Here is a 55,804-nt window from a genome sequence, read left to right as displayed (position 1 = left end):
TGGGTCGGGGGCTGGGGCGTTGGGGAATCAAGCCGCTTAACGCCTACCGCTTCGCAGCTGGCGTTTGCCACGTTTATGGCCTGCGAGCTGCAAAAGGCGAAAATTCCGTATGCGCTTAACGCGGACTTCCAGTTTTACGACGGAGAAGAGGGCGCCTGGCGGCCCGCGCCAGAGCCGTTATTACAGGCGATGATTGCGCCCGTCTGTGAAAAGCCCGGCGAGAAGCCGGGCCATCATGCGGTTAAACCGGCTGCTCGTGATGCGGGACACGCGACGCCAGCGGCAGCCAGCACAGTAAAATCAGCAGCCCCATCAGCGTCATCAGCAACCCCAGACTAGCCTGCCCGGTCTGCGGCATCATCGCGGAGAGCCAGGCCAGCGCGCCGGAACCGATGTTCTGCAAACCGCCCACCAGCGCGCCCGCCGTGCCTGCAAGGAACGGGAACGGCTCCATCGCGCCGCTGGTGGCGAGCGGGAACAGCATGCCCGCGCCGAAGAAGAACAGCGCGGCCGGGATCAGCAGCGTCCAGACGGTCATCACGCCGAACAGCCCCGGGAGCCACATCATTACGCCAGCCAGCAGGCAGCTGATTACCGACTGCCACATCAGGGTTGAGAAACGCTTGTTCGGGCGTCCGGCAAACCACGCGCCGAAGAACGCCGCCGGGATCGGCAGAATAAACAGGATACTGACCACCATGCTGCTCAGGCCAAGACCCGCGCCCAGCAGCACGCCGGAGCAGGCTTCGAATACCGCAATGCCCGCCAGCCCGCCGATCAGCATCAGCAGATAACAGGTAAACGACCCGTTACCGAACAGCGTTTTGTAGCTGGCGATGAGCTTCGTGCGCGGCGCGTCCTGCGGACGGGTTTCCGGCATCCAGCGCGCCATGCTGAAGGTAACAATCACGCACAGCACCAGCAGGAAGGCGTAGCAGGCGCGCCAGGACCACATCGTGTCCAGCAGGCCGCCAATCAGCGGGGCCAGCAGCGGGCTCACCAGAATCCCCATATTCAACAGGCTGTTGGCATGGCGAAGCTGGGTGCCCTGATACATATCGCGCGGTAAGGTTCGTGCCATCACCCCGCCGACGCCGGTCCCGACGCCCTGCAGGGCGCTGGCGGCAATCAGCACGGTCAGGCTGTGCGTGGTAATGGCAATCACCGTCGCCACCATGAAAATGCTCATGCCCACCAGAATCACCGGGCGGCGCCCGACGCGGTCAGACAGCGGGCCATAGAACAGCTGCGAAACGCCATAGGTCAGCAGGTAGGCTGCCATCACGCTCTGCACTGCGCCCTCGCGGACGTTAAGTTCCTTTGCCATGTCGGCAATCGCCGGAATGTAGATGGTTTGCGCCATCTGACCGACGGCCACCAGTAACACCAGCATCAACAATAAGTTAACGTTCCTTTGTTTTTTCATGTCGCTGAATACTTTTGCCAAAAGAGAAAAATGAAGAATAAGTGACTACGCATTCCCATAAATGCGCGAGGAATCTACCACAGTGAGATGACAAATTAAGCATTGCTGTGATGAATGAAGAAACCGGACAAGGCAGGATTTATAAACAAGATCGGCAACTAATGTTGCCAGTGATTTACGCCAGGCGCAGCAGAATCGCGCCGCCTGCAATACCCAGCGCCGCAGCAATACGCAGGCCCGCAACCCGCTCTTTTAGAAGTAAAAATGCGATAAGCGCCCCAAAGAGAATGGAGGTTTCGCGCAGCGCCGCGACCACCGCCAGCGGTGCCTGGGTCATTGCCCATAGCGCCAGGCCATAAGAGCCCATGGTTCCCACGCCGCCGAGCAGCCCCTTTTTCCAGTGCAGACGGAGATAGCTGGACGCTTCGCGCCGACGCGCCACCATCGCCCAGCCCAGCAGGCAGAAGCCGTTCATAAAGAAGGTCCACAGCGTGTAGCCCAGCGCGGTGTCCGAGAGCCGTACGCCGGTGCCGTCCACCAGCGTATAGCCCGCGATGAAACAGGCATTCAGCAGCGCCAGCCGGATCCCTTTTCGCGACTGCATGCGTCCGTTCATCGCCATGGCCAGTATCGACAGGCAAATCACCCCGATGCCGGACCAGGCGAGCCACGAGAGGCTATCGCCGAGCGCCAGCACGCTTACCAGCGCCACCAGCAGCGGCGCGGTGCCGCGCATCAGCGGGTAGGTCTGGCTCATGTCAGAGACCTGATAGGTCTTCGCTACCAGCACGGTGTACACCACCTGTAAGGCACAGGAGACAATCAAAAACGGCCAGCTTGCAGCAGACGGCTGTGGGGAGAAAGGCAGTAAAACCAGGGCAATCAGCGTGGCGGAGCCGCTGACGCTGATTGCAGAATAGAGCTTATCCGTTCCGGCTTTGACGATGGCGTTCCAGCTGGCATGCAGCAGTGCGGCGAAGAGTAAAATGCAGAAAACGGTGATGGTCATGGCGCGTCGGGTGGTGAGTTGTCACTTAACTGTAACATTCACAACCCGATGCTGCCAGCCGCTCAGATTGCGCAAAACAGACGGTGCGTCACCCGCGGTTCGTCAGACACCAGCGTAAAACCCGCCTGGCGATAGAAGCCGTACGCGGCGTCCGGCGCATGGGTATTGAGAAAATCAAACCAGATGCTGGCATCGGCCATTACCACGGTCAAAAGCTGTTTGCCAATGCCCAACCCGCGGCACTTCTCGCTGACGTAGAGATGGCGAATGCGCCCGGCGCGCGGCTGCTGGCTGAACGGATCGCGGTTGAGGCCGCACACGCCCACCAGCCTGCCGTTGAGAAACGCACCCAGCAGCTTTTCGCCCGGCGCGTTAAAGCGGTTTTCGCCGCGCTGCCAGTTCTCTTCCAGCCTGCGCAGCATGTTGAAATTCGATGCGATACTTTCAGCCTTCAGGGCGATGTACCCCGGCTCTTCTGGGGTAACCGGCTCAATTAACAGACGCGACATAGCATTCCCTCGTTATTAAAGAGGGGCGGTTGCCCGCCCCTCTCAGGTGCGACTTGAACCTGAATCAGCGAATGAATTTCAGGACAGCATCAAGCAGTTGCAGTACAGCAACAATGAGTTTGAGGATAAGTATCACCATATCCACTACGCTCATACGCGTCTCCTTTTGGTTAAAAGGAGCACGATGCTGGCGTACCTTTCCGCCGCCTGTTGCCAGCACCTGGATTGACGTAACACAGTGTGCTCACTTCAGGGGTTAAGGCACTGACGGCACCACCCGTTTCAGCCAGGACTTCATTGCGCCGGTAAAACTGCGGCCCCCTCGCTCACTGCGAACACCCTCAGTATAGATAAATACTGTATGCATGAACAGTATTTTTTGGACAAAACCCGAAACCCCATCCATACTCAAAAACGTCAAAATCCGTGCCTGAATTGCGCGTTCGTCTTCGATCGCGTATACTTTTTTGCGTTGACGTAACACAGTGTGTTCTGCGGCGACCAACCGCAAAACCCTGATAAAAACCTCGCTCCGGCGGGGTTTTTTGTTTTTATCACTCAACAAACGAAACGTGATCCCTGACGCATTTTTGCGCAGATGAAAATATTTCCATTGTCACGCCGAAAAACCTGTGTTTGTATAAATTCAATCAATGATTCCAAACACAGGTCCCCAATGACTTCATCCATGAACACCGCGACCCTACTAAAAACTGCGCAACCAGCCGCAGTGGTCGTCGTGCGTGTGGTGGTGGTCGTCGGCAATGCGCCGTAGGGACTGGATCAACACACGAATCCAAAACCCCGCCGGCGCAAACCGGGCGGGGTTTTTCGTTTAGGACCCTCCCCGGAAAGTCGGCCCAGAAGAAAAGGACTGGAGCATGGCAATTTCGGGCACAACATCCACGAAGACGCGTTTCACCGGCGCGCAGCTGATCGTTCATTTACTGGAACGGCAGGGAATCACCACCGTTGCGGGCATCCCTGGCGGCACGGTGCTGCCGCTGTACGATGCATTAAGCCAAAGTACGCAGATCCGCCACGTGCTGGCGCGCCACGAGCAGGGGGCCGGTTTTATCGCTCAGGGCATGGCGCGTACCCAGGGCAAACCGGCGGTCTGCATGGCCTGCAGCGGCCCGGGCGCAACCAACCTGGTGACCGCCATCGCCGACGCGCGCCTCGACTCCATTCCGCTGATCTGCATTACCGGCCAGGTGCCGTCTTCGATGATCGGTACCGATGCGTTTCAGGAAGTGGATACCTACGGCATCTCTATCCCCATCACCAAGCATAACTATTTAGTTCGCGACATCGCCGAGCTGCCTCAGGTTATCAGCGATGCGTTCCGCATCGCGCAGTCCGGCCGCCCAGGCCCGGTGTGGATAGACATTCCTAAGGATGTCCAGACCGCAGAGATCGAGATTGACGTGCTGCCGGAGCCGGGCGAGCGTGCCCCCGCGCCGGAATTCAGCGCTGAGAGCGTGCGCGACGCCGCCGCCATGATTAACACTGCCAAACGCCCGGTGCTCTATCTGGGCGGCGGGGCAATCAACGCCGCGGATGAAATCCGTCAGTTTGCGGAAAAGGCCAACCTGCCGACCACCATGACCCTGATGGCGCTGGGTATGCTGCCAAAAGCACACCCGCTGTCATTAGGAATGCTGGGCATGCACGGCGCGCGCAGCACCAACTACATCCTGCAAGAGGCGGATTTGCTGATTGTTATGGGCGCACGTTTTGATGACCGGGCGATTGGCAAAACCGAGCAGTTCTGCCCGAACGCCAAAATCATTCACGTGGATATTGACCGCGCCGAATTGGGTAAAATCAAGCAGCCGCACGTGGCGATTCAGGGCGATGTGGCAGAGGTGCTGGCGCAGCTGATCCCGCAGACGGACGCAGCCGACCGCGCCGACTGGCGTCAGCTGGTGGCCGATCTGCAGCGCGAGTTCCCGGGCGCAATCCCAACCGAAGGCGACCCGCTGAGCCACTACGGGCTGATTAACGCCGTTGCCGCCTGCGTGGACGACAGCGCCATCATCACTACCGACGTTGGCCAGCACCAGATGTGGACCGCGCAGGCGTACCCGCTGAACCGTCCGCGCCAGTGGCTGACCTCCGGCGGCCTGGGAACCATGGGCTTTGGCCTGCCCGCCGCCGTGGGCGCGGCGCTGGCGAATCCCGACCGCAAGGTGATCTGCTTCTCCGGCGACGGTAGCCTGATGATGAACATTCAGGAGATGGCCACCGCGGCCGAAAACCAGCTGGACGTAAAAATCATCCTGATGAACAACGAGGCGCTGGGGCTGGTGCACCAGCAGCAGAGCCTGTTCTACAAGCAGGGCGTGTTTGCGGCGACCTATCCGGGGATGATTAACTTTATGCAGATTGCCGCCGGTTTTGGCCTGCATACCTGCGATCTGAACGCCGAAGAGGATGCCCACGCGGCGCTGCAGGCGGCGATTTCTCGCCCCGGCCCGGCGCTGATCCACGTGCGTATCGACCCTGAACAAAAAGTGTATCCGATGGTGCCGCCGGGAGCGGCAAATACTGAGATGGTGGGAGAATAAACCATGCAGAAACAACACGAAAACGTCATTCTGGAACTCACCGTCCGCAACCACCCTGGCGTCATGACTCACGTCTGCGGGCTGTTTGCCCGCCGCGCGTTTAACGTGGAAGGTATTCTCTGTCTGCCGATTCAGGGCAGCGAGCACAGCCGCATCTGGCTGCTGGTCAACGATGACCAGCGTCTGGAACAGATGATGGCGCAGATCGACAAGCTGGAAGATGTCACCAAAGTGGCGCGCAACCAGTCCGATCCCGCCATGTTTAACAAAATTGCGGTGTTTTTCGAATAAAGATCGCTTAAGGTAAGCGTCTTTCGCTCTTGTAGGCCGGATAAGCGCAGCGCCATCCGGCGTTTTCAGACCGCAGGAAGACACATGACCACCATCGCTCTCATCGACGACCACCTTATCGTCCGCTCCGGCTTTGCCCAGCTTCTGAACCTCGAACCGGATTTTCAGGTCGTGGCCGAGTTTGGCTCCGGTCGCGAGGCGCTGGCGGGTCTGCCGGGGCGCGGGGTGCAGGTCTGTATCTGCGACATCTCGATGCCGGATCTCTCCGGGCTGGAGCTGCTGAGCCAGCTGCCGAAAGGGATGGCGACCATCATGCTCTCGGTCCACGACAGCCCGGCGCTGGTGGAGCAGGCGCTCAACGCGGGCGCGCGCGGGTTCCTCTCCAAACGCTGCAGTCCAGACGAGCTAATTGCCGCCGTGCGCACCGTCTCCACCGGCGGCTGCTATCTGACGCCGGATATCGCCATCAAGCTGGCGGCCGGACGCCAGGATCCGCTTACCCGGCGCGAGCGTCAGGTGGCAGAGAAGCTTGCCCAGGGCATGTCGGTAAAAGAGATTGCCGCGGAGCTGGATCTGTCACCGAAAACCGTTCACGTTCATCGCGCCAACCTGATGGAAAAACTTAACGTCAGCAACGACGTTGAGCTGGCGCGCCGCATGTTTGACAGCTGGCAATGAGTCCCGTCTTTTCGCGGCTGATCGCCGTCGCCGCCAGCTTCTTTATCTTCTCCGCCGCCTGGTTCTGCCTGTGGAGCATCAGCCTGCACCTGGTGGAGCGCCCGGAGCTGGCGGTGCTGTTGTTCCCCTTCGGCCTGCGTCTGGGGCTGATGCTGCAATGCCCGCGCGGCTACTGGCCCGTTTTGCTGGGCGCAGAGTGGTTGATGCTGGTCTGGCTGGCGCAGGAAGTCGCCCTCGCGCACCTGCCCTTATTGATGACCGGAAGCGTGCTCACGCTCCTCCCGGTTGCGTTGATTTCCCGCTATCGTCACCAGCGCGACTGGCGCACCCTGCTGCGCCAGGGGGCGGCGCTGATTGCCGCTGCGCTGCTGCAGTCCCTGCCGTGGGCGGGTGATAAGGAGATGCTCAACGCCCTGCTGCTGGCCCTGACCGGCGGCCTGACGCTGGCGCCGACCTGCCTCGTTTTCTGGCACTACCTCACCAGCACCGTCTGGCAGCCGCTCGGCCCGGCGCTGGTTACTCAACCGGTGAACTGGCGCGCCCGGCACCTCATCTGGTATCTGCTGCTGTTTGTGGTGAGCCTGTGGCTGCAGCTTGGTCTGCCCGCCGAGCTTTCGCGCTTTACGCCGTTTTGCCTGGCGCTGCCGATCATCGCTCTGGCCTGGCACTACGGCTGGCAGGGGGCGCTGATCGCCACGCTGATGAACGCCATCGCGCTGATTGCCAGCCAGACCTGGCACGATCACCCGGTGGATTTACTGCTCTCCCTGCTGGCCCAAAGCCTGACCGGGCTGCTGCTCGGCGCGGGCATTCAGCGCCTGCGCGAGCTGAACCAGTCCCTGCAGACCGAGCTGGCGCGCAACCGTCGTCTGGCGGAGCGTCTGCTGGAAACTGAAGAGAGCGTGCGGCAGGAGGTTGCCCGCGAGCTGCACGACGATATCGGCCAGACCATCACCGCCATCCGCACGCAGGCGGGCATCGTCCAGCGTCTGGCGGCGGAAAACGCAGGCGTGAAGCAGGGCGGGGCGCATATCGAACAACTTTCGCTGGGGGTCTATGACTCCGTTCGCCGCCTGTTAGGACGGCTGCGCCCGCGCCAGCTTGATGACCTGTCGCTGGAGCAGGCGGTACGCTCCCTGATGCGCGAGATGGAGCTGGAAAGCCGCGGGATCGTCAGCCATCTCGACTGGCGCATCAACGAAGCCACCCTGAGCGAAGGCCAGCGCGTGACGCTGTTCCGCGTCTGTCAGGAAGGACTGAACAATATCGTCAAGCACGCCAGTGCCAGCGCGGTGACGCTGCAGGGCTGGCAGCAGGATGAAAGCCTCAAGCTGGTGATTGAAGATGACGGCTGCGGGCTGCCGCCGGGCTCCGGGCAGCAGGGCTTTGGCCTGGCGGGCATGCGCGAGCGCGTGAAGGCGCTGGGCGGCACGCTGAACATCTCCTGCACCCATGGGACGCGCGTTAGCGTCAGCCTGCCGCTAAGGAGCCACCATGTTTAAAACCCCCGCGAACGCCGCGCCGATAGGCAACAAAGCGGAAATCGACGCCCGCTACCGCTACTGGCGTCGCCATATCCTGATCACCATCTGGCTCGGCTACGCGCTGTTTTACTTTACCCGCAAAAGCTTCAACGCCGCCGCGCCGGAGATCCTCGCCAGCGGCGTGATGACCCGCACCGATATCGGCCTGCTGGCGACCCTGTTTTACATCACCTACGGCCTGTCGAAGTTCTTCTCCGGCATCGTCAGCGACCGCTCCAACGCCCGCTACTTCATGGGCGTTGGGCTGATTGCGACCGGGGTAGTGAATATCCTGTTTGGCTTCTCCACCTCGCTCTGGGCCTTTGCCCTGCTGTGGGCGCTGAACGCCTTTTTCCAGGGCTGGGGCGCGCCGGTCTGCGCGCGCCTGCTCACCGCGTGGTACTCGCGCAACGAGCGCGGCGGCTGGTGGGCCGTCTGGAACACCGCGCATAACGTCGGCGGGGCGCTGATCCCGATGGTGGTCGGCGCGGCGGCGCTGCACTACGGCTGGCGCGCGGGGATGATGATTGCCGGCGGGCTTGCTATTCTCGCCGGGCTGTTCCTCTGCTGGCGCCTGCGCGACAGGCCGCAAACCGTGGGCCTGCCCGCGGTGGGCGACTGGCGGCACGACGAGATGGAAATGGCGCAACAGCAGGAGGGGGCGGGGCTGACGCGCAAAGAGATCCTCACCAAATACGTGCTGTTAAACCCGTATATCTGGCTTCTCTCGCTCTGCTACGTGCTGGTTTACGTGGTGCGTGCGGCCATCAACGACTGGGGCAATCTGTACATGTCCGAGACGCTCGGCGTAGACCTGGTGACCGCCAACTCGGCGGTGACGATGTTCGAGCTGGGCGGGTTTATCGGCGCGCTGGTGGCGGGCTGGGGCTCGGACAAGCTGTTCAACGGCAACCGCGGCCCGATGAACCTGATTTTCGCCGCCGGGATTTTGCTCTCCGTCGGCTCGCTGTGGCTGATGCCGTTCGCCAGCTACGTGATGCAGGCGGCGTGCTTCTTCACCACCGGCTTCTTCGTGTTCGGCCCGCAGATGCTGATCGGCATGGCGGCGGCAGAGTGTTCGCACAAAGAGGCGGCCGGCGCGGCGACGGGCTTTGTCGGGCTGTTTGCGTACCTTGGCGCGTCGCTCTCCGGCTGGCCGCTGGCGCGGGTGATCGACATCTGGCACTGGAGCGGTTTCTTCGCGGTGATCGCCATCGCGGCGGGGATTTCCGCCCTGCTGCTGTTGCCGTTTTTGAACGCGCAGGCACCACGCGAGGTGAACGAAGCGTGATGCGTCTCACCTTTTCACCCCGAATAGCGCAAAACTAAGAAATTTTCCCGGTTTTACCTGGACGCTGTCTCAGGCATCTCTCCCGGCTGATTTTTACAATGCTGCAAAAATCAGCTCAGGAGTAACTCAGTCATGCTGGCCTTCTTAAATCAGGTGCGCAAGCCGACCCTGGATCTGCCGCTCGATGTGCGGCGCAAAATGTGGTTCAAACCGTTCATGCAGTCTTATCTGGTGGTCTTCATCGGCTACCTGACCATGTACCTGATCCGCAAAAACTTTAACATCGCGCAGAACGACATGATCTCCACCTACGGGCTGAGCATGACGCAGCTGGGGATGATTGGCCTGGGCTTCTCCATCACCTACGGCGTGGGGAAAACGGTTGTGTCTTACTACGCGGACGGCAAAAACACCAAGCAGTTTCTGCCGTTTATGCTGATCCTCTCCGCTATCTGTATGCTTGGCTTCAGCGCCAGCATGGGCACTGGCTCCGTTAGCCTGTTCCTGATGATCGCCTTTTACGCCCTGAGCGGTTTCTTCCAGAGCACCGGCGGGTCGTGCAGCTACTCCACCATCACCAAATGGACCCCGCGCCGCAAGCGTGGTTCCTACCTCGGCATGTGGAACATCTCCCACAACCTCGGCGGGGCGGGTGCGGCAGGCGTGGCGCTGTTCGGCGCGAACGTCCTGTTCGACGGCCACGTGATCGGCATGTTTATCTTCCCGTCGATTATCGCCCTGATTGTCGGCTTTATCGGCCTGCGCTTCGGCAGCGACTCCCCGGAATCCTACGGCCTCGGCAAAGCTGAAGAGCTGTTCGGCGAGGAGATCAGCGAAGAGGACAAAGAGACCGAAGAAAACGAGATGACCAAATGGCAGATCTTTGTTGAGTACGTGCTGAAAAACAAAGTGATCTGGCTGCTCTGCTTCTCGAATATTTTCCTGTACGTGGTGCGCATCGGTATCGACCAGTGGTCGACCGTGTATGCCTTCCAGGAGCTGAAGCTCTCTAAAGAAGTGGCGATTCAGGGCTTCACCCTGTTCGAAGTGGGCGCGTTGGTCGGCACGCTGCTGTGGGGCTGGCTCTCTGACCTCGCCAACGGTCGTCGCGCGCTGGTGGCCTGCGTCGCGCTGGCGCTGATTATCGCCACCCTCGGCGTGTACCAGCATGCCAGCAACCAGTACGTTTATCTGGCGTCCCTGTTTGCGCTCGGTTTCCTGGTGTTTGGTCCGCAATTACTGATCGGCGTGGCGGCAGTGGGCTTCGTCCCGAAAAAAGCGATCGGCGCCGCCGACGGGATTAAAGGCACCTTTGCTTACCTGATCGGCGACAGCTTCGCCAAGCTGGGTCTGGGGATGATCGCCGACGGCACGCCGATTTTCGGCCTCACCGGCTGGGCGGGCACCTTCGCCGCGCTGGATGCGGCAGCGATCGGCTGTATCGTCCTGATGGCGATGGTAGCGGTGCTGGAAGAACGTAAAATTCGCCGTGAGAATCGTGTGCAGAAATTAAAAACAGCCTGAGTGTGCAGGTAACTTCTTTGCCCGGTGTGTGATGCCGGGCTTTTTTTATTCAATGAGTTAAGACCTACCCCAGAACAAAAATATCCCCAGTTGACGGGGTGACTGCGTCCGGCAACCACAAATTGCCCCATTTACCCGTACAATGGCAGCCCATTATTTTGTCGGGCTGCAGGACGCGCAGAAACTGCCTGACTGCCCAGAGCTTACGCGGTGACGCACAGCGAAGATGGAAACCGCCGAAAATTGCATGGATGTGATTGATACCGGTTATTTTCTGGCAGTAACGCACAATATCAATCAGCCCTCGGTGCCCGCAGCCGATGAAAATGACCAGGCCACGGTCAGACTTATAAATCAGAACCCCTTCATCTTTTACATAATCCGCATTCGCATTTTTGCTGCCGATAACACCGTATGCGTGCGGTTTGGCGACAGGGATCTCCCCTGACCACATAAAGCGCTCCCCAAGCTGGAGCGGGGTACGGCTGTATTCCATGCGATAGCGTGAATAATCATTATTCAGCGACAGTTTTTTTAGTCTGGCGGTATACCCCGAAAACCGTATTGCCGAATAACGCTCGCGGGCCACGTGGGGATGGCATACGATCCGGCAATTATCCGGTAACCACGGAACGCCGCCGCAATGGTCATAGTGCCCGTGAGACAGTACCGCTGCGGTCAGGCAGGTTAAATCGACCCCCATCAGACCTGCGTTATGCAGGAAGCTATCATCAGGACCGGTATCAAAGAGAATGGAATCATTTTCATCCTGTATAAACAGGCTGAGCCCTGCTTTGGCCCGCAGTGAGCTTTTAGCGTTATGGTTAGGCCGATTCTCCAGCAGGACACTGATTGTTATGGACATGTTCGCTCTTTCCCTGAAGTCATGATTCGTTACCACCACCCGTTGACCATACACCGTGGAAATACAATCGTCCCTATAAAAACTAAAACGACTTTTCTGCCCTTTTCCAGCGCTTTTCCGTTCACTATTATGCTTCTGCCCGCTGTTGACGCCCTGCGTTTCCCGCTATGATGAGCGGCTAGTCTAAGGAGAACGCATGGTCTGGATAATGCTGGCAACGCTTGCCGTGGTGTTTGTGGTGGGATTTCGCGTCCTGACCTCAGACTCCCGCCGCGCAATCAAACGCCTGAGCGAACGTCTGGGGATGACCCCAATGCCGGTCGAGTCGATGATCGACCAGTTTGGTAAAACGCCCGGCAATGAGTTTATCCATTATCTTGAACGCCCCGACGAGGCGCATCTGCAAAACGCCGCGCAGGTGCTGCTGATCTGGCAGGTCTGCATTGTCGACGGCAGCGAGGAGAACCTCCACGCCTGGCACCGTATGCTGCGAAAAGCCCGCCTGGCGGCGCCCATCACCGATGCGCAAATTCGTCTGGCGCTTGGCTTTATGCGCGAGATGGAGCCCGATCCGCAGGAGCTGAATGCCTTCCAGCTACGCTATAACCAGCTCTTCCTGCCGGAAGAGGGGGTGTTTTACCTGCATTAAGCCGTTTTTCCGCACAGGATATTTTGAGCGTTAAGAATCTCTTCTCTGTTTTCATTGAGGCGGGTGGCGGCATAGATATCTATGTTTAACCTTTTTGCCTCCGCGTCCGTGAGTTCACGGTAGCAAAGCCCTTCCTGATTAAAGGTGCATTTCGACTGAGGCAGCAGCGCAAATCCTTTCCCTCTTGCGATACGGCTTAGCATCACGAGGGTATCATCCGGCTCTTTTATCCGCTTCAGCGGCGTTTTCAGCGTATCAAAGTAGCTTTCGCATTTGTCGTAAAATGACGGGTTGGCGCTTCTGGAAAACCAGAAAATGGGAAGATCGCTAATATCCTCCAGCGCGACTTTCTCTTTCAGGCTGGCAGGATGTAAAGAGGGCATTGCGATGAGCAACGGTTCCTGGCAGACCCAGCGGTATTGAACAATGTCTTCATGACCCGTTCCTTTTTCACCGGTCAGCACCAGATCCAGCATATTTTTAGACAAGCTTTGCAGCAGTTGGGCAGACGTCAGGTCCGGCGTTTCGACATCATCTCCTGCGTTCATTTTTTGAAGCTGGGTATTCACGGGTTCAATATATTCAAAATTAAGCGTCCGCGTGAGTCCGATTCGCAGGCTCGTTTCAGAAGAGAGAGGGTCTTCTTTTAGATTACTGATGTCTTTAAGTATTTTTTCAGCCTGAACAACCAGCGCACGACCTGCTTCAGTGAGGCTAACGTCATGCGTGCTGCGGCTGAACAACTGACGTTTCAGAACCGCTTCAAGGCACTTTATCTGACGCGTCAATGGCGGTTGAGTCATGCGTAGACGTTCGGCAGCCTTACGGAAATTCAGTTCATGTGCAACAGCGAGAAAGCATTGTAATTGTTTGATACTGGGCAGGTTATTGCTGATTAAATGTTCTGCTGTGGCCATACGTGAGTCCTGAATGCGAAAAGGTATTTAGTCTTTTTTCGATTTCGATATTACACGCTAAATGCAGGCAGCAAAACCCGTTTTAACAGTAATACAAAAAATATATTACAAATTTAACAATTCCAATTGTTTCCTGTATTGATAAATTTCTATCCGAATCCTCACTCAATCAATATTCGGAGTAATTATGTCGTCTAAATATGTACTGGTATCACGCTTCCCATTAAAAAATGCTTTTTCTGAAAAAGCATTCACTTCATTAAAAAGCAATGAAAACGTTCGCTACTATTCCTGCGAAGAAAACGGTGTTAATGAATTGCTGGAACTGCGCGCATTCAACGATATTAAAGAAATTGCGTGGGTTGAGAGTGAAATGGAATCCATGTTCCATCGTTTCTCTGATGTTCTTTCTGCCGATATTCGTCGCGAATTACTTAAGTTTGTTGAATCCCCGATCGATAATAAAAAGAACTTACCAGAATCAACTTATATCCAGCTTCGTCACGTTGAAGTGCCTGCGCATAACTATCAGCAGTACCGTCAGTGGCGCGATGAAACCATTTTTAATGTGGTAAGAGATAACAAAGACAAGATTGAAAGTTTCGAAGCGTTTCATTCTCTGATCAGTGGCGTTCCGGGCGTAATGTTTATCTCCTCATTCAACGGCGATAAAGCAGCATATAAAGAAGCATTTACCAATGCGCGTTACCAGGAAATCATTCAGCAGGCCGGCGACAACTTTATCACTGGCGGCAATGACGGCCTTTATACGCGCATCTACCGTGCTTGCTGTTGTTGAGGAACAATGAATGAACTGTAAAAAGTTGGTTGTTGTTGGCGATAAATTTAATGAATTTGCCAACGGTAAAGATGTACTGACTATATCTCAGCTTGAATTATTGACTCAGATCCCAGCGAATATCATTGATAAAGAACACGAAATTATTGTTGGGCAGGGCGTGCGCAAGGATTTTGCCGGGAAAGTAATTTCAAACCAGGCAAGAAATGCAATTCATGGCAATAAACTAAAAATGTGCTCTCTGGAAAAACTGGTTAGCGACAAAAAAAATGCACATTGCCATAAAAAACTGGAACAGAACGTACTTATAGGACCTGCGGAACAGGCTGAGCATAATCCTGACCTTTATGCGATGCCTCTGTTAATCGACGAGCGTTGCGAATTGATGGCGGATCACCAGACGGGCCAGCATATTCAGGGAATGCTGCTGGTTGAAGCCAGCCGACAGGCCTTTATCGGCGTCACCGAAGAGTTTATTTACCAGCAGGAAAGTGGGCGCTATTACGTCATTAATAGCATGGCGATCAATTTTGCCAGTTTCCTGTTCCCTTTACCGGCGCTGGTCCATTTTGAATTTCTGGAAAAAGATATTAACGACCGTCGGGGGCGTTTCAAGGCTCAGGTACGCGTCACGCAGCACCAAACGCTTTGCGCGACAATGGATGTATCGTTCACCGTCTATCCTTCCGCCCTGATTACAGAGAAAGAAAAATCTCTGGCTGAGGTTGCCATGCAGGCGGCCATCGTTCAGCAGCAAGGGGTGGCTCAGGGGGTAACGCATGCCTGAATTACGTAGCCAGAAATACCGTCTGGCTGCGACCACGCAGGGGCCGCTTTACCCCCCTGCGGAGGTCATGGACGGGAAGGGTAATTTTGTCGTGGTCGGCATGGTGCCCGGGGATAACGGTCTGCAGTGGCGAAGCGTCATTGTCTCACCGGACAGCGTGCTCCCGGCATTTGGGGAAATCGCACCCTATAACATTCTGTGTGATATAGAGAAAATGCCTCAGGACGCGTTGAAGGACATTATTCTTCATACTCTTCCTTTACCCATTCCGATGAACAACTATCGGATGATTTTCGCACCGGAACAGCGGCCGCACGCCAACAAAGAAAAGAGGCCGAGCGTGCCGCTTCATGACGGCTATATCGCGGATTATCGCAGCAGCGATGGAAAGCGAGACATCCAGCCTGTCACCCTCGCTGCCTGGCTTGCGGCAGAGGGAAATTTTGACGTCACGTTGTCCGAAGATAAAAAACGAGCACGGTTCACGTTTTCGTTCCGGAGTCTTGTTCCGGATAGCGTTTATACCGTGATGAGCCTCAGGGAAAACGATTTAGCCTCTGAGGCACCGAGCAGGCCTGGCCCGCTGGGCATACCCAACGTATTTATAACCGATAGCGAAGGTAATGCCGAATATTGGGCTGAGCTAACCGATCCTTTTCCGGCACCGGAGAGGAAAGGAAACAGAATTATTAACGTAGTCGTACTTTATATGAGCTCGCGTCAGAGCTACGGCGGTGCAATTGGTTTTTACGGTCTTGGAGGCGATATCCATGCCCATTTGAAACTCAAAGGCCGTTCCTTCGATGAATTTACAACTATAGAGTGAGAAAAGTATGCCGTTTGTTCATGTGATGACCTGGCCGACGAAAGATGAAAATCAAATCATCAGGCTTCAGGAAGATATTACGTTTGCCGTTCACAAAAATACAGGTGCACCGCTGGATAAAATTTCCGTGGTGGTTTCTGAAATTCCGCCTTCCCGCTGGGCGGATGCAGGCGTGCCTGGTACGGATAAAGATTTCCCGGTTAAGAGTCGAAGAAAAAACTACGAGGAATAGGCTTTGCGTAAACACGCCGCATTTTTTGACGTTGATGAGACGCTTATAAATATCAAAAGTATGTTTGATTTTTATGATTTCTGGTGCAGGGAAAATAATCAACACGATCGTCTTCAACGCTTTATGTCTCGCTTTCGTGCCGACGTAAAAAACGGTGTGCCAAGGGAGACGCTGAACCGAGAGTATTATCGCCAGTTTAAAGGTGTATCTCGTCGTTATCTGGACGAAATGGGTGAGGAATGGTTCAGGCATAAGCTGGAAAATGAGTTTTTTATTGAGAGCGCTGTTGCAGCACTTAAAAAACATCAGCGCCAGAATATGTACACCGTATTTATATCTGGCTCTATGCTTCCGATTCTTTCACCGATTGCGAAATACCTTGGGGTAACGGATGTACTCTGTGCGCCGGTCATAATAAATGAAGCGGATGAGTTAACGGGTGAAATCGGCCTGCCGCAAACCATTGGCGCGGGTAAAAAAGACGCGCTTATGACGTTTTGCCGGGATAAGGAAATTAACCCGGCTGATTGTTATGCCTACGGTGACGATCTTTCGGATATTCCAATGCTCGAAGCCATCGGGCATCCCGTGTGTGTGGGAGAGCATTCCGCGCTTACCAGATATGCAACAGAAAAAAATTGGCAAATTATTTAAACTATCATTGAGGTAAGTAGCATGACTTCAGAACTCTCTTTGCAAAAAATGACGTTAAGGTCATGGCTTGCTTTATTCATTCTGGCTATTTCAACGTTTACTATTGTCACGACCGAACTGGCGCCGGTCGGATTATTAACGCCAATCGCAGAGGGGCTACAGTCTTCGGAATCCGCGGTGGGCATGACCGTGTCGCTTTATGCCTGGGTGGGGGCGTTAAGTGCGCTGTTTGCATCCGTCTTTTTAGGCAATGTGGCCAAGAAACGCCTTTTACTCGTGCTCACCGTGGTGCTTCTGATCTCCAACATCATGGCCGCGACGGTAAACACCTACAGCATGCTGCTTAGCGCCCGAGTGCTGGGTGCGCTTGCTCACGGTGCATTCTGGGCGATGATCGGCGCAACGGCGGTTGCTATCGTTCCTGCCAGATATATTGGGGCGGCGACGTCAATCGTATTTGGTGGCGTCTCCGCAGCAAGCGTTTTTGGCGTGCCGGTATCCAACTACATTGGTATTCACTTCGGCTGGCGGCAGGCCTTTTGGCTGATGGCCGCGCTGAGCGTAATTGCCTTTGTGGGTATTAGCGTGCTTGTTCCCCAGATCACCAGCAAAAGTGCGCTTGGGCTGGATGCGCTTAAAGGCGTGCTGAAATCGTCTACCTTGTGGAAAATTTACTCCGCTACCCTGCTGGCCGTTACGGCCCACTTTGCCGCCTTTACGTACATTGAACCCTGGCTGCACACGCAGAGTTTACTGTCCACCGCCTTTATTCCCGCTGTGCTTTTTGTTTACGGCATCGCGGGTCTGGCCGGTAACTTTCTGACCGGCGTGTTGATTGATAAGTATCTAAAGCTGACGGTCTCTTTGTCTGTACTGCTGATCTGTGCAGTGCTGCTGTTCCTGGGCCTGTCAGGTTCCTCGCTCTCTGCTGCGTTGATATTCATCAGCATGATTGTCTGGGGCGTTGCCGTGTCAGGAATATTTGTCGGCTTCCAGACGTGGGTTTTACGTATGGCTGAAGATAAAGCTTTCCCGGCCTCCGCAATCTACGTTTCGTTTTTCAATACCGCCATTGGTATCGGCGCGTCGGTCGGTGCCTGGATGGTTTCAGCATTTTCAATGCCGCTCCTGTATATCGTCGCCGGCACGGCCATCGGCCTGTCCGTTCTGCTTGTCGCGGTTATTCCTGCAACGTTGACCGCAAAACAGTCCCCACTGGAGAAATCTTATGAGTCAAATTAATGACCGCACGCGCTATGGCAGAGAGATTATGGACCGTCTTGAAGCGGGACTTGCGGATAAAGTCACCCGCCGCCTGAGTGAGCTGGACCCGGGGCTGCCCGCCCTGATTACCGACTATGCGTTCGGGGATGTGGTGGGGCGTCCGGGACTGGATCTCAAAACGCGCGAAATGCTGACCGTCGCCTCGCTTGTGACGCTGGGTAATGCCATGCCGCAGTTGGAACTGCATATGAGAGGCGCGCTCAACACAGGCGTGACGCCGGAAGAGCTACTTGAAATCGTGATTCAGATGGCGGTGTATGCTGGCGTTCCCGCCTGTATGAATGGTCTTACTGCATACCGGGCGGCAATGGCCGCGACGGGTCATACCTTGCCAGGACTGAAAGGGGAAGAGGCATGAGCGAGGTTGTCATTATTGCAGCCCGCCGCACGGCGACGGGCGCATTTCAGGGCGCGCTTGCGGAGCATTCCGCCTCTGACCTGGGAAGCCGGGTCATTCAGGCGCTCCTGAAAGAATCTGGCGTAGAGGCCAGTGATATCTCCCAGGTCATTATGGGGCAGGTACTTACTGCGGGCTGCGGTCAGAATCCGGCCCGGCAGTCGGCCCTGAATGCCGGATTACCGGTAGAAACGCAATGTCTGACAATCAATAAAGTGTGTGGTTCCGGGCTTAAGGCGGTCCATCTAGGTATGCAGGCGCTTCAGACGGGTGAGGCTGAGTTTGTTATCGCCGGCGGTCAGGAGAGTATGTCCAACGCGCCGCATATCGCCATGACGTCGCGTAGCGGAACGCGGCTGGGTGATATCACTCTCAAAGATAGCCTGGTTTCTGACGGGCTCTGGGATGCCTTCAATGATTATCATATGGGTATCACCGCTGAGAATGTTGCAACGGAGTTTGCTATCAGCCGCGAAATGCAGGACGAGTATGCCCTTGTCTCTCACCACAATGCGCTTGAAGCGCAGGCGCGCGGCATTTTTGAGCGTGAAATTGTTCCGGTTGAGTGGCTGACGCGAAAAGGCGAAACGATTAGCGTGGAGAGGGATGAAGGGCCGCGTGCAACCAGTATTGAAAAATTGACGAAGCTGAGGCCTGTCTTCCGAAAAGAGGGAACGGTGACGGCGGGAAATGCGTCATCGCTGAATGACGGTGCCGCTGCGGTGCTGCTTTGTACGCGTGATACCGCCGAAGCGCGTGGCTTGCCGGTTCTGGCTTCGCTGGGCGTGTTTACCAATTCCGGTATCCAGCCGGCATTAATGGGGGCAGCCCCGATTCAAGCCATTGCCGACTGTCTTTCCCGCTCGGGATGGAAGCCTGAGGATGTCGATCACCTTGAATCCAACGAAGCGTTTGCCGCCCAGGCGCTGGCGGTGATTCAGCAGGCTGGGATTTCCCCGGATCGTATCAATCCTTACGGCGGGGCCATCGCGCTTGGGCATGCGATAGGTGCATCTGGCTGCCGGATTTTGGTGACGCTGGTTCATTCCCTGGTCCGTAACGACGGCAAGCGCGGCGTCGCCGCACTGTGCGTAGGCGGTGGGGAAGGCGTTGCGTTGAGCGTTTATCGCTAACGGTACGGCGTATCTGTAGACATAAAAAAACCGGGGAAACCCGGTTTTTTTATTTCATGATGAGGTATCAGGCGTTCACGCCCTTCATACCCTCGGCGGAATAGCGATCGCCTTTGATCGCTATCCGGCGATGAAGGTTATTCAATGATTCAATGTCATTCATCTCAAGCACAATGTCGGCAGCTTGCGCATTCTCGGTCAGATAGTTGAGGTGCTTAGTGCCAGGAATGGGCACAAGCTTATCGTATTGCGCTAACAGCCAGGCAAGGGCAATTTGACCTGCGGTACAGCCGTACTTCGCTGCCAGCGGGTGGATGACATCGAGCAGCTGGCGATTATGATCGAGGCTGGACTGAACAAAACGTTCGTTATTTCTACGGAAATCACCTTCTGCAAACTCGCTATTGTTCAGGTATTTTCCCGTCAGGAAGCCTCTGCCAAGAGGCGAGTAAGGCACCAGACCGATGCCTAACTCTTTCACGACCGGCAGAATGCTTTCCTCAATATCGCGTGTCCACAAAGAATATTCCGTTTGCAGCGCGGTGACCGGATGTACCGCATGGGCCCGTTGCAGCGTTGCAGCCGACACTTCGCAAAGGCCGATGTGGTTGATCTTGCCCTCTTTAACCAGGGTGCGCAGACAATCCATACTCTCTTCGACCGGTGTTTCGTTGCTCAATCTGTGAAGGTAAAAGAGGTCGATTCGCTCCACGCCAAGCCGCTTGAGGGACTCATTACAGCAGCGGATGATATAGTCAGGCGTATTGTTGATGGTGCGGGCGTAAGACTCGTCAGGCGAGCGGTCGATGCCGCACTTCGTGGCTATTTTGAACTGCTCGCGAGTGCTTTTATCCAGCCCGGCAAGAAAATGACCGATTAGTCTTTCATTATGACCACGGCCATATAAATTTGCGGTATCAATAAACGTCACGTTCAGATCGATGAGGCTATGCAATACCTGCAGTGAGGCTTTGTCATTAGTCTGGCCATAAAATTCACTCAGACCCATGGCACCATAGCCGACAGCACTGACGGTAAGATTTTGAGATAAAGTACGTGTTTTCATAGTTTCTCCTTTTCAGACGCTATGATTGTTTCACCTCAAATGTGGATACTGAATTTTCATTTTCGTTATGCTGAAAAGGTATCAGTCGACGATGCTCCCCCTCCAGGCTCATTAAAAACGTCAAAAGTTGTCTAAACGTTAAATTCGTCACACTTTTGATGATAAACTGCGCGACTTTTCCGCACGTTTTTATTTTCAGGTGACGCCATGACAGAACATATCCAGCCCACGACCAGACCGCAGACCAAAGAGGTTTCTCGCCCCAACTGGTCGGCGGTTTTCTCCGTGGCGTTCTGCGTCGCCTGCCTGATTACCGTTGAGTTTCTTCCGGTGAGCCTCCTGACGCCGATGGCGCAGGATCTGGGCATTTCCGAAGGCGTGGCGGGGCAGTCCGTCACCGTGACGGCTTTTGTGGCGATGTTCGCCAGCCTGTTTATTACCCAGGTGATTGGCACCATCGACCGCCGCAAGGTGGTCATCCTGTTCAGCGTTCTGCTGACGCTCTCCTGCCTGCTGGTCTCTTTCGCTGAAAGCTTCACCCTGCTGCTGCTCGGTCGCGCCTGTCTTGGCCTGGGGCTCGGCGGCTTCTGGGCGATGTCGGCTTCGCTCACCATGCGCCTGGTGCCGGCGCGTACGGTGCCGAAGGCCCTGTCCGTTATCTTTGGTGCGGTCTCCATCGCGCTGGTGATCGCCGCGCCGCTCGGCAGTTTTCTCGGCGGGATTATCGGCTGGCGTAACGTCTTTAACGCGGCGGCGGTGATGGGGCTGCTGTGCATTATCTGGGTGTGGAAAGCGCTGCCGTCGCTGCCGGGCGAAGCGGCACACCATAAGCAGAACATGTTCGCGCTGCTGAAGCGCCCCGGCGTGCTGGCGGGGATGACCGCCATCTTTATGGCCTTTGCCGGGCAGTTTGCCTTCTTCACCTATATCCGCCCGGTGTTTATGACCATGGCGGGCTTTGACGTGGACGGCCTGACGCTGGTGCTCCTGAGCTTCGGTATCGCCAGCTTTGTCGGCACCTCGCTGTCATCCCAGTTCCTGAAACGCTCCCTGAAAGTGGCGCTGGCGGGTGCGCCGCTGGTGCTGGCTGTCAGTGCAGCGGTGCTGGTGCTGTGGGGCAGCGATAAGTGGGTAGCGTCTGCGATTGCGATTATCTGGGGCTTTGCCTTTGCGCTGATCCCGGTCGGCTGGTCGACGTGGATCACCCGAACGCTTGCCGATCAGGCGGAGAAAGCCGGGTCGATTCAGGTGGCGGTGATCCAGCTGGCGAACACCTGCGGCGCGGCGGTGGGTGGCGTGGCGCTCGACCATCTGGGGCTGACGTCACCGCTGGTGATTTCCGGCACGTTGATGCTGCTGACGGCGCTGCTGGTGGCGGGGAAGGTTAAGGCGAAGTAGTACTTTTCTCCCTCTCCCGTGGGAGAGGGGTGGGGTGAGGGCATCAGGCTACGCCGATGCCTTAACCCTTCTACGCGAATCCATCGAAATCAGCACCACCGACGACACAATCAGCAGCGTGCCCAGCCAGTCCGGGAGGGTGAACGCCACGCCCAGCAAAATCACCGACAGCAGCGCGCTGCTCAGCGGCTCGGCGCAGCTCAGAATGCTCGCCTTTGGCCCGCCGATCATCTGCGCGCCTTTCAGATACAGGCTGAACGTCAGCGCCGTGCCTATCACCACCAGGTAGAAAAACGCCAGCAGCAGGCTGCCGTCGATCACAAAAGTGGTCCCGCGTCCGGCGTAAAACGGCGTCAGCATCAATCCGGCAATCAACATACTCCAGCCGACAATCGGCAGCGTGCCGTAGCGGGCAATCAGCGTTGACGGATACGTCGTGTAAAACGCCGCGGCAAAGGCCGAGGCAATGCCGAAGAACAGCGCGGCAGGGGAGATGGAGAGCGAGGTCGGATCGCCGTGGGTGACCAGCAGGAAGGTGCCGATAAGCGACGTCATGATGGCGGACAGGACAAACACGCCGGGGCGCTTTTTCCGCGCCAGCGCGAACCACGCCACGATAATCGTCGGCGACAGAAACTGCAGCACGGTGGCGGTAGCGGCGTTGGATTTTTCAATCGTCAGCAGGAAGGTGAGCTGCACGGTAAGCGCGCCAACCAGCGAGAAAATCAGCAGGCTGATGGCGTCTTTGCGATGTTTGATGACCGAGAAAATCTTGTCGCCGTGAACGAAGGATAAGGTCAGCAGGATCACGCCGGTAAACAGCAGGCGAACCATGGTCAGGTAAGGCGAAGAAATGTGGCTTTTCTCCATGATGTACTGCGCGCAAACGCCTGAACTTCCCCATAAAACGGCGGCGATCAGGACGTTTAGCATCCCTTTACGTGTGGAACCCATGTTCTCCCCTGCTATGTTTGTTTTGTTGTAGCATAACATGGGATCTTGCCGGGTGGCGCTGCGCTTACCGGGCCTACAAGGTTTTGTAGGCCCGCGCAAGCGCAGCGCCGCCGGGCGAAACAAACGGCGCTGTACTAGAACCACGCCTCCCACATCGCGCCGACGTTGAAGTCGTCGAGCGTTTCGTCTTTGGTGCCGTTCACGCGCGCGGTGCGCTCGTTATCCACTTTGCCGCCGGTCACGTAGAAGCGCAGCATCGGGCGGAACTCCGGCCCCATGGCGATAGACATGTTCTGCGACAGGGTCAGCTTCCAGCCCTTGTTGTCGCCGCCGTTGTCGTAATCCACGTGCTGCCAGCCCGCTTCCAGCCAGGTGGAATGAACGTCGTTCCACCAGTGCATAGGGCGCACGATGGCGTTGTAGTTCTTGCGGTTATCGGTTTTATCGCGGCTGTTGTCGTAGTCGTGGAAGGCGAGAATGTACTCCACCTGCGTGGCCTGGGTGAATTTGTACAGCCCTTCGAAGCTGGCGTAGACCGTGGTCAGATCCTCGGTTTTGTTGAACACGCTGTTGTCCGCGTTATCGGAATAGCGGGCAATCACCTTGTTCACGCCGCTGTCGTTGGTGTGGCTCAGCACCACGCCGCCCTGCCAGGCGTTCAGACGCTCGTCGCTCTCCACCGCCTTGGAGTCAAAGCCGTAGTTGGCATACAGCTCCATGTCGATAGGGCCGAGCTTCATGCCGTGGATTTTTGAGGTGGCCGCGTAGTTACCTTTATCGCCCGTGCCGGAACCGCCGGTACAGGTGATGCGCGACGGGTTGGCCTCATCTTCCATCACTTCCGGGCTACAGGATTCCACTGCCGCCACGGCGGCCACGTCGAACTGCACGCCACCGATGTCGAAGTTCTTCACCCCGGCGCCCTGGCCGTCGTGGTTCATCCAGAAGTAATCGTTAATGCCCTGCTGTGGACGCTGGTGGAAGTCACGACCCGCCCAGAAATAGGCGTTCGGGTTGGAGGCCATAATGTTGGTCACCCCGGCGTAGGCCTTTTTCAGGTTAACTTCGTCGCCCCAGTGGTCGATCATCACGTTGATGTCCCAGATGGCGCCGTTTTCACCCTTAAAGGCTTTGGAGAGCTGGAATTCCCCGCCGTTGCCTTCGTTACCCAGACGACCAATCGCGGACGCGCCGTTATAGGAGCCGTCTACCGCCACGTATTTCTGGTCGGCGGCCTGGAAGTGCGCGCCGTAGCGGGCGTAGCCGGTAAACTTAATGCCGAACGGAATCGCCATGTCCGGGGACTGCGCCGCGCTTTGCGGCTCGGTCACCACGTCCGCTTTTTTCGCGACGGCAGCATCCATTTTGGCCTGACGCTCGGCCAGGGCTTTGTCCACCGCTTTTGCCACAATGGCGTCGATTTGCTCCTGCGTGAATTCCTGTGCGAGCACGGAAATTGGGCAAAGCGCGGCGATAACCGCCATGGTTAATGGAAGTTTTTTAATCGTATTCATGGTTATCTCAATATAGTTTAATTTTATTCAGACAATAACCATCCCGCTCCGATCTGACAGAATATGTCGCTATCATCAGAACAAGTGGAATTCTATTTAAGGTCCAGAGGTATTACAGTAATTTATTTCGCCATAGACTATCTCTGATATAAATGAATAATTTCTTCAGACAGTTCACGCGCTAATAGCGAATTCATTAAATGATCCTGCGCGTGCACCATAATTAAGGTCATCGGCTGGCGCGCTTCACCTGCATCCTGCTCGATCAGTTTGGTCTGCATCTTGTGCGCCTGGCGCGCGTAGCCGTCGGCTTCGCGCAGCAGGCTTTTGGCTTCGTCAATGTTGCCCTGACGCGCCGCGTGCAGTGCCTCAAAGCACAGGCTGCGGGACTGGCCGGCATTGACGATAATTTCCATTACGGCTTCTTCTAGTGCGATCATCACAATTACTCTCTGTCAAAACTGTTATTCAACGCGGTGGCGGCAAACCACTCTCCGCTCTTTTTAAGGGTGCGCTGCTGCGTCTTTACATCGAGCTGGATAAATCCGTAGCGATTTTTATACGCATTACACCACGACCAGTTATCAATAAATGTCCACATATGGTAACCAAGGCAATTGCACCCTTCGCTAATGCCTTTGTGCAGCCAGGTTAAATGCCCGGAAATGAAATCAATGCGGTATTGATCGTTAATCTGGCCATTTTCAATAAAGCGCTGCTCGTTTTCGACGCCCATGCCGTTTTCAGAAATAAAGCAGCGAGGGTTGCCGTAATTGTCGCGCAGGTTAACCAGAATATCGTAAATACCCGGCTCGTAGATTTCCCAGCCGCGGTACGGGTTCATCTTGCGGCCCGGCATCTCGTAGTTATCAAAGAACCACTCCGGCATAAACGGCGCCTGCGGGTTCACCGCGCTGTCGCGACACTTCACACGACGCGGCTGATAGTAGTTCACGCCGAGCAGGTCGATTTTTCCTTCCGCGATCAGGAAACCGTCTTCCGGTTTACAGGCGGGTAATTGATCGTAGGATTTCAGCAGCGCCACCAGGTCTGCCGGGTATTCACCGCGCAGGACCGGGTCAAGGAAGCTGCGGTTAAACATCAGGTCTGCGATGTGCGCCGCCTTCACGTCTGCCGGATTCTGCGAACGCGGGTATGACGGCGTCAGGTTCAGCACGATACCGATCTCACCCGCGTAATGTCCGGCGCGGTAAGCCTGAACGGCCTTCGCGTGGGCCAACACGGTGTGATACGCCACGGTAGCCGCCCGACGAAAATCCACCACGTTCGGATAGTGGAAGTCGTACAGATAACCGCCCTCTACCGGCACGATCGGCTCGTTGAAGGTAAACCAGTGCAGCACGCGATCGCCAAACAGCTCGAAGCACATCTGCGCATAGCGGGCGTAAGCGTCCACCACGTCGCGGTTTTCCCAGCCGCCGATCTCCTGCATCGCCATCGGCATGTCGAAATGGAACAGGGTGATAAACGGCGTGATGCCCTGTTCATTCAGCTCATCAATGACCTGATTATAAAAATCGACCGCTTCCGGGTTCACTTCACCGATGCCGTCGGGGATCAGGCGCGCCCAGCTAATCGACGTGCGAAAGCTGTTGTGGTTCAGCTGCTTTAACAGCTGAATGTCCGTTTTCCAGTGCTGATAAAACGTGGAGGTGTGCTGCGGCCCCACGCCGTTGTGAAAACGGTTCGGCTCGCGGGCAAACCAGTAATCCCACGTGGTTTCCCCCTCTCTTGCCCCTTCGGTCTGGAGAGCGGAGCTTGCGCTGCCCCACCAGAAGTTATCGGGAAATGCGTATTTCATGACTCTTCCTCTTTGACTTAATGGCTGGCGGCTTCAGCGTTACCGACGGTCGCCTGAGCTTTCTGCTCTTCGTTTTTGATGAGCGTACGCTCATAGGCACGCAGGAACGGCAGGTACATCAGCGCGGACATCACCATGCAGACCAGGCACATCACCACCGGGCTGAGCGCCCAGTTCGCCGCCCACGAGGCGCCAATCGGTGCAGGCGTGGTCCACGGGGTCAACGACACAACCTGCGCCAGCCAGCCGAGCTTGGTTGCGCCGTACGCCAGGCAAGCGTTGACCAGCGGAACGAACACGAACGGGATAAACAGCATCGGGTTCATGATGATCGGCGCGCCGAACAGAATCGGTTCGTTGATGTTAAAGAAGCTTGGCACCACGCCCATTTTGCCGATGGTGCGCAGATGGGTCACGCGGCTGCGCAGCAGCAGGAACGCCAGCGGTAGCGTGGAGCCTACGCCGCCAATCAGCAGGTAGTGATCCCAGAAGCCCTGCAGGTAAACGTGCGGCAGCGCCGCGCCGGCCGCCAGCGCCGCCTGGTTTGCCGAGAGGTTTGCCATCCAGAACGGGTTCATGATGCCGGTGACAATCAGCGAGCCGTGAATACCGGCAAACCAGAAGATCTGGCACAGCAGCACGGAGAGCAGAATGGCGGGCAGCGAGTCAGAGGCGGACACCAGCGGCTCCAGCAGGTGCATAATCGCCTGCGGGATAATCATGCCGGTCTGCGCTTCGATGAACAGGTTCAGCGGGTGCAGGGTGCCGATCACCACCATCACCGGGATCAGGATCTCAAACGAACGCGCCACGCCGGTCGGGACTTCCTTCGGCAGGCGAATGGTCACGTTGTTCTGCTTCAGCCACGCGTAAACGCGGGTGGCGTAAATCGCGGTGATCAGCGCGGTAAAGATGCCCTGACCAGAAAGGTACTGCGTGGAGATCTTGCCGTCGGCATACGGCGCGGCGACCAGCAGGAAGGCCATAAAGGCCAGCAGGCCGGACATCACCGGGTCGAGGTTAAACTGACGACCCAGGCTCGCCCCAATCCCCACCGAAATGAAGAAGGTCATCACGCCCATGCTGAGGTTAAAGGGCAGCATCAGCTGCTCGCGGTAGGTCTGGGAGAAATCCAGCCAGCCGCGGGCGAAGCTGTTGGTGGTATCTGCCGAGAACGGCGGGAAGATGAACACCAGCATAAACGAGCCGATGATCATGAACGGCAGCGCGGCGGTAAAGCCGTCGCGGATGGCAATCACATACTTTTGCTGACCGAGCTTCGCGGCCAGCGGGGTAATTGACTGCTCAATCACCGCGACCATGGATTGATATAACGAACTCATGTGAACACCTTTTAGTGTGCCGCTTCGATGAGCGACAGAGCATAGTCCAGTACTTTATCGCCACGCTGCATGCCGTAGTCCATCATGTCGATGGGCTGTACCGGAATGCCTTTTGTAGCCGCCTTGTCTGAGAGTGTCTGTAACATGTATTTCACCTGCGGTCCGAGAAGGACAACCTGGTATTGCGGAAACTGCGTATCAAATTCGGAAACGCCGTACGCATCAATCTTTACCGGCAAACCACGTTCTTTCGCGACATCGACCATTTTGCTGACCAGCAGGCTGGTGGACATCCCTGCAGAGCAGCACAGCATTATCTTGAACATCGACAACCATCCTCTAAATGTAAAAAGTTATTGCGATGATGATTGGATATCATATGGAAACCGGTTTCCATTTATAAAAGACAGAAGTGTGACAACCATCAAGAACCCTGATTTATGAGGCTAATTAACCCGATGTGTGTCACAGAATTTGGCTGTTCTGACATCATTTAGAGTGGAAACGGAAAATCGGTTTCCATGGAAAACGGAAACGGATATACTCCATTCTGGCTATAATGTGAGCCGAAGCGGTCATGGAATTTGCAGGCACGAGGTAAGCCTGTCAGGGGAAAGAGATGTCGACAATCAATGATGTATCACGTCTTGCCGGGGTGTCCAAAGCCACGGTATCGCGAGTGTTGAGCGGGTCACGCGGCGTGAAGGAAGCCAGCCGTCAGGCCGTTCTGAAAGCGGTGGATGAGCTGAATTATCGTCCTAACGTGATTGCACAATCACTGCTAAGCCAGTCGACGGGCTGTATTGGCGTGATTTGCGCGCAGGAAAACATTAACCAGACCACCGGTTATCTCTACGCGCTGGAAAAACAGCTCAGCCAGCATCAAAAACATCTGCTGCTGCGCTTCGCGCATAGCAAAGCGGAAGTGATGCACGCCCTTGAAGAACTCTCCTGCGGGCTCTGTGATGATATCCTGGTGATTGGCGCCCGTTTTCCGCTGGACGTCGATATGGAAAACGTCATTCTGGTCGACTGTATGGAGTCTGATAACGCCAACAGCATCCAGTTCGATCACGCGTTTGCCGCCGAAACCGCCTGTAACTACCTCACCAGCCAGGGGCGTCGCCAGATTGCGCTGATCCACCCGCACGGCAGCGGTTTTGCCGACCAGGTGCTGCTCGGCTACAAGCACGCGCTGGAGAAAAATTTCCTGCCCTTTAATCGCAACCTGGTCTTTATGGACGCCACCTCCTCATCCGTTGCGCTGCAGGAGCTGCTGAACAACGCCAGCACCCTGAATTTCAACGCGCTGCTGGTGGCGGACGAGCAGGAAGCCCAGCGGGTGATCCCGCAGCTGCAGGCATTTAATAAATCCGTGCCGGACGACATTATGGTCTTCAGCCTGGCCGGATCGCTGCACCTACCGGGTATTCCGGTGATCCCGGCGATTGAATATTCAATGGATGCCATGGCGGCGCGTATCGTGAGCTGGCTGACGGAGAAAACGCAGATGCTGGGGTCGTACGTGCTGCGCGGGGATTTGATTATTCCGGACGTGCGTAAGCGTTAAACATGTTGTGTAGGCCGGGTAAGGCGCAGCCGCCACCCGGCGAGAAGCACGTTTCCAGCCCTCAATAATCTTCCATACAATCCACCTGGCCAATCGCGGCCCAGTAGGCGTCCAGGTTGTCGCGCTTGACGGCGGTAATGGCGTTTTTGATCAGCAGCTGATTGGCCTCGGACGACAAAATCATCTCCTGCCAGGCCTTATCGCTCTGTTTTTTCTGTGGCGTACAGGTTTTCTTCACGTCTTTAAGAACCTGTTGCTTGATTTGAGCCTCTTTCGCCGGGTCGTCCTTTTCCTGAGCATGGGCAAACGCAGCGAAGAGCAGACAAACCAGCAGGCAGACCAGGTGCGCAGCTTTCATCGAAACCCCCTTTAAGAGACACATGCTTCCCATGAAATATATCGTTACATTCAGTGTAGCGACGCCAGCCGAAAGTATGAATTTTCTCTTCACCGCGCTTCAGGATTGCCCCGCAAGCGTTACTGAATACCGCCCCCGAGCGACTGCCACAGGGTGATGCGGTTTTCCAGGTCGGTTTGTTGTAACGCGATTAGCGACGACTGCGCCGACCACAGCGACCGCTGCGCGGTCAGGACCGTCAGATAATCCCCCGCGCCCGCCTGATAGCTGCGGGTCGCCACGTCCAGCGTTTTTTGCTCGGCCGCCACGTATTCGCGCTGGGCATCCAGCTGCTCGCTCAGGGTTTCACGCCGCGCCAGCGCGTCGGCCACGTCCTTGAACGCGCTCTGGATGGCTTTCTCGTAGGTGGCAATCAGTCCCTTCTTCTCCGCTTCCGCGTAGCGCAGCTGGGCCAGGTTGTTCCCGCCGCTAAACAGCGGCAGGGTGATGGACGGTGCAAACGACCAGACCTTCATCCCGTGGCTGAACAGGGAGGAGAGCGAATCGCTGCCGACGCCCGCGCTGGCGGTGAGCGAGATGGTCGGGAAGAAGTTGGCGCGCGCCGCGCCGATGTTGGCGTTGGCGCTCAGCAGGTTATGCTCGGCCTCCTGAATATCCGGGCGACGCAGCAGCGCGCTGGAGCTGACGCCCGCCGGGATCAGCGTGATGGCATTATCGCTCAGGCTCTCCAGCGTGCCGGGCAGCAGGTTGTCCGGCACCGTATCGCCCGCCAGCAGATTAAGGGCGTTTTTGTCCTGCATCACCAGCGTCTGGTAGCTCGCCACGCTGGCGCGCGCCTGCTGGTAAACCGCCATCGCTTCACTGACGTCCGTCGCCGCCGCCACGCCGACGTCCTGCTGGCGCTTCACAATCTTGAGCGAGTTCGCCGCGCTCTCCATCGTCGATTTCGCCAGCGCCAGGTTGCTGTTATCCGCCGCCAGCGTCACCCAGGCGGTGGTCAGCTCGCTGACCATCGTCAGGCGCGTATTCTGCGCGGTGAATTCGCTGGCAAGCCAGGTTTCACGCGCGGCGCGGGAGAGGCTCTGGTTGCGGCCAAACAGATCCAGCTCGAAGCTCGAGACCGCACCGTTGGCCTCATCGCTTGTCGCGACGCCGCTTGCTAGCGTGCGGCTGCGGGTGTGGCTCAGCTCCGCGTCCACCGTCGGGAACAGGGACGAGCGCGTTTCGCCGTACTGGGCGCGGGCGGCGTCGATATCCGCAATCGCTTTTTGCACGTCGCGGTTGCTGCTCAGCGCCATCGTCACTACGCTTTTCAGCCGGACGTCGTTCATCACCTGCTGCCACTGGCTCACCACGGCGGTGGCTTCGCCGTGTGCGCCGGGCAAGGTTGCCGGGACGGGGGCATCCGGGCGCTGATAAGTGGGGTCTAACGACACGCAGCCTGCGCTCAGCAGGGCTAACGCTAAAATAGATACACGAAACATTATGACCTCCGGTTGGAGTGCTTACCGGAGAACAGACGTTTCACCAGTACGAAGAATAAGGGAACGAAGAAGATCGCCAGCAGCGTGGCGGCGAGCGTTCCACCGATAATGCCGGTACCGATCGCCACGCGGCTGTTGGCACCTGCCCCGGTGGCGATTGCCAGCGGCGTCACGCCTGCGATAAACGCCAGCGAGGTCATGATGATGGGGCGCAGACGCGTCTGAGCGGCACGCATCGCCGCACGCGTCAGGGAGTAGCCTTCGGCGACTTTTGCCTCGGCAAATTCAACAATCAAAATGGCGTTCTTCGACGACAGGCCGATGGTGGTCAGCAGCGCCACCTGGAAGTAGACGTCATTGCTCAGGCCGCGCAGGGAGGCGGCAAGCGCCGCACCCAGCACCCCAAGCGGGATCACCAGAATGACGGAAATCGGCACCGACCAGCTCTCATACAGCGCCGCCAGACACAGGAACACCACCAGGATCGAGAGGGCATAGAGGCTCATTGCCTGGCCGCTCGCCAGTTTTTCCTGCAACGACAAACCGCTCCACGCCCAGGTGCTGCCGGACGGCAGGTTATTCGCCAGCTGTTCCATTGTGCTCATCGCCGTACCGGAGCTGGCGCCGCTGGCGTTCTCGCCCTGAATTTCATACGCCGCCGAGCCGTTGTAGCGCACCAGGCTTTCCGGGCCATACTCCCAGCGGGTGGTGGCGAAGGCGGAGAACGGCGTCATGGTGCTATCGCTGCCGCGCACATACCATTTGTTGAGATCGGACGGCACGGCGCGAGCGTCGCTGTCGCCCTGGATATAGACCTTCTTCACGCGACCGCGATCGATAAAGTCGTTCACGTAGGTGCCGCCCCAGGCGCTGGAGAGGGTATCGGTGACGTCGCTCAGGGTGAGCCCCAGCGACACAGCCTTGTTGTTATCGATATCCACCTGAAGCTGCGGCATCTGCGGCAGATCGTTGGCGCGCACCGCGTGCAGCGAGGCATCCTGATTAGCTTTGCCAATCAGCTGGTTACGCATCTTCAGCAGCGTGTCGCGGTCGGTGCCGCCGCTGGCCATCAGCTCAAAGGTAAAGCCGTTGCTCTGGCCCAGACCGTCCACCGCAGGCGGCGTCATGGCAAAGATGGTGGCATCGCGGATGGTGCTCAGCTCCTGCGTGGCGCGCAGGGCGATGGCCTGAGCGGTGTTTTCGTCGCCCTTACGTTCGGACCAGTTTTTCAGGGAGACAAACGCCATCCCGGCGTTCTGGCCGCTGCCGCTGAAGCTGAAGCCTTCAATGGTAAAGATCACGTTGGTGTTGGCTTTCTCTTTGGTGAGGAACCACTCGCGCACCTGGCGGCTGACTTCGGCGGTACGCACCGTCGTCGCGCCGGCTGGCAGGGTGTACTGCACCATGATTTCGCCCTGGTCTTCCGTTGGCAGGAAGCTGCCCGGCAGCTTCAGCATGGCAAACCCCATCGCGCCACAGAGCAGGGCGTAGATGACCAGCATGCCGCCGGAGCGGCGCAGGGCACGCAGCACCTTGTTCTGATAGCCATGCTCGGTCCTGCTGTAGAAGCGGTTAAACGCGCCGAAGAAACCTTTCTTGTGCGGAGCCGTGTGGCTCAGAATTGAGCCGCAGAGCGCGGGCGTCAGGGCCAAGGCCACCACCACGGAGAGCAGCATCGCGGAGATAATGGTGACCGAGAACTGACGGTAAATCACCCCGGTGGAGCCGCCGAAGAAGGCCATCGGCAGGAATACGGCAGAAAGCACCAGCGCAATGGCGATCAGCGCGCCGGAGATTTCGCTCATCGATTTTTCGGTCGCTTCCCGGGCGGGCAGGCCTTCGTCGCGCATAATACGCTCGACGTTTTCCACCACCACGATGGCGTCATCCACCAAAAGCCCAATCGCCAGCACCATCGCAAACAGCGTCAGGGTGTTAATGGAATAGCCGAACAGCGCCAGCACGCCGAAGGTGCCCAGCAGAACAACAGGTACCGCCAGCGCCGGGATCAGCGTCGCGCGGATGTTTTGCAGGAACAGGTACATCACCACCACCACGAGGATAATGGCTTCGAACAGGGTCTGAATCACGTCCTCAACCGAGATCTTGATGAACTCGGTGCTGTCCTTCGGGTAGGCCACGTCGTAGCCTTCCGGCATCGACTTTTTGAACTCAGCAATCTTGTCTTTTACCGCCGTCGCAGTGTTGAGCGCGTTCGCACCCGGCGAGAGCATGACTGCCATGCCCGCCGCCGGGTGGCCGTTCAGCTTCGCGGTGGCGGTATAATCTTCGCTGCCCATCTCCACGCGGGCGACGTCGCTGATGTGCACTACCGCGCCGCTGGACTGGCTCTTCACGATGATGTTTTTAAACTGATCCACCGTCTGCAGGCGCGACTGGGCGCGGACGGTGGCGGTCAGCTGCTGGGCGTTTGACGAGGGCAGCGCGCCGATTTTACCGGCGGAAACCTGCACGTTCTGCGCCTCGATCGCGCTCTGCACGTCGGAAGGCATCAGCGAGTAAGAGGCCAGCTTCGCCGGGTCGAGCCAGATGCGCATCGCGTATTCCGCCCCGAACACCTGCAGGCTGCCAACGCCCTCCACGCGCGCCAGCGGGTCCTGCATATTGCTCACCAGCCAGTCGGCGATATCCGAGCTGCTGGCGGTGTCGGTTTTATCGTACACGCCCATGATCAGCAGGAAGTTGCTCTGCGATTTCTCGACGGTAATGCCGGTCTGCTGCACCTCGGTGGGCAGGCGCGATTCCGCCTGCTGGACTTTGTTCTGCACCTGCACCTGCGCGGTGTCAGGGTCGGTGCCCTGCTCGAAGGTGACGTTGATGCTTACCGACCCGTCCGAACTGCTGGTGGAGGTGAAGTAGAGCAGGTTATCCAGCCCGGTGAGCTGCTGCTCGATCACCTGCGTCACGCTGTTTTCCAGCGTCTGCGCGGAGGCACCGGTGTAGGTGGCGGAGATCTTGATCGACGGCGGGGCGACGTCCGGGTACTGCGCGACCGGCAGCGTGCGGATGGCCAGCATTCCGGCGAGCATGATCAGGATGGCGATCACCCAGGCAAACACCGGGCGACGCACGAAGAAACGGGAAAACATCAGGCGTTTCCTCCGCTGGCTTTCATCTCTTCGGCTTTCACTTCCTGCCCGGCGGTCACTTTGTCAGTGCCTTCCACAATCAGCTTATCGCCCGCCTTCAGGCCGCTCAGCACCAGCCATTTGTCGCCGTAGGTGTCACCCGTTTCGAGCTGACGCTGCTCCACCTTGTTGCTGGCGTTCACCACCAGCGCGGTGGCCGTGCCTTTGGCATCGCGGGTGATGCCCTGCTGTGGCGCGAGGATCGCGTCATCCATGATGCCCTCATCCACTCTGGCGCGGACAAACATGCCGGGCAGAAGCTGATGCTGCGGGTTCGGGAAGACGGCGCGCAGCGTGACGGAGCCGGTTGATTCATCGACCGCGACTTCGGTTAATGCCAGGCGGCCTTTTTCACCGTAGGTGCTGCCGTCTTCGAGAATTAACGACACGCTTAGCGTATCGCTGTTCGAGGCAAGGGTTTGCTTGCGTAACCGCAGCAGATCGGCGCTGGAACGCGTGAGATCGACGTACATGCTGTCGAGCCCGCGAATGGTGGCGAGCGCGGTGTCCTGCTGGGCAGTCACCAGCGCGCCGGGCGTGACGGAGGAGATGCCGATGCGTCCGGCAATCGGCGCGGTGACGGTGGTCCAGTTGAGGTTAATGCGCGCACTCTCCTGCGCGGCCTTCTTTGACTCGACGCTGGCCTTGTCCTGTGCGCAGGTGGACTTCGCGTCCTCTGCATCCTGGCGCGACACGCCGTCGTCTTTCACCAGCTGCGCATAGCGCCGGGCCTTCTGGCAGTCGGCCTCGACCAGCGCCTGGGCCTGCTTAAGCGCCGCGGCGGCTTCATCAAACGCGGCGCGGTAGCTGGAGGGATCGATTTGATACAGCGCCTGTCCGGCTTTCACCGTATCGCCTTCGGTGAAGAGCCGCTTCTGGATAATGCCGCCCACCTGTGGACGCACTTCGGCGCTCATCGTGGCGGTGGTGCGGCCAGTCAGTTCACTGACGACGGAAACCGGCTGGCTCATGAGCGTGACAATCCCCACTTCCGGAAGGGGATGCTGGGGAGCAGATGTTTGCGCATTATCGCACCCTGTCAGGAGGAATAATGCTGCGATGGAGGTTGTTATGGTTTTCATAATCTTTTTCCAGGGTGAACGATGCCTGCCCTGTTAATGGCTTAACGGGGAGGAGGGCTATTTAAAGGCACAGCGATACCGCATCTCTGGCTGAGCCAGAAATGTAAAAATGGGGAATGACTTATTCCCGCTAATTATTCATATGCGATTACTTCGCAGAGAAAAGCATATTTAAAATATCCTGATAAATGGGCTCTAATTTTTCTGAGGGTACTTTTAATGGCGTAAACCGACGATAAATGGTGCCTTCAATCATCACGGCGGTAATCTCCACGCAGCAGCGAATATGCTCATCGCTCAGGTGGGGAAACTGTTTTTTCAGGTGCGCACAGGCGTTGGCGAACATACGTGATTCGGCTTCTGTCAGCATGGCGGCAACCTGAGGGTTACGCGTGGCCTCGGCGGACATTTCGAGCATCAGCGCATCGTCGTCTTCGTTAAGCGTCTGTCGCCAGGCGAGGGCCTGCGGCATCCCCTCCACCAGCGTTTTACCCTGCATCTCCTCGATGCGCGAGTCGATGATGCGGCGGATCATCTCTTCAATAATGGCATCTTTGTTGCTGAAATAACGGTAAATTTGCCCGACGCTGAGCTTCGCCTCGCTGGCGATCTGCGACATGCTGGCAGCATGAAATCCGCTGGCGCGAAAGCAGCGGCGCGCGGCGGTGACGATCTCGTCCTGGCGCAGTTTTTGTCGTTCTTCCAGCTTTGTGCTCATCGTCGGCTACCGTTTAAAAGTGAGAATGATCGTTCTCATTATACGTTTTGGGTGCCTTTTGGAAAGGCTTTTTTTATTTACATATTGAATGAATATTTCCTCGTTTAAACAATGGAGGAAATAAGGAGTTTTTATGAAGGTTAAGCTGTGAGATATTCAGATTGCGTGGAAAATAAGGAGAGAAATATGCACCTGAGCATAACAGATAATGTTACACCCGCAGAAAAAGAAGAGTTATTAACGGGACTGAGAGCGTATAACGCGCGGTTTTTAGATCTGGCGACCTTTAGCGGCGATATGGGGGTGTACGTACGAGACGAAAAAGGCGTCATGCTGGGCGGCTTGATCGGCGTGCGGAAAGGCGACTGGCTGAATATTGATTTTCTCTGGGTGAGCGACACCGTGCGGGGCACCGGCGTGGGCAGCCAGCTCATCAAAGCGGCCGAAGAGGAAGCCAGACGTAAAGGCTGCAAGCACGCGCTGGTGGATACCGTCAGCTTCCAGGCGCGTCCGTTCTACGAAAAACAGGGCTACCAGCTGCAGATGTCCCTCCAGGATTACCCCTATGCGGGTATGCAGAGACACTATCTGGCGAAGGCGCTCTAGCCGCCGATCCCGCTGCCAATCACCGCGAGCGCATGACGCACGACAACATCTGGCGAGAGGGCTTTCAGCCTCTCGTCATTACGCATGCGTGAGAACGGGACCAGCACCAGGCTCAGCAAGGTCGTAAACAGCAGCTCGGGTGCCAGCGCCTGATTCAGCTTCCCTTCCTGCTGCCAGCCTTTGAGGGTAGCGAGCGTCGCCTGATACTTCTCATCACCAAACCGCGCCTGCAGGTGGGTGCGCAGTACCGGCATTTCGCCAATCACCTCCTGCATCCACAGCGGCGCAAACCAGTGATGCTGTTCCGCCAGCTCGGCCAGCACCTTAACCATTTCCGTCAGGGCGTTGACCGGAGAATCCTGGTTATCGGCGAAAATCGTTCCGATCCTCTCGCGTAACGGCAGGAAACGCTCCTCAATCATCGCATCCAGCAGCTGCTCCCGGGAGTTGAAGTAGTAGTGCAGCATTGCGGGGGTCACGTCCGCCTCTTTGGCTATCGCATTTAACGACGTGTTGGCGATCCCCTGACGGGAAAAAAGGGTCAGCGCGATGTCCAGCAGCTCTTCGCGGCTGGCGGTGGCGCGCTTACCGCCGCGAGGGCGGCCCGGACGGCGCGGTTCAGAATTGTCCTTTTGTGCTGGCATGGCCACAGTATCTCTTGATCTTATTCATCACTTCCACAAATATTAATTATACGATTAATTAATTTCAAGTAATGTCTTATGGAGTCCGACGTAATGGCTCAACCCGCGCAGAAAGCGCCGTCGATCAAGCTGCTGTTCAGCGCGCTGCTGCTGGTGATGCTGCTCTCCGCGCTGGATCAAACAATTGTCTCCACGGCGCTGCCGACCATTGTCGGCGAACTGGGCGGCCTGGATAAACTCTCCTGGGTGGTCACGGCCTACATCCTCAGTTCCACCATCGTGGTGCCGCTGTACGGAAAGTTTGGCGATCTGTTTGGGCGTAAAATCGTCCTGCAAATTGCCATTGTGCTGTTCCTTGTGGGCTCGGCGCTGTGCGGGCTGGCGCAAAACATGACTCAGCTGGTGCTGATGCGTGCCCTGCAGGGGCTGGGCGGCGGCGGCCTGATGGTGATCAGCATGGCCGCCGTGGCGGACGTGATCCCGCCAGCCGATCGCGGGCGCTATCAGGGGCTGTTTGGCGGCGTGTTTGGGCTGGCGACGGTCATCGGGCCGCTGATCGGCGGGTTTATCGTCCAGCACGCCTCCTGGCGCTGGATTTTCTACATCAACCTGCCGCTGGGGCTGTTTGCGCTGCTGGTCATCGGCGCGGTATTTCACGGCAGCGCGCGGCGCAGCAAGCATGAGATTGACTATCTGGGGGCCATTTACCTCAGCATGGCGCTGCTTTGCATCATCCTGTTCACCACCGAAGGCGGGACCGTTCGTCAATGGAGCGACCCACAGCTGTGGTGCATTCTGGCCTTTGGCCTGACGGGCATTGCCGGGTTTATCTACGAGGAGCGGCTGGCGTGGGAGCCGATTATTCCGCTGTCGCTGTTCCGCGACCGTAGCTTCCTGCTCTGCAGCCTGATTGGCTTTATCATCGGCATGTCGCTGTTTGGCTCGGTGACCTTCCTGCCGCTGTATTTGCAGGTGGTGAAAGACGCCACGCCAACGCAGGCCGGTTTGCAGCTCATACCGCTGATGGGCGGGCTGCTGCTGACCTCGATTATCAGCGGGCGCATTATTAGCCATACCGGGAGATATCGCCTGTTCCCGATCCTCGGCACCCTGCTCGGCGTGGTGGGGATGTTTTTACTGACGCGCATTTCGCTCACCTCCCCAACCTGGCAGCTGTATCTGTTTACCAGCGTGCTGGGCATGGGGCTGGGTCTGGTGATGCAGGTGCTGGTGCTGGCGGTACAGAACAGCGTCTCTGCCGAGCAATACGGGGTGGCGACCTCTGGCGTCACGCTGTTCCGCTCCATCGGCGGGGCGATCGGTGTTGCGCTGTTTGGCGCGGTGTTCACCCATGTTCTTCAGGCGGGGCTGATGGACAGGTTGCCTGAAGGGGCAGAGCTGCCGCGCGAGCTGAACCCGACCGCCATTCATCATCTGCCTGACGCCCTGAGGCTGGACTACCTTGATGCGTTCGGCTCGGCCATTCATGCGGTGTTCCTGCTGGCGGCAGGTATTATGGTGCTGGCGTTTGCGCTGTCGTGGTTTTTACGCGAGGCGCCGCTGCGCCGGCAGGCGTGATGCCCATCGCCCGGTGGCGCTTTGCTTACCGGGCCTGTAACACCTCCGCGCGCAGGCCGGGTAAGCGCAGCGCCACCCGGCAACAGACCGCATATAACTTATCCTTCTTATTGATTCTTTTTCGGTTTTTATTTCAGCGTCTCGTTGTCGATATAGTCACTACATCATTTATCAAAAGGAACTGTCTTGTGAAACGTCGATTGGGTGCTCTGGTTCTCGCGGGTCTGCTGCTGGCAGGATGCGATCAAAGTGGCAGCGATGCCAAACACATTAAAGTCGGCGTCATCAATGGCGCTGAACAGGACGTGGCGGAAGTTGCTAAAAAAGTGGCAAAAGAGGAATATGGCCTCGACGTGGAGCTGGTGGGGTTCAGCGGTTCGCTGCTGCCCAACGATGCCACCAACCAGGGGGAGCTGGATGCCAACGTCTTCCAGCATCGCCCGTTCCTCGCAGAAGATAACAAGGCGCATAACTACAAGCTGGTGGCCGTGGCGAACACCTTCGTCTTTCCGATGGCCGGCTATTCCCGCAAAATCAAATCCGTGTCCGACCTGAAGGACGGGGCGACCATTGCCATTCCTAACGACCCAACCAACCTCGGTCGCGCGCTGCTGCTGCTGCAAAAAGAGAAGCTGATTACCCTGAAGCCGGACGTCGGTCTGCTGCCGACGGCGCTGGATATTACCGTAAACCCTAAAAATCTGAAGATTATGGAGCTGGAAGGGGCGCAGCTGCCGCGCGTGCTGGATGACCCGAAAGTGGATGTCGCCATTATCAGCACCACCTATATTCAGCAAACCGGGCTGTCGCCGGTGCATGACAGCGTCTTTATTGAAGACAAAAACTCCCCGTACGTGAACATTGTGGTCACGCGCGAAGACAACAAAGACGCGGAGAACGTGAAGGAATTTATCCAGTCCTATCAGTCGCCTGAAGTGGCAAAAGCGGCTGAAACGATTTTTAACGGCGGGGCGGTACCGGGCTGGTAAAGCCACCGGTCTTTACGCCGTCACGCTGGCGTCTATCCGGCTTTCCGGCCAGAGAAAACCCTGGCCGAACCGGGCTCCCGACGCGCGGGCTCGCTGTAAATCCTGCGCGGTTTCAATCCCTTCAACCACGACAGCTCTGGCAATGTTATCTCTGACGAAGTGAACGAATGCGTCAAACCGGGCAGCGGCGTTGAGCTCTGAGCGGTCAAGCTTGATGCCGTCAACCGGCAGGGCAAGTCGCGCATAGTCGTCGGCCAGCTCGTACGTCAGGTCGTCCAGCCAGATTTTCCAGCCCGCCGCCTTAAGCCGGTGCAGGTTTTTGTGGATGTCGCGTTGCTCCGCGGTACTCATGCGGGTCAGGGTTAGCGGGTCCTGAATCTCAATCGTTAAGCGCTGCTGATGGCGTAGGGCCAGTAACAGCTCGATGGCTTTGGGGTCAAGCAGCCGATCGGCCGGAAAATTTAGCCAGTACTGGCCTTTGTCCGGCCTCCGTAACAGCGTGTTTGCCTGCCAGAAAAAGATTTGCAGCGCACAGCGGGCGGGCAGCGAAGCGAAGAACACCTCCAGATTGACGTTGTGGATCTCCACAAGAACCTCATGCGCCACGGCCTGGCCGGAATGAAAATCCACTAAAGGCTGAAACCGCAGCCCCGTAATGGTATGCAGCATGGGAGAGGGTAGAACGGTGTACATGACGAGACCCTGAGAAAAAAAGGTTCCCGCGGACACGGGAACAAAGGCAAACGACACACGGTCGGGAAGTTAATTCAAGATCCAGCGAATGCTCTGATAGAACGAGGGGCCCCGGACGGCCTTGAGCTTATTCATGGCGTTGTTTTTGTAGAAATAGACCAGCCTGACGTTGCAGCCCAGCTGGCGGGCAATTTGCTTGGTTTTCAGGTTACATGAGTAGCCCCGAAGCACGCTGGCTTCCTCATTAGAGAGCCTTGCAGGGCGCTGTCGCGTCGTAATGCTTACGTTGTAATGGTTTAACGCCTTTGGTGTCTGGCTCATCAGGATTTGCCACATCGCCTTGATGTCCCCCAGCGAAACGCGCTTATTGATGACGCCATCCACATGCTTAAACTTCAGGAAACCGGCGGATAACGAGTAGATATAGATCCTCGCATCAGGCTGTATTTCTTTCATGCGCAGGATGTCTTCATTTGGCGTAATCACAAAGCTTCCGGTATTCAGCGGATCGTAAATTACGATATCCCACGTCCGTTCGCTGAGAAGAAAATCTTCAATATTGCTAAACCCATGGAAAATAACATCCCGATGCTCGTCAGGTTCGCGGTTACCAAGATATTGCAGTCCAATCATTGTGAACTCGCAACTATCAACAACGGCCACATATATTTTTTCTTTCATGGTCATTCTCCTTTAGCTAAGCACCAGGTCCCTGTAAGCAAAACGGTCATTCGAATGGAGTGGTCACCCGTTAATTGGTGGTGGGATGATGCGTAAAAGGTATGCCAGAGGAACATATCGAGTAAAGAGGATGTTTTTTATTAGAGGGAAATAAAATTCAAAAAATATTTTAATGTCAGAACCAATATGTTTAATCTTCTTATAATATTGCAAACAGGTTTTTATGCTGAAAAATAACGAAAGTTAAGATTTGGTCTGGTTCGGAATGGCCGCGCAGGCCAGTTTTTGCGTGGGTTATGCCTCTTTCTGTCCAGGAAATCCTTACCTCAGGCTATTGTTTTCCCCCGTTGCGGATTTTTATCGGACCAGGCGTTAAAATCCTGGCGGGAATAAGTTGTGAGCGTGGTTTTATTAAATTACTATCTCTCTCCTTTATTCGCGTTAACAATGAAATAATATGATTTATTCTGAATTAACCGTCAGGGTTATTGTGTTTTATCGGGTCAATATTCTGCAGGAGATGATAAGCGATGCGCTGCAGAAATTACTGCCTGAATATTCCCTGCGCATATCGATAGTTGAATCAACAGAGCAGCTCTTTGATGCGATTATCGATCGCCAGGTCGATATGGTGATAACCGAGTTCAGCTATCTGTTTAATCATAACGCCTGGGGAGTGCAAACCAGTAACAGGCTTAATATGTTGTGTCATACGCATAACGTAAAGCGCGTGCTTTTTGTTCCGGAATTACAGTACGGGTTATTAAAAAAAGTGCTGGAGATGAAGTACGAGCTGACGCTTTCTCTGCAGGACGAGCCCGGGGAGCTGAAAACGGAATTACGGGCGCTGCTGACGACAGAGGACGTTAAGCCGCGGATCTCATCCTTTTTGAAGGGGATGATGCGCGCCGGCGCGCGATCGCGCTCGGTGCTTTCCGCCCGGGAATGGGAGGTTCTTCATCTTATTGTGGAAGGCTACACGGTGACGGAAATTGCCCAGCTGCGAAGCCGCTCTGCCAGTACCATCGCCACCCAAAAGCACAATGCGATGAAGAAGCTCAACCTCGCCAACCACAGTGAACTGATCAGGTACCTGCAGATGGCGGGGAAAATCGGGAACTAAGCGATGATGTCCCGGACTGCGTATTACGGATAGATAATATTCAGCGTGGCCGAGGTATTCAGCTTGCCCTGGGTGACCTTCCCCGGCGCCCAGACATAGTACGACGCCGCCATCGGCAGGGTGAAGGTCTTGTTCAGTGCCCCGCCCGCCGCCACGCTAAACAGCAGCGTGGCGTTACCACGGCTGGTGGTGGAGGTTGAGAAAACAACCGGCAGCTGCGGGTTGTTCCGCTGAATCAGCCGCAGGCCAACGCCCTGCGCGGCGCTGCTGCTGGTATCAACTAGCACCGAGCTGTCGGTGGAGAGCAGTTGATTGCTGGAGAGGAACATCTCGATGGCCCGGTCAGAACTGCCGTTCGCGCTCAGGTTCTGGCAGCTCATGTTAAGCGTGAAGGGGGTCAGCCCTGGCTGAGAAGAGGCGCTAAGCTGGGGAATGCCCAGCGTAGGCAGCGTCACCGTCAGCCCCGCGTTGTCAAACGAGCAGGTCGTCAGCTTCGGCGCATATTTGATGGTCATCGGCTGACCAAACATGTCGCGGTTATCGTATGGCCACTTAAAGCCGTTAAACAGCCACTGCACAATTTTCACCAGCTGGTTTATCGGCCAGGTAATGATCTCCCACAGCGACATGCCGCTCATATCGCTGACGAACAGCACGTCGCTCATGGTCGCCGTGTCGCCCGTAAGCGTGGTGCCGCTCTGGTTTACCAGCGTAAAGCGCACGGTGAAAGGGGTATTCAGCTCAGAAGCCGTATGGTTACCGCTGGCGGCCAGCGTCTTGTTGGGATGCGTGCTGGTGATCTCCGCCCGCACCATATATTTATTGTTGCTGAAGCCCAGAATGGTGGCGTAGTTACTGTCGGTCGAGAGGATCGGCGTATAGGAAAACTCGCTGTTGCCGGTTGAGCAGTTGAACGACCCGCTGTACTGGGTGGTGAAGCTTCCGGTCCAGGTTGGCGTGGCCGGCGTGAGCTTATCCGACAGGTCGACGCTGATTGGCGGGCCATAGGAAATGCTGCCCCCGGAGCAGGTGGCATAGCTTGCCCCGCTGACGCAGGCGAGAAACAGAAAGGTCAGTAACCGTATCATGTTGATGTTCCGTTAGTTATGGCAAACAGAAGGCGGGCTTTCCAGCCCCCACGCCGGTGCGGCGATATTGCAGTTTCCGTCACGCAGGTGGACGTTAAGCGCGCGTGGCGGCTCTTCCGCGCGGATGTAGAGCACGCTGGCCTGGCCGACATACCCCACCGACTCACCGCGCTCGTTCAGCACTTCGGTACCAAACGGCAGCGGCGCCCCGTCTGGACGGGTGGCGCGAAGCATCCAGGACTGGCGCTGGTCGGTGTCGAAGCGGATGTAATTCACCGCGCCATCGTACGGGGCGACGTTAGCGATGTTGCCGCGCACTTCTGCCCCACGGCTGTTCGCCGTTTCGGACAGGGTAATGGCGTTTTTACGGTACGGCGTGGCGTAAGGGACCAGCGCCACGCCGTCACGGTTGGTCACGATACTTTCATCTCCGTTGACCATCAGTCCTTCCGCCTTAGGGGCATCGACAATCGTCATGGTGGTGCCGGTTTCGTTCGAGGCAAGCAGATGCCACGGCACGGCGACCAGGCTGCCGCGCCCGTTCAGCCCGGTCTGGCGGTAGTCGGAGGACTCGCTGTATGAACCCCCCAGCGTGGCGAAGTTCGAACGGTATGCGGTATTCACGCTGGCCGTGTTGTTCCCGCCCCGGGCATTGCTGCCGGAGAGCGTATAGCTCAGGCGGTTCGACTCCAGCGCGTTGCCGCTTATGCTGATATTGCTCTGCTCATAATGCGAGTCGCTGGCCGTCAGGCTGGAGGTGATCCACGCGTTGTTATCAAACGCTGAGAACGGCAGGCTGAGGGAGAGGTAAAAACGCGTCTCCTCTTCACGCTCGCTGTTGCGCACCCGGCTGGCGGAGACGGTGTAGCTGGCCCGGCCGATGGCGTTGGAGTAGCCTGCCTGATATTCGCGCGAGGTTTGCGTGGCGTTCCAGTAGTCGCGCTGCGTGCCGGAGATAAACACCGTGCCCCAGTTATTGAGCAGACGCTGGTTCAGGTTAAGGGTGAAGGTATTTTTAGGCTGCGCGGCGCGCAGGGCATCCCAGGTGCTCATCGTCATCTCCGGGGCGACCCCGAAGCGATCCTTATAGTCGTCATACTGCGCTTTCAGGCGCTGATACCCTTCGCGGGAGTAGAGCGCGTCGCTAAAGCTGTAATAGCCTTTTGTGGAATAGCGGTAGGCCGCCAGCGTGAAGTTGGTGGCCGTCGTATCGATAAACTTACTGTACGACACGCGAAAGCTTTGGCCGCTGTCGGTTCTGTCCTGCAGCGTCGTCTTGGCATGGGTGACGTCCACGGAGACCGCGCCGAACGGCAAATTCCAGCCGGTGCCGATAAGCCCGGCCTGATAATTGTCGCTCACGATCGTACCGGTATACCCGGTTATCAGGTTATTAAAGCCATAGCGCAGCGTGGCCTGCAGGAAGGCCGGTTCCGCCTCGACGGTGTTCTGATGCACTTTACCCGCGATCATGCTGTACTCGCTCACGCCCTCTTTGAGCATGCCGGGCACGGCAGAGAAGGGCACCGTGAAGGATTGCTGTGAACCGTCAGCTTCGCGCACGACCACCAGCAGATCACCGGCCGATCCGGTCGGCTGAATGCTGTCGAGGGTAAACTGGCCCGGCGGAACGTTTTCCTGATAGATGACGTTGCCGTTCTGGATCACTTTTACCAGGGCGTTGGTGCGCGCCACCCCGTGCACCACCGGCGAAAAGCCTTGCTGCGAGTTGGGACGCATTTTGATATCTGACGCCAGCGAGACGCCGCGCACGCGCAGGGAATCAAACAGATCGCCCGGAATATAAAAGTCGCCCAGCGTCAGGTTAGATTTCAGCGCCGCCAGCGGGCGACGCAGGTAGCGGGTATTGTTTTGCCAGCTGCTGTCGCCGCTTGCGGATTTGCGCCAGGTGCTGCTGTCGCGAAACTGCCAGCCCAGCAGGTTGGCACCGGAATCCAGCCCGGCGTAAAAATCGTCGTTGGTCTCTTTCGCTGAGCCTTTCGTCCGCGTGTTGTACCAGGTGGTGTTCCAGGAGAGCATGAGCGCCGGGATCCCTTCATCCCAGAACTGAGGCGCAACGTAGCCCTCTTCCGTGTGCAGCACGGCCGCCTGCGGCACGGTGAGCGCCAGGCTCAGGGTGCCGGTATCCGTTTTCACCTCGCCACCCTGAACGAGATCGTGCAGTTGCACCTGTCCCTGAGCAATGGCGGGCGCCGGAATCGCTTTGGTGTTGATCCCCAGCATCAGGGCATCTTTCCATGCAAGGCGAACGTCATCACGCTGTTCGCCATAGGTCACCGTGTAGCGTCCCTTCCAGTCCCCGTTGACGTAAATATCCATCTCCTGCGGGCCGGCAGGCATGGCGTTGTTTTCGTAAAAACGTGACAGATCGGACTCGCCGGATGCGCCAGCAAGCAGGGAAGTATCAAACGATACCGCACCCGATTTATGCGAAAGCAGAAGCGAGCAGACAGCCAGCATGCAGAGCCTGTTTTGTTTCAATTTCATGGCGAGTCTTTCCGGTCACTGGCTGATAAGCGTGCGGGTTTTGTAAGCACCCAAATCGTCTACATACATCAGCTGGTAGGTTTGGCCGCGCGTCACCGCGCTTTTGGTTGCCACGGTGAGCTGACCAAATGGCGATACCATCGGTGATTCCTGCAATAATTTGCTTTTACCCTGAGAAATATTGGCAACGGTAATATGGAAAGGGCTCTCATTTACGATGCGGAACTGTTTGCCGCTGGCAATCAGCGTCAGTTTTCCCGTCGCGTCGTCCAGCGTGCCGGTTAACGCGGCCGGGCGGTAAAACATTTTGATGCGAGATTTAATCGCCAGTTGAACGGTATTCTGGTTTTGCACATTTTCCGGCTTCGGTGGAATATCAAGCACGTTCAGGAAAAAGACCGACTCGCGATCGGCAGGCAAATTGGCAGGCAGCTTTTTAATGCGCAGTTGCTGACCATTATGTTCGTTGACCTTCACCACCGGCGGGGATAAAAGAAAAGGTACTTTTGCCGTTTCCGGCGTCGAATTAATATCGCCGTCATCGATCCATGACTGCACCAGCGCAGGGGCATCTCCCGTATTGATTAACTGAACAATAACCTCTTTGTTATTCTCAGGATAAAGAACACGCGTGCCATTAATAACAATATTGGCCCATGAGTAGCCCGTGCCGAGCAGCAGGAATGCCAGCAAAATAACCTTACGCATAATGGTAACCTTAAAAACAGGCTCCGCAGAAACGAAGCCTGATTAACTGAAATTACAGGTAGGAAATGGTGTACGTCACGTTAGAGCTCAATGCACCGACCGTTGCGGCAGCGGCATTGGTTTTATAGTAATAAACGTCCAGCGTCAGCGTTTCAGAATCTGGCGCCGCTGCAGTACCCATAATGCTGGTGGTGTAAGCCTGATTGAGCGTAACAGGCGTTGATTTACCCGGCTCCACTAATGCGAAACCTACGTTACGGGCCACGCTTGCGTCACTTTCATTGACGCTGTTATTCAGCAGGTATTTACCGTCGGTAGAAATATTATCGGCGCTGGAGAAGTACACTTTCAGCGGCGTGCCGGTCGTGCCCGCAGCAGGCGTACAGCCCGAGAAGGTTAACGAAATGGATTTTTTATTTTTCGTAATCAGGCCAACCGTAGTTCCGGCATCCTTAACCGAAATTGGGGAGAGGGCGACGGTCATATCCGCGCTTTTTCCGCCATTAATCGTACAGGTGGTATCGGTAATCGCACCGGTAAAGTTAATTACGCCACCTGCTGAGTTATCAGCGGCAATCGCCTGAGTAGAAGCAATGGCTGCGGCAAGCACAGATACGGTCATGATCGTTTTGAACATGATAAACTCCATAATGTTTTGTTTTGTATAAAAAAGAATATTTCCCGGCTGCGCAACACACTGATATCGGCTAACCCGCATAGCGACCTGAGTACGAGCCTTGACGATATTATGTTGCATCAAAAAGATACATAACAAAACATTATTCCGATTGTGTGCATATTATAAGATTATAATCTTGTTATAATGTTTTTTTTAAGATCATAACCTAAACACCTTCATTCGGAGTTCCTGATTAATGAATTAATAATTGTTAATTTATGAAGTTTTCTATGCCGCTTGCTCAAATAATATTTGATGACTTGACCACACACTCTTTAGACCTATTATTGCGAGACAAATACAGTCGTTAAGAACAGTGGTGTAATAATCATATGAAGTATCTTATTGATCTCGCAATGCTTTATGAAGTGGACTCCGGTGTGATCATGATTAATGGAGAAGAGGAATCTTCCATTAAGTTATCCAACCAGGCGGCACGGTTGCTATATGAACTTATCATTAATAATGGGAAAACCCTCGACAGGGACGATCTGATTAAGAAAGTATGGGAAGACCGCGGGTTTTCCGGCTCCTCGGTTAGCCTTAATGTTGCCATAAGTGAAATTAGAAAAGCCTTTCGCAGTTTAGGCCGCGATCCTCTGTTGATTAAAACAATTCGTGGTAAAGGATTTAGCCTGGCCGCGCATATAGAACATCACACGGTAAGGCCACCCGTCTCTGCCCCGGAGAAAATCGTGGCGGAAGCGCCCGACGTGGTAACTCAACAGCGAGACCCGCCTGCGCGCCTGCGTCGTCGGGACAGCGGCTTTACCACGCTGTGCGTAATGGCGCTGGTCGTCATTGCCGGCATTGCTGCGCTTTTTTTCTATCAAAACATGCGCGTGGCAGAGCGCCCGAAAGAGTCTGATATCCATCTGCTGGGCAAAATCGAGCGCTGTACGGTTTATCTTATCGACAAAAATATGTATCAGCCGCAGCAGGCTTACTTTGAGCGGGCCAAAGAGGTCATCGCTCATCAACAGATCGACTGCGAACATCAGGACGCTGACGCGTATTATTCAAAATTTAAAAAGTCACAGCTGGAAAATGATTTCCTGGCTGTCTGTTATCTACAGGATAACGTCGATAGCTACAAAAACTGCATCTCTTACAGAAGCCTGACAGGGAGTTAAGATCGTGTCGAAGTTAAATCTGAGCATAGTATTAGGCGTGGTCGTGCTCCTTTCTGGTATCGCCTTTCTTCTGTTTCACCCTGAAAGAACGCAGGAAGAGGGATTTGGCTGTCAGTCAGATACGGTTTCCTGGAAAAAATACTCCACGGGAGAATCAGCAGACATGTCCTTAACGACGCTGTTTCTTTTTAACAGCAACGATATTGTCACGGTGATCCACAAGGGGGATTTTACCCGTGGTGACAAGCGCTATTTGATAGATCGAAACTATGTGCTCAATGTTGAGAAAGTGGCCGGCAGCGATATTTTCTATATTAAAGGAAAGAAACTGAATAAATCTGAAGATGATGTTGCACCGGACGGCATCGTCAATGAGTTACTGCTGGACAATATCGACTTCTTTTATGTTACCCGGGTTAAAAGTCATGCCTGGCTAATTAAAGGACTGGTATTGCCTATAATGATGTGCGTGGCCGTGCCGACATCCTGATATTACGGCAAAGTAATAAGAATAGATGTTTGTCTATTAATCAAGAAGTCTCAAGTTTATTCATTATGTAACAACAAGATGCAAATGCATTCTGTTTTTTTTCGTCCTTTCCCGTGGGCAGGATGAAATTTTCTGTATTGCCTCGTTATTTTTGGGGTGACTATACTCCGCCTCGAAAAAGGGGCTCCCCTTTTTTAAACATCTGGATTCTTTTTTGAAGGACTAAATAAATGAACAAACTGAACGCTATCGTTCTGGGCTCACTGCTGTCTCTTTCTGCCCTGAGCGCTGTTAATGCAGCGGAAACTACCGCTTCTGCAACCTGGCAGGCTTCTGCAACGAAAGACAGCGATTCCGATCTGGTTGTCACGCCGACGCGTGCCCTTAACTTCGTTTATAGCGCAAGCTCGAAAGCCTTTAACACCGACACCGGTCTGTTTGATGTGGCTATTCGTGGTGACCACTCTTCAGCGACCAGCTTCAAACTGGAAGCGATTGTTGACGACTCTGACAACACCCTGTTCAGCGTTGGCGGCGAATCAACCAAGCTGAAAGTGGGCGCGCGCTTTGGCGGGACCGATCTGGGCTCAATCGGTGGCACAGTGGGTGCGAAATCAACGGCATGGACGACCCTGGTTGACTCTTCAAACAACACCGGCGTCTCTTCTGGCCTGTGGAACCTGACCACCAGCGCAGGCGCGGCGGCGAATACCGAAGTGACCGGCCAGGACAAATTTGTGTTCTACGTCGATTCTGCACAGGACAGCACCGGTGCGGCGAAAGAGTTCAAAGACCTGACCAACAGCCTGTGGGAAGGTACTGTGTCCGTTGCGTTCCGCGCAACCTGGGGCTAAGAGCTGACAGTTACAGGGGCGTAAGCCCCTGTTTAGGGAAATATCATGTTTAGCCTCAAACCCATCTTCTTCTTTTTACTCTTTGTCTCTTCCTCCGCGCTGGCAATTAATGTGGGCAAAGTCACCACCATTATTCCTGCCGATGCCGACTCCACCGCCAAGGAATTAAAAAACGAAGCGGACAGCGTGCGCATTATTTCCATCAGCGCCCAGCGTATCAGCAGCCCGATGGATGAAGGCATTGTCATTAACCCGGAGAAAATCGACGAACTGCTGCTGACGCCCACGCGCATGGTCATGCCCGCCGGCACCAGCAATATCGTCAAATTTTACTACCACGGCAAGGCCGATGACCGGGAGCGCTACTATCGCGTGACCTTCATTGATGAAGGGGTCAGCGAAGATCTTGATAACGGCTCGCAAAAGAATGGCAAAGGGATGACCCGCGCCGTGGTGAGCACCATTCTGGTGGTACAGCCCCGGAAGAAGAACGTCGATTACGTCTACGTGGCCGGAAAAATAACCAATAAAGGCAATACCGCGTTTCGCGTGAATGCGAGCGGGACATGCCTGAAACCCAACCCGGAATCACCGACCACGCCGTGCGTTAAAAACTTCTACCTGATGCCGGGTACCTCACGCGCGATCGACGATATCAACGTTACGGACAGCCATTTTCATCTTGGAATTTGGGACCTGAAACAGTTCATTCCTGTTAAGTAAGGATGCATGGTGAAAAATAAATTAGTGTTGCCGGTGATGATGGCGTGCACATCCGGCCTCCTGCCCGCGTATGCGCATGCTGCCTCCAGCTCCGTGGTTATCGCTAATTACCGTTTTCCCGACTCGCTCTATGCTCTGCTGGAGCAGGGGATCAAAATCCCTGTTTATTTGGTCAATACCCGCCCGAATGCCGCGCAAAAGGCGAGCGGCGCGCGTGACGTGAGCGAATATGTCCGTATTGGCGACGTGACGATTTACGCGAAAGATCGGCAGCTCGGGCTGCGCGACGTGCAGGTCCAGGAGTCTGATAACGGTATTCGTCTGTCGAAAGAGATGCGGACGTTGCTGCAAAGCATCAGCGGCAAACAGTTCGACGAGCAAATGCGTATTCCGGTGAGCGCCGGGTCGGCGTTTGAGCTGGACCAGAAAAAGATGCGTCTGCTGCTGAATCTCTCCCAGCGCGATTACGGGGTCAACATTCGTCCCCGTGAAGTGGATATTGATGCCCCTGAATCAGACGATCTGAGCGGTACGCTCTCCTATAACCTTGGCGCGTATCATACCGAGAGCGGCTACGGCGACAGCTGGTCGTCCGGCTATCTCAACGCCAAAAGCTGGATCTCGATGGGGGTCGATCACCTGCTGGTCGATGGCTCTGGCTACGTTAACGAAAGCAGCAGCGACACCCAGATGAACGCGGTGATGTGGGAACGTGACTATCAGGGCATGCGCTACGCCGCCGGGATGCTGAACGGCTGGGCGATGCAGTCGCTGGCCAGCGTCAGCGGTATTTCCGGTGGTGAAGTGTACGGCGTGTCGGTGGGCAACCAGGCTAACTCGCGCAAGCGGGACAATACCCTCTCCCTGACGCCGGTGGTGGTCTATTTCCCGACGGCCGGGGAAGCCCGTATTCGCCGCGACGGCCAGCTTATTGGCATTCAGCGCTTTGACGTGGGTAACCACGAAATCGACACCAGCGCGCTGCCCTACGGTATCTACAGCGTGGAAGTGGAAGTGGTCAGCGGCAGCCGCACCGTGTCGCGCAGCATGTACACGGTGAACAAACCCTTCAGCAATAACGTGTCGGAGTCGCTGCGCTGGCAGACGTGGGGCGGTATTTATAGCCGCGACAAATCCGTCGTCAACTACAAGAAGTATGCCAAACGGAAAAACGAGCAGGACAACAGCTACTACTACGATTACGACACTAAGCACAAAGACACCATGTCGCTGGTCGGCACCTCCTTCAGCAAGCGCAGCGGGATGGTCGACTGGAACGCGTCCGGCTACATGATGCGCGAACACGTGGTCAGCGAACTGTGGGCCTCCCTGAACCTGACCGGGTATTTCTCGGTGAACACCCAGACGATGGCCGCCTCGGACGGCACGTACCGCGCCAACTACGGGGCTAACGTCAGCCTGCCGTGGAATATCGGTTCGGTCTGGTACTCCCACGAGCAACTCTCCAGCGGCAAGTTCCTCGATATCTATGAAAACAAAGGCAACACGTGGGGCGCGTCGTTCAGCCTGCCGTCGTTTGGCCTGCCTTCCGCCGGTAACCTGAGCCTGATGCGGCAGGAAGACGACGTATACCGCTATAAACGCTATCAGATTGACTACTCCCAGGGGCTGTACGCCGGTCGTTACGGCACGGCGCGCCTGCGGGTGGGCATGTCGCGCAATAAGTACGAAGGGTACTACGAAGAGAAAGACCGCTACGTGATGCTCGACTTTGCCATCCCGCTGGGTAACACCGTCTCCGTGGGCGTGTCGCATAACCGCGATACCGGCACGGCGCTTAACGTCAGCGCCAGCCGCCAGTTCGAAGGGGATTACCTGAAGTCGGTCACCGCCAACGTCTCAAGAGCCTTCAGCAGCAACCAGGATCGCACGGTGAGCGGCGGCGGCAGCGTCAGCTTCGACACGCCGTGGAACAGCAACATCCTCAGCGTGCAGAGCGGCACCAGCAAGGGCTGGAACTCCACGCTGACCAGCGACGGCAGCGTCGGCTGGTCAAAAGAAGCGATAGCGGCAGGTAAAGGGACCGACAGCGCAGGGGTGATTGTCAGCACCGGACTGAAGTCCGACGAGTCGCTCACGCTGAAGCTGAACGGCCGCACGGAGCGCATTAAGGGCGATAAAACCTGGCTGTCGTTGCCGGCCTATCAGGCCTATGACCTGGAGGTGATGAACAGCGAAACCGGGACCGAAAGCTATGACATCGGCGCGAATGCCCGTCGGCATATCACGGTCTACCCGGGTAACACGGTGGTGATGAAGCCGCAGGTGAAAAAAATCGTCACCCTGTTTGGTCGCCTTGTCGATGCCAGCGGCAACCCGGTGAGCGCCACGCAAATCAAAAACCACGTCGGGCTGACCCGCACGGAAAACGACGGTCGCTTCGTGATTGACGTGGACAAGAATAATCCGGTGCTCAGCATTGCCACGCCGGACGACAGCGTCTGCGAGGTGCGTCTGGATATCGAGTCCAACCGCGGCGCGCTGTGGCTTGGGGACATCTCCTGCGATAAGGGCGATTTCGTCTGGCAGGAAGCAAAAGGAACGCGGGAACGTGAAGATGAAAAAGATATTCGCTCTTAATCTGCTGCTGATTAGCGCAGCTGCGCAGGCGCAGCAGATGCCCTATTTTGCGATCAACAACCCGGACAACAACGGGACGGGCAACACGGCGGCGCTGTTTAGCCTGAACAGCACCTCAACCGCGTTTTTACACGGATCGCGCGAGTGGCCGACCCTGAGCGCCAAAACCAACAACGGGATTGCCAGCTACATTCCGGACAACAGCTTTACCGGCCCTGCGGGCAGCGCGCTGACCATCAACTTCAGCGTTACCGGCTCCAGCGCCTCGCCGTTCTTTAAGGGCACCGCGTGCTCTTCAAGCTGCGGCACCACGGGCTATACCGCGGCGACAAGCTATACCGACACCGCTATGGTGGTAAAACCGCCGATCGTCGAACCCGGCACCTCCTATGGCCGCTGGGTGCTGGGGGATCCGTTCTTTAACTATCTGCTCAATGCGGCTCCCGGCAACGAGGTGACCATTACCTCCACGCCGCAGATCACCTCTATCAATAAGGTGACCACCACCAACACGCTGCACAAGGTGGGGACGTTGACCATGACCAACTCGCGGGCGCTGGATCTGGGGATAGACCCGATCAGCGGCGAGGTCACGATTGTGGATGGTTCCACCGGGGCGACCTGCACCAAATACACCCGCAATACGGTGTCGGGCGTGCTCTGTTCGCTGCTGGAATATACCTTCGTCGGCGAAGATATCACCGGCTATAACCCGGGCCTGGCGCTGACGTCATCCCGCGTAAACGGCGTGCTGCAGTCGCACATGAGCGGCGGAACGGGTCTGGCGGCGGAAATCACCTTCGACGAGAGCAACTGGTACAGCATCTCCGGCGGTATTTTGAGCGATACCCGCGTGCTGGCGAATACCTTCCTCGCCGCGCCGCAAAAAAACGGCGGCAAGGCCAACCTTAAAATCTTTTTACCGAAGGCGCTGATTTTGAGCGTGGCGCAGGCGGGGGATGGCAGCAACATTGGCAATATCGTCAGCCTGTGCCTGACGCCGGGCAACAGTTCGCTGGCGGCGGATTTCTGCTTCCAGCCGGGCGGAGGGCTGGTCATTAACCCTATCCAGCCAGGACTGGCGATTGTGCCGGATAGCCCGGACTACACCCTCGACCCTAACGGCCTTGGTGGCTCCGGAAAAGGAACAATTGGCGAGGCGCCGATTGAGATCCCCTACACCATTACCTACAGCGGCGCGCAGAAAGACGCGGCGATTGCGGTAACGGTGAAGGTCACCGGGCCGACGCAGAGCCTGAACGGCGTGGACTACTGCGCCTTTAGCGGCAACGGCTTCACCGTGCCGATCCCCGGCAACGTGCTGGTGGGCAAAAGCCAAACGCTGAAGGCGCATAACTGCAAGGGCGAAGCGCTGTCCATTCCCGCGCCCGCCACCCATGCGGAAGAGTGGGACAAGATAAGCTCCGGTGTGACGGACATGTGGCTGTGGAAAACGCCGCTGGTGCTGCAGTTTGTGATGAATAACCCGGTATCGAAAACGACCTATGATGGTAATAACTGGTTTGGCGAAGTGACGGCCCAGGGTCGAATTGATGTCAGCGCATCCTGGAATTAAACGATGATGACTGGAAAATTCCTGGCTATTTTCGCAATAAATTGCTTCATTTCTGCAAGCGCAAATGCTTTAATTATTGAAAGTCTAAATATTGATTTTCTACCCGAAAAAGAAGTTGTTTTTCAGCCAATAAAAAACGATACCAGCGTTCGACAGAATTATACTGTTTCGCTTATTCAGGTCGATATTCCTAAAGAGCACGGAAAAGAGACTGAAATAAAAGATGGCGAGGTAATGTTCTCGCCTAAACAGTTAACGCTGGAGAGCGGCGAGCAGGCCGGTTTTAAGTTTTATTACACCGGTCCGCACGACAGCAAAGAGCGCTATTATCGCGTTAAATTCACCGAGACGCCGCTCCAGGCGCGGGTTGTGATGAGCAAAGGCCAACGCATCCAGTCGGATGTGGTGGTTTCGCTTGAGGCTATTTTAATTGTCCGCCCATGGACAAGACATTTTGATTATGCGTTTAGCAACGGGGTGGTGAGTAATACCGGTAATACCTGGTTTAAATATGTCTCCTCACAGGGGTGTAGCTCACAATATAACGATTCAAAATACCTTCCGCCGGGTCAACGGCTGGAAATAGATAATTACGCGCAGCCTGCAAGGCGGATGATTATTTATGGGAATAAAATCATTCCTCTTTCGAGCTGCCCGTAACAACCGCTTTCCTTCATAAAAGGAAATTAACCTTTGGCGCAAGCTGAAGATTTACAACTACAGGAGAATAAAATGAAAGCGATTTCATTCGTAGAAGCGAAAGACATTATCGGTGGTGCATTAAACCCGTTCGCTGGCCTCGTTAAGGGCGCACAGCTGGGTTACGACACCGGTGCAAGCATCATGGGCATGGTAGGCGGTGTGGTTGGCGGAATTCTGGGTGGCGCGATGGGCTTCCTGGGTGCGCTGGTTGGCAGCTACAACTAATTCAGATTAACAGGAAGACAATCATGCAAGTTATCGATTTCAAAAAAGCACAGGCCATCATCGGTGGTTGGGATCCGTTTGCTGCAGCCATTCAGGGCGCGAGCGCGGGCTATAACGCGGGCAGCCAGATGTTAGGCGCGCTGGGCGGCACCATCGGCGGCGTGTTTGGCCTGGTGGGCGGCTTCATCGGCGGCTTCTTCAGCGCATAAGTTATTGACCTATGCACCTATGGCCCGCATTGCCGGGCCATTTTTTTATTTCAGCCACGGATAATTATGTTTTCGCTTTTTCAGTATAAAAAAAAGGGTAAGACACCCGTTATTCGCCAGCATGAATTTACCGAATGTGGGCTGGCCTGCCTGGCGATGGTGCTGGGGCACT

The 55,804-nt window shown here is 56.1% G+C and carries 59 protein-coding genes (2 of these 59 only partly in view); 33 read left to right on the top strand and 26 right to left on the bottom strand.

From position 1 onward, the window contains the following. On the top strand, positions 1-339 hold the 3' portion of the coding sequence (locus AC3WOK_RS19315; RefSeq protein ID WP_492354978.1) for a cellulase family glycosylhydrolase. It extends 750 nt beyond the left edge of the window; the window shows 339 of its 1,089 coding nt (coding positions 751-1,089); the start codon falls outside the window, past its left edge; its stop codon occupies positions 337-339. On the opposite strand, the gene emrD is transcribed toward AC3WOK_RS19315, so the two are convergent. The 5 genes from emrD to AC3WOK_RS19290 form a co-directional block, all read right to left on the bottom strand. Next, a complete protein-coding gene (emrD, locus tag AC3WOK_RS19310) occupies positions 242-1,426 on the bottom strand; it encodes a multidrug efflux MFS transporter EmrD (protein WP_447854863.1) in 1,185 nt (394 codons plus the stop codon). The genes AC3WOK_RS19315 and emrD overlap by 98 nt on opposite strands. Before the next feature lie 175 nt (positions 1,427-1,601). Continuing rightward, on the bottom strand, positions 1,602-2,435 hold the full coding sequence (locus AC3WOK_RS19305) for an EamA family transporter (RefSeq protein WP_059311571.1): 834 nt from the start codon (positions 2,433-2,435) through the stop codon (positions 1,602-1,604). A gap of 62 nt (positions 2,436-2,497) precedes the next feature. Then, positions 2,498-2,944, bottom strand: coding sequence for a GNAT family N-acetyltransferase (locus AC3WOK_RS19300; protein WP_063432040.1), 447 nt, complete (start codon positions 2,942-2,944; stop codon positions 2,498-2,500). 64 nt (positions 2,945-3,008) lie between these two features. Next, positions 3,009-3,098: a type I toxin-antitoxin system toxin TisB gene (gene tisB / locus AC3WOK_RS19295; RefSeq protein WP_047347446.1), complete on the bottom strand. Its 90-nt coding sequence runs from the start codon at positions 3,096-3,098 to the stop codon at positions 3,009-3,011. 102 nt (positions 3,099-3,200) lie between these two features. Next, complete coding sequence (locus AC3WOK_RS19290) at positions 3,201-3,506, bottom strand: hypothetical protein (RefSeq protein WP_492354977.1); 306 nt, start codon at positions 3,504-3,506, stop codon at positions 3,201-3,203. 114 nt (positions 3,507-3,620) lie between these two features. Here AC3WOK_RS19290 and ivbL point away from each other — a divergent pair, with 114 nt between their 5' ends. The 7 genes from ivbL to uhpT all read left to right on the top strand — a co-directional run bounded on the left by ivbL (position 3,621) and on the right by uhpT (position 10,821). After that, the gene (gene ivbL / locus AC3WOK_RS19285) at positions 3,621-3,719 is read left to right on the top strand and encodes an ilvB operon leader peptide IvbL (protein ID WP_072059244.1); all 99 of its coding nucleotides are present in this window, start codon (positions 3,621-3,623) and stop codon (positions 3,717-3,719) included. Positions 3,720-3,825: 106 nt separating this feature from the next. Further along, positions 3,826-5,514, top strand: coding sequence for an acetolactate synthase large subunit (gene ilvB, locus AC3WOK_RS19280; RefSeq protein WP_256460337.1), 1,689 nt, complete (start codon positions 3,826-3,828; stop codon positions 5,512-5,514). A 3-nt stretch (positions 5,515-5,517) separates the two neighbouring features. Then, positions 5,518-5,805: an acetolactate synthase small subunit gene (gene ilvN / locus AC3WOK_RS19275; RefSeq protein WP_059311567.1), complete on the top strand. Its 288-nt coding sequence runs from the start codon at positions 5,518-5,520 to the stop codon at positions 5,803-5,805. A gap of 84 nt (positions 5,806-5,889) precedes the next feature. Beyond that, complete coding sequence (uhpA, locus tag AC3WOK_RS19270) at positions 5,890-6,483, top strand: response regulator transcription factor UhpA (protein WP_022646555.1); 594 nt, start codon at positions 5,890-5,892, stop codon at positions 6,481-6,483. Further along, entirely contained in the window at positions 6,480-7,985 is a 1,506-nt protein-coding gene (gene uhpB, locus AC3WOK_RS19265; RefSeq protein WP_059311566.1) for a signal transduction histidine-protein kinase/phosphatase UhpB, read from the top strand. The genes uhpA and uhpB overlap by 4 nt, the downstream gene beginning before the upstream one ends. Continuing rightward, a complete protein-coding gene (locus AC3WOK_RS19260) occupies positions 7,978-9,297 on the top strand; it encodes an MFS transporter (protein WP_059311565.1) in 1,320 nt (439 codons plus the stop codon). The genes uhpB and AC3WOK_RS19260 overlap by 8 nt, the downstream gene beginning before the upstream one ends. Before the next feature lie 132 nt (positions 9,298-9,429). Further along, the gene (gene uhpT / locus AC3WOK_RS19255; protein ID WP_492354976.1) at positions 9,430-10,821 is read left to right on the top strand and encodes a hexose-6-phosphate:phosphate antiporter UhpT; all 1,392 of its coding nucleotides are present in this window, start codon (positions 9,430-9,432) and stop codon (positions 10,819-10,821) included. A gap of 64 nt (positions 10,822-10,885) precedes the next feature. Here uhpT and AC3WOK_RS19250 read toward each other — a convergent pair whose 3' ends face one another. Next, positions 10,886-11,686 carry an MBL fold metallo-hydrolase gene (locus AC3WOK_RS19250; RefSeq protein WP_063430878.1) on the bottom strand — a complete coding sequence of 267 codons (801 nt, stop codon included), beginning with the start codon at positions 11,684-11,686 and terminating at the stop codon, positions 10,886-10,888. Positions 11,687-11,882: 196 nt separating this feature from the next. Between AC3WOK_RS19250 and AC3WOK_RS19245 the strand changes: the two genes are divergently transcribed. Further along, the gene (locus AC3WOK_RS19245) at positions 11,883-12,335 is read left to right on the top strand and encodes a DUF1198 domain-containing protein (protein WP_059311562.1); all 453 of its coding nucleotides are present in this window, start codon (positions 11,883-11,885) and stop codon (positions 12,333-12,335) included. Here AC3WOK_RS19245 and AC3WOK_RS19240 read toward each other — a convergent pair. Beyond that, entirely contained in the window at positions 12,332-13,252 is a 921-nt protein-coding gene (locus AC3WOK_RS19240) for a LysR family transcriptional regulator (RefSeq protein ID WP_045285316.1), read from the bottom strand. The genes AC3WOK_RS19245 and AC3WOK_RS19240 overlap by 4 nt on opposite strands. A 187-nt stretch (positions 13,253-13,439) precedes the next feature. On the opposite strand from AC3WOK_RS19240, the gene AC3WOK_RS19235 reads away from it, so the two are divergent. Genes AC3WOK_RS19235 through AC3WOK_RS19200 form a run of 8 tightly spaced genes read left to right on the top strand, consistent with a single transcriptional unit; the run spans position 13,440 to position 19,364 of the window. Beyond that, positions 13,440-14,051 carry a hypothetical protein gene (locus AC3WOK_RS19235; RefSeq protein WP_059311561.1) on the top strand — a complete coding sequence of 204 codons (612 nt, stop codon included), beginning with the start codon at positions 13,440-13,442 and terminating at the stop codon, positions 14,049-14,051. A gap of 10 nt (positions 14,052-14,061) precedes the next feature. Further along, the gene (locus AC3WOK_RS19230) at positions 14,062-14,838 is read left to right on the top strand and encodes an AfsA-related hotdog domain-containing protein (RefSeq protein ID WP_059311560.1); all 777 of its coding nucleotides are present in this window, start codon (positions 14,062-14,064) and stop codon (positions 14,836-14,838) included. Next, positions 14,831-15,664 (top strand): hypothetical protein, encoded by an 834-nt coding sequence (locus tag AC3WOK_RS19225; RefSeq protein ID WP_063430884.1) that lies wholly within the window; start codon positions 14,831-14,833, stop codon positions 15,662-15,664. The genes AC3WOK_RS19230 and AC3WOK_RS19225 overlap by 8 nt, the downstream gene beginning before the upstream one ends. A 7-nt stretch (positions 15,665-15,671) precedes the next feature. Next, entirely contained in the window at positions 15,672-15,896 is a 225-nt protein-coding gene (locus tag AC3WOK_RS19220) for a tautomerase family protein (RefSeq protein WP_047347457.1), read from the top strand. A gap of 3 nt (positions 15,897-15,899) precedes the next feature. Further along, positions 15,900-16,550 carry an HAD family hydrolase gene (locus AC3WOK_RS19215; RefSeq protein ID WP_059311558.1) on the top strand — a complete coding sequence of 217 codons (651 nt, stop codon included), beginning with the start codon at positions 15,900-15,902 and terminating at the stop codon, positions 16,548-16,550. 21 nt (positions 16,551-16,571) lie between these two features. After that, a complete protein-coding gene (locus tag AC3WOK_RS19210) occupies positions 16,572-17,792 on the top strand; it encodes an MFS transporter (protein ID WP_059311557.1) in 1,221 nt (406 codons plus the stop codon). After that, positions 17,779-18,192 (top strand): carboxymuconolactone decarboxylase family protein, encoded by a 414-nt coding sequence (locus tag AC3WOK_RS19205; protein WP_059311556.1) that lies wholly within the window; start codon positions 17,779-17,781, stop codon positions 18,190-18,192. Before AC3WOK_RS19210 ends, AC3WOK_RS19205 begins: the two co-directional genes overlap by 14 nt. Continuing rightward, positions 18,189-19,364 (top strand): acetyl-CoA C-acetyltransferase, encoded by a 1,176-nt coding sequence (locus AC3WOK_RS19200; RefSeq protein ID WP_059311555.1) that lies wholly within the window; start codon positions 18,189-18,191, stop codon positions 19,362-19,364. The genes AC3WOK_RS19205 and AC3WOK_RS19200 overlap by 4 nt, the downstream gene beginning before the upstream one ends. Positions 19,365-19,431: 67 nt before the next feature. On the opposite strand, the gene AC3WOK_RS19195 is transcribed toward AC3WOK_RS19200, so the two are convergent. Beyond that, positions 19,432-20,430: an aldo/keto reductase gene (locus tag AC3WOK_RS19195; RefSeq protein ID WP_059311554.1), complete on the bottom strand. Its 999-nt coding sequence runs from the start codon at positions 20,428-20,430 to the stop codon at positions 19,432-19,434. Positions 20,431-20,637: 207 nt separating this feature from the next. Between AC3WOK_RS19195 and nepI the strand changes: the two genes are divergently transcribed. Next, positions 20,638-21,828 (top strand): purine ribonucleoside efflux pump NepI, encoded by a 1,191-nt coding sequence (nepI, locus tag AC3WOK_RS19190; RefSeq protein ID WP_447854868.1) that lies wholly within the window; start codon positions 20,638-20,640, stop codon positions 21,826-21,828. 48 nt (positions 21,829-21,876) lie between these two features. On the opposite strand, the gene AC3WOK_RS19185 is transcribed toward nepI, so the two are convergent. The 6 genes from AC3WOK_RS19185 to AC3WOK_RS19160 form a co-directional block, all read right to left on the bottom strand. Then, complete coding sequence (locus tag AC3WOK_RS19185; RefSeq protein WP_447854869.1) at positions 21,877-22,782, bottom strand: DMT family transporter; 906 nt, start codon at positions 22,780-22,782, stop codon at positions 21,877-21,879. Between the two features lie 134 nt (positions 22,783-22,916). Beyond that, positions 22,917-24,296 carry a carbohydrate porin gene (locus AC3WOK_RS19180; RefSeq protein ID WP_047347464.1) on the bottom strand — a complete coding sequence of 460 codons (1,380 nt, stop codon included), beginning with the start codon at positions 24,294-24,296 and terminating at the stop codon, positions 22,917-22,919. Positions 24,297-24,433: 137 nt separating this feature from the next. Beyond that, a complete protein-coding gene (locus AC3WOK_RS19175; RefSeq protein ID WP_008500136.1) occupies positions 24,434-24,736 on the bottom strand; it encodes a PTS lactose/cellobiose transporter subunit IIA in 303 nt (100 codons plus the stop codon). Between the two features lie 5 nt (positions 24,737-24,741). Beyond that, entirely contained in the window at positions 24,742-26,118 is a 1,377-nt protein-coding gene (locus tag AC3WOK_RS19170; protein ID WP_447854870.1) for a glycoside hydrolase family 1 protein, read from the bottom strand. Positions 26,119-26,135: 17 nt separating this feature from the next. Next, positions 26,136-27,461, bottom strand: a complete 1,326-nt coding sequence (locus AC3WOK_RS19165; protein ID WP_059310273.1) for a PTS sugar transporter subunit IIC — start codon at positions 27,459-27,461, stop codon at positions 26,136-26,138. Between the two features lie 11 nt (positions 27,462-27,472). Beyond that, complete coding sequence (locus AC3WOK_RS19160; protein ID WP_014830072.1) at positions 27,473-27,787, bottom strand: PTS sugar transporter subunit IIB; 315 nt, start codon at positions 27,785-27,787, stop codon at positions 27,473-27,475. 293 nt (positions 27,788-28,080) lie between these two features. Between AC3WOK_RS19160 and AC3WOK_RS19155 the strand changes: the two genes are divergently transcribed. Beyond that, the gene (locus AC3WOK_RS19155) at positions 28,081-29,031 is read left to right on the top strand and encodes a LacI family DNA-binding transcriptional regulator (protein ID WP_264439643.1); all 951 of its coding nucleotides are present in this window, start codon (positions 28,081-28,083) and stop codon (positions 29,029-29,031) included. A gap of 61 nt (positions 29,032-29,092) precedes the next feature. Here AC3WOK_RS19155 and AC3WOK_RS19150 read toward each other — a convergent pair whose 3' ends face one another. The 5 genes from AC3WOK_RS19150 to AC3WOK_RS19130 all read right to left on the bottom strand — a co-directional run bounded on the left by AC3WOK_RS19150 (position 29,093) and on the right by AC3WOK_RS19130 (position 35,822). Beyond that, complete coding sequence (locus tag AC3WOK_RS19150; protein ID WP_447856609.1) at positions 29,093-29,443, bottom strand: YicS family protein; 351 nt, start codon at positions 29,441-29,443, stop codon at positions 29,093-29,095. 65 nt (positions 29,444-29,508) lie between these two features. Continuing rightward, positions 29,509-30,873, bottom strand: coding sequence for an efflux transporter outer membrane subunit (locus tag AC3WOK_RS19145; RefSeq protein ID WP_492354975.1), 1,365 nt, complete (start codon positions 30,871-30,873; stop codon positions 29,509-29,511). Further along, complete coding sequence (locus tag AC3WOK_RS19140) at positions 30,873-33,983, bottom strand: efflux RND transporter permease subunit (RefSeq protein ID WP_492354974.1); 3,111 nt, start codon at positions 33,981-33,983, stop codon at positions 30,873-30,875. Before AC3WOK_RS19140 ends, AC3WOK_RS19145 begins: the two co-directional genes overlap by 1 nt. Then, positions 33,983-35,104 (bottom strand): efflux RND transporter periplasmic adaptor subunit, encoded by a 1,122-nt coding sequence (locus AC3WOK_RS19135; protein WP_492354973.1) that lies wholly within the window; start codon positions 35,102-35,104, stop codon positions 33,983-33,985. The genes AC3WOK_RS19140 and AC3WOK_RS19135 overlap by 1 nt, the downstream gene beginning before the upstream one ends. A gap of 148 nt (positions 35,105-35,252) precedes the next feature. After that, a complete protein-coding gene (locus AC3WOK_RS19130) occupies positions 35,253-35,822 on the bottom strand; it encodes a TetR/AcrR family transcriptional regulator (protein WP_059310278.1) in 570 nt (189 codons plus the stop codon). 186 nt (positions 35,823-36,008) lie between these two features. On the opposite strand from AC3WOK_RS19130, the gene AC3WOK_RS19125 reads away from it, so the two are divergent. Then, entirely contained in the window at positions 36,009-36,428 is a 420-nt protein-coding gene (locus AC3WOK_RS19125) for a GNAT family N-acetyltransferase (protein ID WP_447854874.1), read from the top strand. Here the strand turns inward: AC3WOK_RS19125 and AC3WOK_RS19120 are convergent. After that, complete coding sequence (locus AC3WOK_RS19120; RefSeq protein ID WP_447854875.1) at positions 36,425-37,072, bottom strand: TetR/AcrR family transcriptional regulator; 648 nt, start codon at positions 37,070-37,072, stop codon at positions 36,425-36,427. The genes AC3WOK_RS19125 and AC3WOK_RS19120 overlap by 4 nt on opposite strands. A 93-nt stretch (positions 37,073-37,165) precedes the next feature. Between AC3WOK_RS19120 and AC3WOK_RS19115 the strand changes: the two genes are divergently transcribed. Further along, positions 37,166-38,650: an MDR family MFS transporter gene (locus AC3WOK_RS19115; RefSeq protein ID WP_447854876.1), complete on the top strand. Its 1,485-nt coding sequence runs from the start codon at positions 37,166-37,168 to the stop codon at positions 38,648-38,650. A 188-nt stretch (positions 38,651-38,838) separates the two neighbouring features. Further along, positions 38,839-39,639, top strand: coding sequence for a lipoprotein NlpA (gene nlpA, locus AC3WOK_RS19110; protein WP_063957959.1), 801 nt, complete (start codon positions 38,839-38,841; stop codon positions 39,637-39,639). A 12-nt stretch (positions 39,640-39,651) separates the two neighbouring features. Here the strand turns inward: nlpA and AC3WOK_RS19105 are convergent, their stop codons facing one another. Both AC3WOK_RS19105 and AC3WOK_RS19100 read right to left on the bottom strand, forming a co-directional pair. Then, positions 39,652-40,332 (bottom strand): EAL domain-containing protein, encoded by a 681-nt coding sequence (locus AC3WOK_RS19105; RefSeq protein WP_447854877.1) that lies wholly within the window; start codon positions 40,330-40,332, stop codon positions 39,652-39,654. A gap of 69 nt (positions 40,333-40,401) precedes the next feature. After that, complete coding sequence (locus AC3WOK_RS19100; protein WP_072250557.1) at positions 40,402-41,013, bottom strand: helix-turn-helix transcriptional regulator; 612 nt, start codon at positions 41,011-41,013, stop codon at positions 40,402-40,404. A gap of 457 nt (positions 41,014-41,470) precedes the next feature. Here AC3WOK_RS19100 and AC3WOK_RS19095 point away from each other — a divergent pair, with 457 nt between their 5' ends. Beyond that, complete coding sequence (locus tag AC3WOK_RS19095) at positions 41,471-42,136, top strand: LuxR C-terminal-related transcriptional regulator (RefSeq protein ID WP_072250558.1); 666 nt, start codon at positions 41,471-41,473, stop codon at positions 42,134-42,136. A 23-nt stretch (positions 42,137-42,159) separates the two neighbouring features. Here the strand turns inward: AC3WOK_RS19095 and AC3WOK_RS19090 are convergent, their stop codons facing one another. The 4 genes from AC3WOK_RS19090 to AC3WOK_RS19075 are packed head-to-tail and all read right to left on the bottom strand — an operon-like array spanning position 42,160 to position 47,077. Then, a complete protein-coding gene (locus AC3WOK_RS19090; RefSeq protein ID WP_047347476.1) occupies positions 42,160-43,224 on the bottom strand; it encodes a fimbrial protein in 1,065 nt (354 codons plus the stop codon). A 12-nt stretch (positions 43,225-43,236) separates the two neighbouring features. Continuing rightward, entirely contained in the window at positions 43,237-45,732 is a 2,496-nt protein-coding gene (locus tag AC3WOK_RS19085) for a fimbria/pilus outer membrane usher protein (protein WP_063430913.1), read from the bottom strand. Positions 45,733-45,747: 15 nt separating this feature from the next. After that, a complete protein-coding gene (locus AC3WOK_RS19080) occupies positions 45,748-46,440 on the bottom strand; it encodes a fimbrial biogenesis chaperone (protein WP_059310287.1) in 693 nt (230 codons plus the stop codon). Positions 46,441-46,492: 52 nt separating this feature from the next. Next, complete coding sequence (locus tag AC3WOK_RS19075) at positions 46,493-47,077, bottom strand: fimbrial protein (RefSeq protein ID WP_059310288.1); 585 nt, start codon at positions 47,075-47,077, stop codon at positions 46,493-46,495. Between the two features lie 374 nt (positions 47,078-47,451). Between AC3WOK_RS19075 and AC3WOK_RS19070 the strand changes: the two genes are divergently transcribed. The 10 genes from AC3WOK_RS19070 to AC3WOK_RS19025 form a co-directional block, all read left to right on the top strand. Beyond that, complete coding sequence (locus tag AC3WOK_RS19070) at positions 47,452-48,252, top strand: transcriptional regulator (RefSeq protein WP_063432248.1); 801 nt, start codon at positions 47,452-47,454, stop codon at positions 48,250-48,252. Between the two features lie 4 nt (positions 48,253-48,256). Then, positions 48,257-48,742, top strand: coding sequence for a FidL-like protein (locus AC3WOK_RS19065; RefSeq protein WP_074164749.1), 486 nt, complete (start codon positions 48,257-48,259; stop codon positions 48,740-48,742). Positions 48,743-48,972: 230 nt separating this feature from the next. After that, entirely contained in the window at positions 48,973-49,596 is a 624-nt protein-coding gene (locus AC3WOK_RS19060; RefSeq protein WP_059310291.1) for a common pilus major fimbrillin subunit EcpA, read from the top strand. A gap of 45 nt (positions 49,597-49,641) precedes the next feature. Continuing rightward, complete coding sequence (locus AC3WOK_RS19055; RefSeq protein WP_059310292.1) at positions 49,642-50,319, top strand: EcpB family pilus assembly chaperone; 678 nt, start codon at positions 49,642-49,644, stop codon at positions 50,317-50,319. A gap of 6 nt (positions 50,320-50,325) precedes the next feature. Next, positions 50,326-52,920, top strand: coding sequence for a CS1-pili formation C-terminal domain-containing protein (locus AC3WOK_RS19050; RefSeq protein ID WP_492354972.1), 2,595 nt, complete (start codon positions 50,326-50,328; stop codon positions 52,918-52,920). Beyond that, on the top strand, positions 52,898-54,496 hold the full coding sequence (locus AC3WOK_RS19045) for a fimbrial adhesin EcpD family protein (protein WP_059310294.1): 1,599 nt from the start codon (positions 52,898-52,900) through the stop codon (positions 54,494-54,496). The genes AC3WOK_RS19050 and AC3WOK_RS19045 overlap by 23 nt, the downstream gene beginning before the upstream one ends. 3 nt (positions 54,497-54,499) lie before the next feature. Further along, positions 54,500-55,156: an EcpB family pilus assembly chaperone gene (locus tag AC3WOK_RS19040; RefSeq protein WP_235836459.1), complete on the top strand. Its 657-nt coding sequence runs from the start codon at positions 54,500-54,502 to the stop codon at positions 55,154-55,156. Between the two features lie 72 nt (positions 55,157-55,228). Continuing rightward, entirely contained in the window at positions 55,229-55,423 is a 195-nt protein-coding gene (locus AC3WOK_RS19035; protein WP_013094846.1) for a hypothetical protein, read from the top strand. Between the two features lie 23 nt (positions 55,424-55,446). Beyond that, positions 55,447-55,632, top strand: coding sequence for a hypothetical protein (locus AC3WOK_RS19030; RefSeq protein WP_001196016.1), 186 nt, complete (start codon positions 55,447-55,449; stop codon positions 55,630-55,632). 66 nt (positions 55,633-55,698) lie between these two features. Then, positions 55,699-55,804, top strand: partial view of a peptidase domain-containing ABC transporter gene (locus tag AC3WOK_RS19025; protein WP_059310295.1) — the beginning only. Its footprint extends 1,991 nt past the window's final position; 106 of the gene's 2,097 nt are visible here — the first part of the coding sequence; the start codon lies at positions 55,699-55,701; its stop codon lies beyond the right edge, outside the window.

This window comes from Enterobacter sp. FW301-JW81 (genome assembly GCF_058788735.1).
Note: the sequence above shows the minus strand (reverse complement) of the source record. Positions and strands in the feature narration are given on the sequence as shown.

Coding starts and splice junctions, on each gene's coding strand:
- AC3WOK_RS19085 (WP_063430913.1), bottom strand. CDS start 45,732: ATGAAATTGAAACAAAACAGGCTCTGCATGCTGGCTGTCTGCTCGCTT.
- AC3WOK_RS19235 (WP_059311561.1), top strand. CDS start 13,440: ATGTCGTCTAAATATGTACTGGTATCACGCTTCCCATTAAAAAATGCT.
- AC3WOK_RS19045 (WP_059310294.1), top strand. CDS start 52,898: ATGAAAAAGATATTCGCTCTTAATCTGCTGCTGATTAGCGCAGCTGCG.
- uhpA (WP_022646555.1), top strand. CDS start 5,890: ATGACCACCATCGCTCTCATCGACGACCACCTTATCGTCCGCTCCGGC.
- AC3WOK_RS19220 (WP_047347457.1), top strand. CDS start 15,672: ATGCCGTTTGTTCATGTGATGACCTGGCCGACGAAAGATGAAAATCAA.
- AC3WOK_RS19200 (WP_059311555.1), top strand. CDS start 18,189: ATGAGCGAGGTTGTCATTATTGCAGCCCGCCGCACGGCGACGGGCGCA.
- nepI (WP_447854868.1), top strand. CDS start 20,638: ATGACAGAACATATCCAGCCCACGACCAGACCGCAGACCAAAGAGGTT.
- AC3WOK_RS19075 (WP_059310288.1), bottom strand. CDS start 47,077: ATGTTCAAAACGATCATGACCGTATCTGTGCTTGCCGCAGCCATTGCT.
- AC3WOK_RS19050 (WP_492354972.1), top strand. CDS start 50,326: ATGGTGAAAAATAAATTAGTGTTGCCGGTGATGATGGCGTGCACATCC.
- AC3WOK_RS19105 (WP_447854877.1), bottom strand. CDS start 40,332: ATGTACACCGTTCTACCCTCTCCCATGCTGCATACCATTACGGGGCTG.
- AC3WOK_RS19035 (WP_013094846.1), top strand. CDS start 55,229: ATGAAAGCGATTTCATTCGTAGAAGCGAAAGACATTATCGGTGGTGCA.
- AC3WOK_RS19230 (WP_059311560.1), top strand. CDS start 14,062: ATGAACTGTAAAAAGTTGGTTGTTGTTGGCGATAAATTTAATGAATTT.
- ilvN (WP_059311567.1), top strand. CDS start 5,518: ATGCAGAAACAACACGAAAACGTCATTCTGGAACTCACCGTCCGCAAC.
- ivbL (WP_072059244.1), top strand. CDS start 3,621: ATGACTTCATCCATGAACACCGCGACCCTACTAAAAACTGCGCAACCA.
- AC3WOK_RS19030 (WP_001196016.1), top strand. CDS start 55,447: ATGCAAGTTATCGATTTCAAAAAAGCACAGGCCATCATCGGTGGTTGG.
- ilvB (WP_256460337.1), top strand. CDS start 3,826: ATGGCAATTTCGGGCACAACATCCACGAAGACGCGTTTCACCGGCGCG.
- AC3WOK_RS19090 (WP_047347476.1), bottom strand. CDS start 43,224: ATGATACGGTTACTGACCTTTCTGTTTCTCGCCTGCGTCAGCGGGGCA.
- AC3WOK_RS19225 (WP_063430884.1), top strand. CDS start 14,831: ATGCCTGAATTACGTAGCCAGAAATACCGTCTGGCTGCGACCACGCAG.
- AC3WOK_RS19205 (WP_059311556.1), top strand. CDS start 17,779: ATGAGTCAAATTAATGACCGCACGCGCTATGGCAGAGAGATTATGGAC.
- AC3WOK_RS19040 (WP_235836459.1), top strand. CDS start 54,500: ATGATGACTGGAAAATTCCTGGCTATTTTCGCAATAAATTGCTTCATT.
- tisB (WP_047347446.1), bottom strand. CDS start 3,098: ATGAGCGTAGTGGATATGGTGATACTTATCCTCAAACTCATTGTTGCT.
- AC3WOK_RS19170 (WP_447854870.1), bottom strand. CDS start 26,118: ATGAAATACGCATTTCCCGATAACTTCTGGTGGGGCAGCGCAAGCTCC.
- AC3WOK_RS19175 (WP_008500136.1), bottom strand. CDS start 24,736: ATGATCGCACTAGAAGAAGCCGTAATGGAAATTATCGTCAATGCCGGC.
- AC3WOK_RS19115 (WP_447854876.1), top strand. CDS start 37,166: ATGGCTCAACCCGCGCAGAAAGCGCCGTCGATCAAGCTGCTGTTCAGC.
- AC3WOK_RS19245 (WP_059311562.1), top strand. CDS start 11,883: ATGGTCTGGATAATGCTGGCAACGCTTGCCGTGGTGTTTGTGGTGGGA.
- AC3WOK_RS19140 (WP_492354974.1), bottom strand. CDS start 33,983: ATGTTTTCCCGTTTCTTCGTGCGTCGCCCGGTGTTTGCCTGGGTGATC.
- AC3WOK_RS19300 (WP_063432040.1), bottom strand. CDS start 2,944: ATGTCGCGTCTGTTAATTGAGCCGGTTACCCCAGAAGAGCCGGGGTAC.
- AC3WOK_RS19160 (WP_014830072.1), bottom strand. CDS start 27,787: ATGTTCAAGATAATGCTGTGCTGCTCTGCAGGGATGTCCACCAGCCTG.
- AC3WOK_RS19095 (WP_072250558.1), top strand. CDS start 41,471: ATGATTTATTCTGAATTAACCGTCAGGGTTATTGTGTTTTATCGGGTC.
- AC3WOK_RS19305 (WP_059311571.1), bottom strand. CDS start 2,435: ATGACCATCACCGTTTTCTGCATTTTACTCTTCGCCGCACTGCTGCAT.
- emrD (WP_447854863.1), bottom strand. CDS start 1,426: ATGAAAAAACAAAGGAACGTTAACTTATTGTTGATGCTGGTGTTACTG.
- AC3WOK_RS19155 (WP_264439643.1), top strand. CDS start 28,081: ATGTCGACAATCAATGATGTATCACGTCTTGCCGGGGTGTCCAAAGCC.
- AC3WOK_RS19070 (WP_063432248.1), top strand. CDS start 47,452: ATGAAGTATCTTATTGATCTCGCAATGCTTTATGAAGTGGACTCCGGT.
- AC3WOK_RS19260 (WP_059311565.1), top strand. CDS start 7,978: ATGTTTAAAACCCCCGCGAACGCCGCGCCGATAGGCAACAAAGCGGAA.
- AC3WOK_RS19120 (WP_447854875.1), bottom strand. CDS start 37,072: ATGCCAGCACAAAAGGACAATTCTGAACCGCGCCGTCCGGGCCGCCCT.
- AC3WOK_RS19165 (WP_059310273.1), bottom strand. CDS start 27,461: ATGAGTTCGTTATATCAATCCATGGTCGCGGTGATTGAGCAGTCAATT.
- AC3WOK_RS19060 (WP_059310291.1), top strand. CDS start 48,973: ATGAACAAACTGAACGCTATCGTTCTGGGCTCACTGCTGTCTCTTTCT.
- AC3WOK_RS19180 (WP_047347464.1), bottom strand. CDS start 24,296: ATGAATACGATTAAAAAACTTCCATTAACCATGGCGGTTATCGCCGCG.
- AC3WOK_RS19130 (WP_059310278.1), bottom strand. CDS start 35,822: ATGAGCACAAAGCTGGAAGAACGACAAAAACTGCGCCAGGACGAGATC.
- AC3WOK_RS19100 (WP_072250557.1), bottom strand. CDS start 41,013: ATGAAAGAAAAAATATATGTGGCCGTTGTTGATAGTTGCGAGTTCACA.
- AC3WOK_RS19055 (WP_059310292.1), top strand. CDS start 49,642: ATGTTTAGCCTCAAACCCATCTTCTTCTTTTTACTCTTTGTCTCTTCC.
- AC3WOK_RS19250 (WP_063430878.1), bottom strand. CDS start 11,686: ATGTCCATAACAATCAGTGTCCTGCTGGAGAATCGGCCTAACCATAAC.
- AC3WOK_RS19195 (WP_059311554.1), bottom strand. CDS start 20,430: ATGAAAACACGTACTTTATCTCAAAATCTTACCGTCAGTGCTGTCGGC.
- uhpT (WP_492354976.1), top strand. CDS start 9,430: ATGCTGGCCTTCTTAAATCAGGTGCGCAAGCCGACCCTGGATCTGCCG.
- AC3WOK_RS19125 (WP_447854874.1), top strand. CDS start 36,009: ATGCACCTGAGCATAACAGATAATGTTACACCCGCAGAAAAAGAAGAG.
- AC3WOK_RS19080 (WP_059310287.1), bottom strand. CDS start 46,440: ATGCGTAAGGTTATTTTGCTGGCATTCCTGCTGCTCGGCACGGGCTAC.
- AC3WOK_RS19135 (WP_492354973.1), bottom strand. CDS start 35,104: ATGAAAACCATAACAACCTCCATCGCAGCATTATTCCTCCTGACAGGG.
- AC3WOK_RS19240 (WP_045285316.1), bottom strand. CDS start 13,252: ATGGCCACAGCAGAACATTTAATCAGCAATAACCTGCCCAGTATCAAA.
- AC3WOK_RS19185 (WP_447854869.1), bottom strand. CDS start 22,782: ATGGGTTCCACACGTAAAGGGATGCTAAACGTCCTGATCGCCGCCGTT.
- uhpB (WP_059311566.1), top strand. CDS start 6,480: ATGAGTCCCGTCTTTTCGCGGCTGATCGCCGTCGCCGCCAGCTTCTTT.
- AC3WOK_RS19145 (WP_492354975.1), bottom strand. CDS start 30,873: ATGTTTCGTGTATCTATTTTAGCGTTAGCCCTGCTGAGCGCAGGCTGC.
- AC3WOK_RS19210 (WP_059311557.1), top strand. CDS start 16,572: ATGACTTCAGAACTCTCTTTGCAAAAAATGACGTTAAGGTCATGGCTT.